This is a genomic window from Taibaiella lutea (genome assembly GCF_008629695.1).
Classification (GTDB): domain Bacteria; phylum Bacteroidota; class Bacteroidia; order Chitinophagales; family Chitinophagaceae; genus Taibaiella; species Taibaiella lutea.
Genome location: NZ_VWSH01000003.1, coordinates 828729 through 869355 on the forward strand (window position 1 = coordinate 828729; position 40627 = coordinate 869355).

Below are 40627 nucleotides of genomic sequence, written 5' to 3' on the forward strand. Positions count from 1 at the left end.
GAAGCATGGGGGGCGTATGTTGGTATTGATAAAATGCTTATAAATGATATTCACCGCCGGTTTGGAGAACGGCCCCTGAAGACACTTCCAATGGTTGATATATTGTCTTACAAGATTTATTATAAATACCTTTTGGGGATGCAGGTAGTAAAGCCATTGGACTATTTTCCCTATATAAAAGCAGATGTTGAACGGGAATTAGAGCAACGGTTTGGATGGCAGCGATTCCAGCACAAACATCATGAATCACGTTTTACCCGTTTTTTGGAAAGCTATTGGCTACCTCAAAAATTTGGGGCAGACAGGCGAAGAGCGCACTTTTCAAGTCTTATTCTTACTGGTCAGATGACAAGAGAAGAAGCATTGGCCAAAGTTGCTAAACCGGAACTCGACGCTGTTTTTCTGGAACAGGAGTTTGAATATGTTGCACATAAACTGGATTTCACTGTCGAAGAATTAAGAACCATTTTTAACGGTGAAAACAAAAAGTGCACTGACTACAAAAACAAAAGGAATATTATCAGATTCGGAACAAAAGCAATGCAATTTTTAGGTATCGAAAAAAGAGTTTTCAGATGATTGCGATTGTTGACTATGGCCTGGGAAACATCAAGGCATTTGCCAATGTTTATCAGCAATTAAATATTCCCTTTCTGATTGCCGGTAAAGCAACCGATTTGAATAATGCCAGCAGGCTGATATTGCCGGGTGTAGGCGCTTTCGATCATGCAATTTTGTCTTTGGAAAAGTCCGGTATGCGCCAAACTTTAGATGAACTTGTTCTCGGAAAAAAAATGCCGGTACTCGGAGTGTGCGTAGGCATGCAATTATTCGCCAAATCAAGTGAAGAAGGCCTGCTCCCCGGATTAGGATGGATAGATGCCGAAGTCAGAAAATTTACAGCAACTTCTGATTCAAATGAAAATTTTCGTTTACCACACATGGGATGGAATGATGTAACACCTACCGCTGAAAATTTACTATGGCCGGGAATAAATGAAAAAACAGGTTTCTATTTCTTGCATTCTTATTATTTTGATTGCGAAAATAAAGAAGACGCTATCGGAGAAACAGTTTTTGATCATCGGACATTTACCTGTGCCGTAAATACGGATAATATTTTCGGTGTGCAATTTCATCCTGAAAAAAGCCACCAAAACGGAATACAATTATTAAAAAACTTTGCAGAACAGTAATGCTCAGACCCAGAATTATACCATGCCTGCTGATTAGGGATAAAGGCCTTATTAAAACGCAACAATTTAAATCATCAAGATATCTGGGTGACCCCATAAATGCTGTCCGCATTTTTAACGAAAAGCAGGTAGATGAATTAATGGTTCTGGATATTGATGCCAGCAAACAAAATAAGGAACCGGATTATAAAATGATCGACAAGATGGCGTCAGAATGCAGGATGCCGCTTTGTTACGGCGGAGGTATTCAGACAGTAGAGCAGGCACAAAGAATTTTCAGTTTAGGCGTTGAAAAAATTTCACTCAGTTCTGTTGCTATACGCAAACCTGAACTTATTCCCGATATAGTGGAAAAAGTGGGTAGCCAAAGTGTAGTAGTAACGCTCGATGTTAAAAAGAAAATTTTCGGTGGCTATGACGTATGGATTCATAACGGAACAATAAACACCAAAATAAGTCCCGAAACATGGGTAAAGAAATTTGAAGAATTAGGTGTAGGCGAAATTGTTATCAACTCCATAGATAAAGATGGGATGATGAAAGGATACGATTACCAACTGACCGATAAAATATTTAAAGCAACGCATGTTCCGGTTACCTTCTTAGGTGGTGCCGGCTCCCTTGCAGACATAGAAGAAGTTGTAAAGCGATATGGCTCCATTGGTGTTGCCGCAGGCAGTATCTTTGTCTTCAAAGGCAACTATAAAGCTGTGTTAATCAATTATCCGACTTCCGAAGAGAAGAACGAAATTAATTATCTTTCGCCTTTAGAGGCCTGAAAATATTAAATCGTTTATGCGTTATTACATCATTGCCGGCGAAGCCAGCGGCGACTTACATGGCAGCAACCTTATCAAGGCATTGCATGAAAAAGATGCAAATGCTGATATACGTTGCTGGGGAGGCGATAAGATGCAAGCCGCAGGAGCTACATTGGTAAAGCATTACAGGGATTTGGCCTTCATGGGTTTCGTAGAAGTTATTAAACACCTTGGAACCATTCTTAACAATATAAAATTCTGCAAACAGGATATTCTCCAATACAAACCTGATGTTTTAATCTTAATTGATTATCCCGGTTTTAACCTGCGTATTGCAGACTGGGCAAAGCTTCAGGGTATTAAAGTAGTTTATTATATTTCTCCTCAGATATGGGCATGGAAAGAAAACCGCATCAAACAAATCAGGCAATCCGTTGATAAGATGTTGGTGATTCTTCCATTTGAAAAGCCTTTTTATCAGAAGCATAATTATCCCGTTACCTACGTCGGACATCCTTTGGTGGAAGTAATTGACGCCGAACTACAAAAAACACATATTCCTCTTTCAGAAAAAGAAATCATCGCGTTACTCCCCGGCAGTCGCAGTCAGGAGTTGAAATTGAAGTTGCCCATCATGTTGAAAATGGTAAAACGTTTTCCGGAATATCAATTTGTCATTGCACAGGCACCGGGGCAAGATGCCGCATTTTATAAATCTTTGATAGGCGATTTGGATGTAAAACTATTGCAAGGCCAGACATATAACATCTTAATGCAAGCCAAAGCTGCATTGGTTACCAGCGGAACGGCAACATTAGAAACCGCATTATTTGGCGTTCCTGAAATTGTATGCTATAAAGGCAACCCCATTTCTTACTGGCTTGCAAAGAAGCTCATTAAAGTAAAATATATTTCCCTGGTAAACCTCATTTTAGATAAACCCGCCGTGAAGGAACTTATTCAAAATGATTTAAACGAAGAACAGTTGTATAAAGAGCTATACGATTTGATTCATAACAAAGAACGCATCGAACAACTACAAAGTGACTATACAAAATTGTGGGAATTGTTAGGCGCTGAAAAAGCTTCTGCAAGAGCAGCAGAAGAAATTGTTTCTATGTTGTAACAGTCATTGCTATTATTTAGCAACATTCAAACTGACTACAAAAGTACTTCCCGACCCATACTCACTATCAACAGAGATATTGCCGCTCTGCGCTTCTACAAACTCTTTACTGATAGCAAGCCCAAGGCCAGTCCCTTCTTTTTTTGTACCCGGAACCTTAAAATAACGGTCAAATATTTTATTGAGGTATTGTGGCGCAATGCCCTGCCCCGAGTCTTTTACAGCAAATTGAATCTTGTCATCTTTACAAACAATACTTAATGTTATTTCCGAATTATCATAAGAATACCGGATAGCATTTGAAATAAGATTAGTAAGCACCCAGGCTGTTTTTTCATTGTCCGCAAATACATCCGGCAGCAAATCAGAAACCTCGGTTTTCAATTGAATCTGTTTTTGCTCCGCCTGGACTTTATTAGCATCAATGGCAAATTGCAATATTTCTTTAGCATTTGCCGGCATCAGCGATAATTGAATATTGCCGCTTTCCACTTGTGTCATATTCAACAATTCTGCCGTTATTTTTAATAAGCGGTTGGAATCATCCTTAATACTGCCTACAAGGTTTTGTTGCTCCGCATTTAACTTGCCTATCTGTTCATTTTCCAAAAGCTGCAAACTCATTTTAATAGAAGCAATAGGCGTTTTAAATTCATGCGAAACAGTTGCGATGAAATTTGTTTTGGCAAAATCCAGCTCCTTATAAGCAGTTATGTTTTTCAGGATAATCACATGACCTATAACCTGAGGCAATTGCTCACCCGTCGGAACAATCGAAATGCGTACCGTTTCACGCTCAAAATACCCTTCCTTATTATCCGAAAATATTTTAATTGGCGGTTGCTTATTTTCTTTCAGATTTGTCTCCGGTGTCGTAAGCGTCTGAACCAACTCCCTTATCAAATCATTATGTATAGCAAGGTTCTGCGCCTGATGGCCAATCATATCTTTTGCAGGAATACCGGATAATTTAAATGCCTCTTCATTTGCAAAAATCACTTTTAATGATTCATCCAGACCAATGACAGGGTCATGCATATTATTAATCAAAGTCTCAATCCGCTTCTTCTCCATCATCAGCTTTGCAAGATTGCTATTGTTATATTCCTCCAGCTTCTGTGCCATCGTATTAAACGAAGCAGCCAGAGCGCCATACTCATTATGATGTTCAAGGTAAATCCGTTTCGAATAGTTTTTGTTTGCAATCTCTTCGATAGCAGAAGTGAGATTTCGTATCGGGTCAGCAATATTGGAAGGCAGATTGAAAAGTAACACAAACGCAATCAGGAAGCAGCAGGTACCCGTTATTGCAATATAAATGCTTGCATTCGTAGCCGTCTTCTTTGCCTGTTGACTTTTGCCCTGAATCGCTTCCATATTCATTCCCATCAGAATGGAAATATTCTGCCTGATATTTTTTCTTACCAGGCTGTCTACCGGATGCTGTTTCAACAATTCAAAATTCGTCCTGATATTTTTTGTTATTTCATCCTCGCCCGGCTCCGTAATATTGGCCTCCTGTTGTTTTAAACTGATATTAAACTTTTCGTTTGCATCCGTTCCATTTTCCTCCAGAGCAATCATCATATTCCTCGAAAACTCAAGAGAATTATAATTGTCAATAAGAATATTATTCGTATCCGATTTTAAAGCATTGATGTAAATAGCAGCCACCCCACTCAGTAATATAATGAGTACAAACAGCAAGCCCACACCCAGCGTAAGTTTGGTTTTAATTTTCATTTAAGAAAGAATTATAAGGTCAATATCATTGGATGATAATTTCTTTAGCAACTCATTGAAAATATTAGTAGCCAAAATTACGCGTAACAAATTCAAATGTGGTTTTCCGATGGCAATTGTTGAGATATTCCTTTCCTCAGCCTGTTCAATAATGGCCTTGGCCACACTCTTACTTTTTATTTTAATAATCTCTGCACCCAGCTCCGTAGCCAGCTTCAGGTTATTGATTAAATGTCGCTGCTTATCCAAAGGTATATGCTCCGCGCTTTCCTTTGGCGTCTGAACATACATTACATACCATTTGCTGTTGTAATAATTGGCTAACCGCGCTGTCTTTCTTATAACGACCTTGGCCGTTTTTTCATTGCTGCTGATGCAAGCCAGAAACCGCTCATGGCGAAGGGCTTTCGGCCGGCTCACTTCATGCTCCACCTTACGTTCCACCTGCGTCGCAACCTCCTTCAATGCAAGTCCCCGCAACTGAAGTATATGTTCACTTTGAAAGAAATTTTTGAGTGCGCTCTCAATCTTATCCGCCTTATATATCTTTCCCGCTTTAAGCCTTGCAATAAGTTCATCAGCCGTTAAATCAATATTTACGACCTCATCTGCCTGCGCCAGCACACTATCCGGAATGCGTTCTTTTACCTCAATCCCTGTAATTTGTTTTACCTCCTCATTCAGGCTTTCAATATGTTGAATATTGACTGCCGATATTACATTAATACCTGCATCCAGAATGTCCATCACATCCTGCCAGCGCTTTTCGTTCTTGCTGCCTTCAATATTAGTATGTGCCAATTCATCAACAATAACAACTTCCGGCCGGAGATTGATAACAGCATTTAAATCCAGCTCTTCCAGCTCTTTCCCTTTATAGAACAACTTTCTCCTGGGTATCACAGGCAATCCTGTCAGCAATGCATGAGTTTCGGCACGCTGATGCGTTTCAATAAAACCAATCTTTACATCAATCCCGTTTTTAAGCAAAGCATGTGCTTCCTGCAACATGCTGTAAGTTTTACCCACACCCGCGCTCATGCCGATATAGATTTTAAACTTCCCTTTTCTCGACTTTTGAATCAAATCAAGAAAATGCTGTACGGTTTTACCCTTTTCATTCATCTTTCATAATACTATTGATGTATCATTTCTGATTATAAATCTTTCCGGTTTCTATTTTATTTTCTCGCAGCGTCACTGCGACGCCGCGAGGAAAAAATCAGTTTTATATTACGAACCGGAAATATTAAATCTTATAAGCTCTGGTTCATATAATTATTTCATTAGGCGATACAAGAAAATTATATTTTGACTCGCGTCCTCCCCTCCTTTAGAGGGGAATGAGGGGAGGTAATTTATAACTTACAACCTGAACAATATAGCAGCAATAATCCTGTCTTCTGACTTTACTAAATCCGGTCTCCAGTTCGGGTCAAGAGCCGATGTAGTATACCCTGTTTGAGAAGTAACGCCACCTGGTCCCGCAAAATACGGAACGCTTGAATGGCGATGTACATATTCCACCCTGAATGTAATACTTTGGTTTGGCATAAAATCGAAATTAGTAGAAAAGTCCCATCCCTTGAAAGGGTCTCCCGGATTGGCGCTGAAAGGGAAAGCACCTTCTGTTTGTGTAGGATTATTAGGATTAGGTAAAGGACTCGCCTGACCTGTTGGATATAACACCAGGTATCTTCCCGGATTAGTCATAACACCTCCGCCCACAGTCCATGCTATTTTATTCTTCGCAAACCAGATGCGGTTATAAAACATAGCACTTGCAAAATACTGTGCAGGACCTTTGCTCGAATCGCCATTACTAAAGCCATTTACACCACCGCCCTTCTCAAATCCGATATCTCCCGTTAAAGAGAAAGCCATGCGGCTGATACCATTCGATTCAGGTTTGTTATAATAACGTACCAGCAAACTGTTATCTGAATGGAAACGTTTGCGTTGCGGAATATTTGCGGCATCTGTTCCGTAATAATCATTGGTCAGTAACTTCACATTGCTTTTCGGTACCCAGGTAATGTTACCGCCAAAACCCGGCATGCTGTTGAATTTACCATAACTCTGCCAGCCATTAATAAGCCATCCTTCAATCTTTAAATATTTTGAAGGAAATATCTGAAGCCGCACACCATTAAAAAACCAGGGCGTATTATCTGAAGTGAAAGATGCCTGGTATTCCCAGTTTTCCGGTTGGTAATAAGAATTCAGGCCAACATACGACATAAACATACCTGCATCAATATTAATGCCGTTCCATTTATTGAAATGATAACCTACATAGGCCTCGCTTAGGTTTCTATACACATTGGCAAGGCTATATTGTCCGCGATAAGGGCTCAAATCATTGCGTGGCACCACTTGCGAACGTGTTCCGAATTGCGTCATGATGCGGGCCCTCGCGCCTTTAAATTCAAAGTCACCGCCAAAATGCAATGCAGATAATTCCACTTCGTTATTTCTTGCCAGAGCTGTAGAACCAACAACTGTATTGTCATTTGGCTTATTAAAAGAATGCGTATAATTCACATCAACCATAAGGCTGGGTGTAAAATAAGGGATGTGGAATACAGAAGAATCCCTTCGGTCGTTCCCGTTTTGCCATGTCTGGTCCATTCCTTCAAATGGTTCTCCTTTTTGCTGTGCAAAAGATGGGATGCTTATGGCTGCACCCATTGTGAGTAGTAAAATTGATTTCGTAACTGTTTTCATTTTTGTCTATTTATGAGAGATTTTATCAAGAGCCAGGTTAAGATTCAATACATTGATTTTGCTTGTACCAAATAATCCCAGCATGGGCTTTTCTGTTTGTTGTTCAATCAGTGTTTTCAATGTTGCTGCGTCTATGCTGCGCACCGCAGCAATACGTTTCATTTGAACCAAAGCCGCATCCACAGATATATTGGGGTCAAGGCCGCTGCCACTTGCAGTTACAATATCTGATGGAATATCCTGTTTGCTTATACCCGGATTACGTGCCAGAAAAGTATCAATACGCTGCTGAACCTGCGCTAAATAATCAGCATTGGAAGGCCCTTTATTGCTGCCACCCGAACCGGCTGCATTATAATCAACTGCAGATGGCCGTGACCAGAAATAGCGGTCGCTTTTAAAGCTTTGCCCTACATTAGTATAATAACTTTTGTCGTTTTGATTAATAGTAAAACCCTTTCCTTTATTGGGAACAAGTTGCGCAATACCCCAGACCGCTGTTGTATAAATGCCGCAAAAAAATACCAAGCAAACAAGCGTTAAGCGTATGGCAGGAAGGAGATTCTTTTTCATTTGATTTTGTTTTTAAATAAAGAAGGAAACTAACAGGTCTATTATTTTAATACCGATAAAAGGCACAATCACACCGCCCAATCCATATATCAGCAAGTTGCGGCGAAGCAACGCACTTGCTCCTATAGGTTTATAAGCCACGCCTTTTAATGCCAGAGGTATAAGCATCGGAATAATGATAGCATTGAAAATAACAGCAGAAAGGATGGCGCTTTCCGGCGTATGTAAATGCATGATATTTAAACGTTGTAATGATGGTATCGTCACAATAAACAAAGCAGGAATGATGGCAAAATATTTGGCAACATCGTTCGCAATACTAAAAGTTGTCAACGTACCCCTCGTCATTAAAAGCTGCTTGCCGATTTCAACTATCTCAATGAGCTTGGTAGGGTCATTGTCAAGGTCAACCATATTGCCCGCCTCTTTTGCAGCCTGCGTTCCGCTGTTCATAGCCACGCCGACATCTGCCTGTGCCAATGCAGGCGCATCATTCGTACCGTCGCCCATCATAGCTACCAACCTTCCCTCACTTTGCTCTTTCCGGATGTAATTCATTTTATCTTCCGGCTTTGCTTCCGCAATAAAATCATCCACGCCCGCTTTTTCAGCAATAAATTTCGCAGTTAAAGGATTGTCACCCGTTACCATTACAGTCTTGATACCCATTTTGCGTAAACGCTCAAAACGTTCCTGGATGCCGGGTTTGATAATATCCTGTAATTCGATGACGCCAATAACCTTTTCATTTTCTGAAACAACCAACGGTGTTCCGCCATTGCCTGATATAGCCTTCACCTGTTCATTTGTCTCTTTTGGATACGCATTTCCTGCTATCTCGGACAAGTGTTTTATAGCATCCGATGCGCCTTTTCTGATGCGCGTGCCATCATATAAATCGATGCCGCTTGAACGTGTTTCCGCAGTAAACTTTATAGTCTGTGTAATCTTTTCCGTCTGCCTTGAAATGATTTTATTAATGCCTCCTGTCGGGTCCCATTTCAGTCCCAACTCCACAATCGACTTGCCCTCCGGCGTTTCATCGCTTAAAGAGCTTAACACAACGCATATCGCAAAATGGTTTTCATCCACGCCATTGGCAGGATAAAAATGAGTGGCCTTTCGATTACCGATTGTGATGGTTCCCGTTTTATCCAATAACAATACATCAATATCACCTGCGGTTTCAACAGCTTTTCCGCTCTTCGTAATAACATTAGCCCTCAGTGCCCTGTCCATTCCTGCAATGCCTATAGCTGAAAGCAAACCACCAATGGTCGTCGGAATCAGGCAAACGAATAAAGAAATAAATGCAGCAATAGTAATAGGAGCGTTAGCATAATCCGCAAAAGGCTTTAAGGTTACCGTTACAATGATGAAAACCAATGTAAAGCCCGCAAGCAATATTGTCAAAGCAATTTCATTCGGTGTCTTCTGACGGCTTGCACCTTCTACCAATGCAATCATCTTATCTAAGAAACTTTCACCCGGCTCTGTCGTAACCTTTACCTTAATCTTGTCAGACAATACCTTTGTACCACCCGTAACCGAACTTTTATCACCGCCCGATTCGCGTATGACAGGCGCGCTTTCACCTGTTATGGCACTTTCATCAATAGTGGCCAGTCCTTCTGTAATTTCGCCGTCAGAAGGAATAACATCACCTTCTATGCAAATAAACACATCGCCTTTTTGAAGTTTCGAAGAAGGTATTTCCATATAAGGCTCTTTAAGGAAAGTACTATCCTGTGTGGCTTCCGATGCGTTGAAAGATTTGCCCGCTATTAATCTTGCCGGCGTTTCCTCACGCGTTTTACGTAAATTGTCAGCCTGTGCTTTACCCCTTGCCTCCGCCAGACCTTCAGCAAAATTTGCAAATAAAAGTGTGAGAAATAATACAATGAATACCGTGAAATTATACACGAAACTACCTTGCGTTTTTTCACCTGCCAATGTCCAGATACTTACCAACAGCATAATGAGCGTTCCAATCTCTACCGTGAACATGACCGGATTACGGAACATTTTTTTGGGATTCAGTTTCAGGAAAGATTGCCTGAAAGCATCCTTCATCATTTCTTTCTGAAACAGCGATGTATTTTGAGTTTTCATTTTGATGAAATCATAGTTTTAATGCATGGTAAAATATTCTGCAATAGGCCCTAAAGTCAATGCAGGAAAGAAAGAGAGTGCAGCTACAATTACAATTACGGCAAACACCATAAGGCCGAATGTAGAAGTATCTGTTTTTAAAGTACCGTTCGTTTCCGGTATGTATTTTTTATTTGCAAGAATCCCTGCAATCGCTACCGGGCCTATGATAGGTAAATACCTTGCCATAATCATAACAACGCCGCAGGCAATATTCCAGAACGGAGTATTATCTCCCAAACCCTCAAAACCACTGCCATTATTAGCGCTTGAGGAAGTAAATTCATAAAGCATTTCGCTAAAGCCATGATGACCCGGATTATTTAACCAGCTTGCATATAATGTTGGATTTTTTGAATACAGAAAACAGGAGATAGCTGTGCCTGCCAATATCAGTAACGGATGAAGCAAGGCTATAATCATAGCTATTTTCATTTCCTTAGCCTCAATCTTTTTTCCAAGAAATTCCGGCGTTCTTCCCACCATCAGCCCGCTGATAAACACACCCAGAATAATGAAAATATAAAAGTTCAGGAAACCTACACCGATACCCCCAAAGAAGCAGTTAGCCATCATTCCCAATAAAGTAGTCATGCCCGAAAGCGGCGTAAGGCTATCGTGCATCGCATTCACAGAACCGTTACTGGTGCAGGTTGTATAGATAGCCCAGTTGGCAGATGCGGCAGAGCCAAACCTGACCTCTTTACCTTCCATGCTCCCCATGCTTTGTGTAATACCCAAATGAGTAAGTGCAACATTGCCCTGCGTCTCATTGTATACAGTCGGAATTAATAAAGCTAAGAACCCGATAGTCATTACCCCGAAGATGATACGCGCCAGTTTCTTTCTTTTCAATACATAACCCATTGCAAATACCATTGCCATAGGTATTAAGATGATGGAAATCGTTTCAACAAGATTGGTAAAGTAGTTCGGGTTTTCCAAAGGATGCGCTGAGTTTACGCCATAAAAGCCACCGCCGTTTGTGCCAAGCTGTTTGATAGCTACAAAAGCCGCAACAGGCCCTCTGCTTATCTTTTGAGATATTCCTTCCAATGTTGTAACCGTTTCTTTTCCTTCAAATGTCATTGGCACACCATTAAATGCCAACAGCGTTGCAACAACCAATGCTAAAGGCAATAAAACCCTCGTGCAGCTTCTTACAAAATAAGAATAGAAATTACCCAGAGCAGGTTGCGTTTTTTCTCTCATAGCTTTAAATACCACTGCACAAATAGCCATGCCCGTTCCGGCGCTTATAAACTGCCAAAGCATCAGCATCATCTGGCCTAAATAAGAAATACCCGTCTCGCCCGAATAATGCTGCAGATTCGTATTGGTAATAAAACTGATTGTCGTATTAAATGCCAGGTCCGCAGACATGGAAGGATTATGGTCGGGGTTCAACGGCAATCTCCCCATATTCGTAAGCACCAGCATCGAAATGATATACCAGACTGCATTGATACTTAAAAGTGCAGCCAGATGCTGCTTCCAGCGCATTTCCCTTGACGGGTCAATGCCGCTTAGTTTGAAGAAAAGATTATCAATCGGATTAAATATTTTGTCAGCCCATGTAGCTTCGTATTTGAATACCTTGCCAATATATCTTCCTAATGGAATAGCAAATATGATAACCAAAGCATAGGTAAGTATAACACCCGGTATTTCTGTGTTCATAATATCTTTAAAATTTTTCCGGTTTAAGCAACACATAGCACATATAGGCAAACACCACAATGGCTACAATAAATAAGATTGTCATGAATTATATGTTTTCAAACCAGTTAACAGATTTAAAGAAGAGCGCGAAAAACAGCAGCCCCAGTAGAGTGAGCAATATCGTTATCATAAACTCGAAGTGTTGATTTGTTTATAATATTCTCCCTGAAGACGCAGCGGAAGAAGGCTTTTGATATCGTAACGATACATTTCCAGGAACGATGTAAGCGAATACAGATATACATTTGAAATAGCATTCTTTAATTCGTTATTTCCTTTTGCAAATAAGCGGTCTACAATCTGAAGACATGTATTTGCACGCTCTACATTTCCCTGCATCAGTAAGTTCTTGGTAGTAGTTGCAAATGATTGCATTTTCAGATAGACATTTCTTTTTCCCTGAGTTTTCATTGTTGGTTACATTTATACACAATGAAACTCAATAATCATGCCATCTTAATACAATACGCTGTAATCAACTGTATGTCAATTACATCTTTACTTTTATTATTCCTGCAGCAACAAAAAACCCTTTCATTTTGAAAGGGTTTATACTATCGTTTCGCTAAGGTTAACCTATATTGTAATCATCAATTTTGCGGTAAAGCGTCGTAAGTGCAATACCTAAAAGCTCCGCAGTCTTTGTTTTATTTCCGTTGGTATAATTCAGCACCTTTTGAATATGCAGTTTTTCAACACTTGCCATATCGAAAGCAGAAAGTTGTTTGTCCCCTTTTATGGGAACCTTATTCTGAAATTCGAAAGGAAGGTTATCTAATGTAATTTCAGTGCCGGTAGCAAGTATTACACTTCGTTCAATAATGTTTTTCAATTCCCTGATATTGCCATTCCAGTTATGTTGCTGAAGCGCTTCAATACTTTCCTCGTTTATTTTTGAAATACGTTTATTGGTTTTAGCCGAAAAAGTCCGGAGAAAGAAATCTGCTAAAAGCTTAATATCAGAAACCCGCTCCCGCAAAGGCGGCAACTGAATCTGGAAAACCGAAATCCTGTAAAACAAATCCTCCCTGAATGTACCTTGCTGCACCTCTTTTTGGAGGTCACGATTCGTGGCCGCAATAATTCTTACATCAATATTCGTAGGCTTTGTTTCTCCCACCTTAATGAAAGACCCCGTTTCAATTACACGCAGTAATTTGGCCTGCAGTTCCAATGCCATTTCGCCTATTTCATCTAAAAAAATAGTACCATGATTGGCTTCTTCAAAAAGCCCTTTCTGGTCTTTGGTAGCCCCTGTAAATGAGCCTGCTTTATGGCCGAACATTTCGGCCTCCAGTAAATCCTTACTGAACGCCGCACAATTGATGGCCACAAAATGTTGTTTATTTCGGTTACTTTCCTGATGAATTGCCTGTGCAAAAACTTCCTTGCCTGTGCCCGTTTCACCCGTTAATAAAACCGTTGTATCTGTTGCTGCTACTTTCTTTGCAAGGTCAATAGATTGCAAAATTGCTTTTGATTTTCCTATGACATTTTCAAACGAATATTTCTTTGACAGCTGGCTTTCCAGTTGCTCTACCCTTTTGGATAAAGCTACTTTCTCGAAAGCGCGATATAATAATGGAATGATTTTATTATTGTCATCCCCTTTCGTAATATAATCAAAAGCCCCGTTCTTAATAGCCTGCACACTATCCGGAATATTGCCGTAAGCAGTCAGCAATATGATTTCGATATAAGGAAACCGGTCTTTTATTTTCTTTACAATATCAATACCATTGCCATCCGGCAATTTTACATCACACAATACAATGTGAATATCATTTTGTTCCAGTTTCTTCAATGCCGTCTTGCAATCACCCGCCTGTACTACCTCAAATCCTTCAAGGCTTATAATACGAGCCAACAAGGTTCTTAGTTTTTCTTCATCATCAATAATTAAAACCTTTTTCAAAATCCGATATTATTTGTTGCAGCAAAATTAGGCATTGTAACAGGATTGTGATGCTGTTGTGTTTTTAAAACAATTTATGCTTCAAATAAAAAGGCGAAGCATTACAGCTCCGCCCTTCAAAATATATTTAAACAACCTTACAGAATAGACAACGGATGTCCGCTCATCAATAAAGCAATGATTATAAGACCTACAATGATTCTGTAAATACCAAAAACTTTAAAACCGTATTTGGTAAGAAATGTAATGAAAGATTTAATGGCAATCAAAGCAACAATAAACGCAACAACATTACCCACAGCCAACAACTTTATCTGCTCTCCGCTGAAAGAAGCCCCGTGGTCTTTATAGAAATCGTACATCTTCTTTGCTGTTGCCGCAAACATAGTAGGTACCGCAAGAAAGAAAGAAAATTCAGCAGCAGCTTTTCTCGTAAGCTTTTGAGACATACCGCCTATAATAGTTGCAGCAGAACGGCTCACACCAGGAATCATAGCCATGCATTGAAACAAACCAATAATAAATGCCGTCGGATATTTGATATTATCGGCATTATCCTCCGTGTTTTTATTGAAAACCTTATCGATAAATAACAACACAATACCACCCGCAACCAACGAAATAGCAACCGTCATCGGACTTTCCAGTAATTCATCAATCTTATCGCTGAACAAAACTCCGAAAACGGCAGCAGGAATAAATGCAACAATCAACTTCAGATAGAAATCTATCGTCTTAAAAAACCTTTTAAAATACAATACAAGCACTGAAAGTATCGCGCCAAATTGGATAGCAACAGTAAAAAGTTTCACAAACTCATCTTGCTGAATACCCATGATAGAGCTGCCGATAATCATATGGCCGGTAGAAGAAACAGGCAGAAATTCAGTGATGCCTTCAATAATGGCAAGGATAATGGCTTGAATAAATGTCATTGGAATGGTTTGCTGTAAATGAATGTGCAATAATAAAAAGAAAAGAGGTATTTCTTACAAAAGAAGCAACGTTATATTATTTAAACAGCAGCCACCCTGTTATCACATAGGTAAAACAAGCAATATGACATGATGCATTTAACATTTTGTAGATGCACGCTGTTATCTCCTGAATGCACGCAGATAATTCCTTGATGCACGCAGATAATTCTTAAGTGCACGGAGATAGTTCGTGAGTGCACGCAGATAGTTCTTAAGTGCACTCAGATAGTTCCTTGATGCACGGAGATAGTTTTTAAGTGCACGGAGATAATTCGTGAGTGCACGCTGTTATCTCCAAGGTGCACGGAGATAGTTCGTAAGTGCACGCTGTTAACTCCAAGGTGCACGGAGATAGTTCGTAAGTGCACGCTGTTATCTTCTGAATGCACGCAGGTAGTTCCTTGATGCACGGAGATAGTTTTTAAGTGCACACAGATAATTTTCAGATTGCACACATACAGGTGTCCCACACTTTTAAAGTGTGGGACACCTGTATTAAGAAATTAGCACTATGGAATATTAATATACTTATGCGTTTGCAACGAAAGCTGCCATTTCGGATGTTGTTGGATATAATCAATAATCAAAGGCGTCATAGCATCGCGTTTATCCCACTCCGGTTGTAAATATAACTTACATTCCGGCTTCACCTGTGCCGCAAATTCTTCGGCCCAGGCAAAATCCGATTTATTAAACACAATAATTTTCAACTCATTAGCCAGATGCATATTCTCAGGCAGCGGCGCTTTGAATTTTTTAGGTGAAAGCGTTACCCAGTCCCAATTCCCGGTTAATGGACTCGAAGCGGAAGTTTCTATATGCGTACGCATGCCTGCAGCATGTAATACATTCGTAATTGGCACCAAATCATGCATAGAAGGTTCGCCACCCGTCACCACAACAATTTTGCCGGGATGAAGCTCGACCAGTTCCTTCATCGTCTCCACACTCATTTTAGGATGCGCATCCGCATCCCAGCTTTCCTTCACATCACACCAGACACAACCCACGTCACAACCGCCTAATCTTATGAAATAGGCAGCCTGACCCGAATAGAACCCCTCACCCTGTAAAGTGTAAAAGTGCTCCATTACCGGATATTGCACATCTGTATATTCTTGTATTACCGACATTATTTATTTTTTCTCAAAGTTCTTTTCATATCACCCATTCTCCATATCCTGATTCCCAATTGCCTATTCACCATTCACTATCCTCTATTCCCAATTGTCTATTCACCATTCCCCTATTCACAACTCTCAATTGCCTACTCCCAATTGTCTATTCACCATTCCTCTATTCACAACTCTCAATTGCCTACTCCCAATTGTCTATTCACCATTCACTAACCACTAACCACTATCCACTAACCACTAAATCACCTATCCTTCACCGCCAGCAAAGTATTCTTCATCAACGCACAAATAGTCATTTTGCCAACACCACCCGGAACAGGAGTGATATAAGAACATTTTTCCGCAACATTTGCAAAGTCAACATCACCCACCAAACGGAAACCGCTTTTCTTGCTTGCATCGTCAATTCTGTTAATGCCGACATCCACTATGATAGCGCCCTCTTTTACCATATCAGCTGTAACATAATTAGGACGGCCGATTGCTGCCACAATAATATCCGCCTGCAGGCAAAGCTCTTTTAAATTCTTTGTTTTGGAATGCGCTAATGTCACTGTGCAATTACCCGGATTCGTATTCCTGCTCAATAAAATACTCATCGGCGTTCCGACAATATTACTGCGGCCAATCACAACACAATTCTTTCCTGCAGTATCAATATTATAATGCGCCAGCATCATCATAATACCATTTGGCGTTGCCGAAATAAAAGTCGGCTGACCCAACACCATCCTGCCAAGGCTGATAGGATGAAAACCATCCACATCCTTTTCAGGATTGATGGTGTTAATCACCTTCTCCTCTGAAATATGCTTAGGCAAAGGCAATTGAACCAATATGCCATCTATGTCATCATTTGTATTGAAGAAACGGATTTGGTTTAACAACTCATCTTCCGAAGTATCTGCCTCCAGACGAACCAAAGTAGATGCAAAACCAATCTGTTCACAGGTTTTTACTTTAGAAGCCACATAAGTCTGACTTGCAGGGTCGCCACCCACTAATATTGCTGCCAGGTGCGGCGTTTTCTTTCCAGCCTTTTTCCTTGCAGAAACTTCCTCAGCTATTTCCGCCAGTATCGATTCAGATACCAATTTACCGTCTAATAATTGCATGGCGCAAAGGTAAATAATAAAAACCTCGCATAACGATTTTGCTATACGAGGTTTTTTATAATAATATATGATTCTTGTTTATTGTCAACTATTTTGACAATCCATCTCTGAAAATTTCATTCACAATGCAGACTTTAAAACTTTACACCCATTGTCAATGCCACAAGATTATTGCCATATTTCAAGTCAGCAAGGTTAACCGGTGTCTGACGGATACCAAGTTGGTCATTGCTTGCTGTAATGTTCGGATAGAGGAATTCAGCATTTTTCTGGATGCTATGTACATAAGTCAAATCAACAAAGAATTTACCGAAACGGCCACCTACCCCAGCTGATAAATCCATTCTGTCACCCGCAAAATAATCAGCGTTTTTGTAAGGACTGGAATAATAGGCAAATCCTGCACGGGCGCTGAAATTGTCCATTTTGCCTTCTATACCTAAACGGAAATTATGGGTTCCTTTATAAGTGTCTTTTATAGCATTGTTCACGATTCTTTCATAATCATAGTTGTTGGTAAAGCTATACCTCATGGAATTATAAGCAGCATATTCATAATCGGCAGTTATAAATCCGTACTTACCCATGAATGCCGTTGCGCTCAAAACACCTCTCCACGGAGTGCGCAATGAGTAATCATATTGATATATTATCGTATTGTTTGATTGATCAATAGGTTGAACATTGGTATGCGGATCCTTGTCTATTGCCCCTAAAGACGCTTTATATCCTTCCGTGTAAGAATCCATATTGTAGCTGCTCACATCTGAGAATGACGACCATGTAGGTGAATGAAAGGCGCCACCAATTCTGAAATAATCATTGACAACATAAATTGCTCCTAACTTAAAATTGATTCCGATACCCGTTGTAGAAAGATCTTCATCGTAATACATCTCCTGAAAATCATTGTTCGTGTTACCCGTAGCATCCCCTTCATAATAGGTTTGCGTTCTGTCATATTTATAAGAAGTGATACCCATGGTTGCACCCAGCATAAGCTTTTCCATGTAATTGCCTCCTACACTGAAAGCCCATTCGTTAATACCACCCTTGCTTTTCCATTGTTTTGACTGGTTCAGCGAACCTCCTTTCTTAATAATGTTTTCATAAGGAATGGAATTGTAGCCGGTATCTATCAGATAACCTTCATAACCGAAATAACCGAAAGGAGGTACAAAATCAACACCCACGCCATTAACCTTTGCATCTGCGGCAAAACCCTCTGTCATTGAACTTACGGAGTTAGTCCCTTCATAATAACCATGACTATTAAAATCGGCTACGCGATTATATCCTACTCCGAAAGAAAACGCTTTCCATGCACTCTTCTGATAATTTTTACCTCTGTTTGCTGTCGTAAAAACAGCGCCGAAATTTCCTAAAGTCATCTTGGTATTATCGTCGGAAGAAGTAGTTCCGAGATAATTACCCGTCATGTTATTGAACCGTAAAATTGGCGTAACCATTATTTCGGAACTTCTGTAAATACCAATGCCGGCAGGATTAATGCTGAGTGAAGAAAAATCACCACCATAAGACCCGCCTGCGCCTCCAAGCCCCAAAGATCTTGCTGTAGCTGCTCCTGTAACCTGGCTATATCTTAATGCATCTATTTCATTCTGTGCCATTGCTGTTGCCGGAAAAAGAACGGCTGAAGCCAGGATTATGTTCAAGTATCTCATATCAATTGTTTATTTAAAAATCTATAGACAAAATTAAAGGGCTTTCCGTTTAATCGAGGTTAAAAATGATTTTTTAACCCAAATTGACAGTCTGCCGCATATTAACATGCTGATTATTTTTGATGGCAGACGCGAATAATGTCAAAAAGAATTTTATCCTGTCTGCAATTATCATCATGAATTACAAAGCAGGTTTAATATTGTTGTTTTTATTTCCAATGCCTGAAACCCTTTTCGTCAATTAAGGTTGGCAGACAGTGCCCCTTAGATTGCAGGCCTGTTATAGTTTTCGGACTTATAGTTTGTTTTTGATAATATCTTCCACAACAGCCGGGTCTAATAATGTAGAAGTGTCGCCAATATTTCCGGTCTCGCCTTCTGCAATTTTGCGCAATATCCTGCGCATTATTTTTCCGCTTCTTGTTTTAGGTAAACCGCTTACCAATTGAATTTTATCAGGTTTGGCAATCGCCCCTATAAGCCTCGAAACTGTTTGCAGAATATCATCTTTATTAAGTTCATGTACATGTGAGTTTTCTGTTACTACAAAAGCATAAATCCCTTGACCTTTAATAGGATGAGGATAGCCAACCACTGCGCTTTCTATCACGCCCGAATGCATATTGATGGCATTTTCCACCTCGGCAGTGCCAATACGGTGGCCGCTTACATTCAGCACATCGTCCACACGGCCCGTTATTCTGTAATTACCATCCGTGTCTCTGAAACTACCATCTCCCGTAAAATATTTGTTTTCATAAGTAGAAAAATAAGCTTGCTTAAAGCGTTCGTGATCGCCATAAGTAGTTCTTAAAATACCGGGCCACGGAAACCTGATACATAGATTGCCGCTTACAATTGTTTCTCCCTTATCATTTGTAACGGGCTGCGCATCGTTGCCGTTTTCATCAACTAATACCGGTTGTATGCCGGGCAACGGAAGCGTTGCGTAGCTTGGTTTAGAAGGCGTAACGCCTGCCAGGTTTGATATCATGATACCGCCTGTTTCTGTTTGCCACCAGGTATCTACAATCGGACATTTTCCTTTGCCGATATTTTCATCAAACCAATGCCATGCCTCTTCATTAATAGGTTCTCCAACAGATCCCAATACTTTCAGGGAATCTAATTTGTATTGCTTAATAAGATCGGTTCCAAAGCTCATTAAGCTACGAATAGCTGTAGGAGCCGTGTACAAAATATTCACCCTGTGTTTATCCACAATATCCCAAAAGCGGCCTGCATCAGGATATGTAGGAATACCTTCAAAAATTAAAGTAGTAGCGCCTGCAGCTAACGGACCATAAACAATATAACTATGGCCTGTAATCCAGCCTATGTCTGCTGTACAGAAATAAACGTCGCCGGGAGTATATTGAAACACATTTACAAAACTGTAAGTAGTGTAAACCATATAGCCGCCGCAGGAATGCACAACACCTTTTGGCTTGCCTGTAGAACCCGACGTATAAAGAATAAACAAAGGATCCTCAGCATCCATTACTTCGGCTTCGAAATAAGGATTGCCCATAGTTTCTACATTTTTAATTTCATCTTCCCACCACACATCCCGGCCTTTAATCATACTTACAGGTGTATGAGTACGGGTAAGTACAATCACTTTTCTTACAAAAGGGCAAGTAGTCAAAGCATCGTCAATAGTACTTTTTAGCGGTATGTCTTTATTTCCTCTGTAAGCGCCGTCGGCAGTTATAATAAATGCTGCATGTGCATCCTGAAGCCTGTCTGCAATGCTTTGTGCACTAAAGCCTCCGAAAATTACAGAATGAATCGCACCTATACGCGCGCAGGCAAGCGTTGCGATAGCAAGTTCAGGAACCATTCCAAGATATATACAAACCCTGTCCCCTTTTTTAACACCATTATTTCTAAGCACATGTGCAAATTGCATAACCTTAAAGTGAAGTTCTTTATAGGTCAATATCCTGTGCCGTGATTCCGGATCATTAGGTTCCCAGATAATTGCCGGCGTGTCGCCACGATCCTCTAAATGCCGGTCAAGGCAATTTTCGGTAATGTTTAGTTTTCCTCCTCTGAACCATTCAATAAAAGTATCCTTGAAGTCCCAGTTCAAAACCTTATCCCACTTTTGTTTCCAGGTAAATTGCTCTGCCACATCAGCCCAGAAACCTTCAGGATCTGAAACACTTTGCTGATAAGCCTTTTCGTAAGCTTCTTTCGTCTTTATTTGAAACGGATATGACATTGTCTTTTTAAGTTGAAAATTGAAAGGGTAAAAATTAGAAAATATGCTAACCGTAAATGAATCCTTCCAGACACAATTTACGCAATACCTTATTCCAATAATAGGATATTTTCTGAAATTAAATGGAAGAATGGATTCATAAAAATGCAAAATCCGGTTCCAACAGAAACCGGATTTTTAATTTTGCGTTTTGGCTTTTTACTCACATTTCATCAGCAGAGGGGCCGTACATACCGGGAACTTGTATGTCCAGCAATCTCAGATAAACACTTAGCTGACCGCGATGGTGATAAATATGATTGAAGCACATGCCTCTTAATACTGCAATTTTCGGCAATTGAAAAATGATATGTTCGCCGTTACGCAATGTCCATGGCTTCATCAGGTCTTCATCAGACATATTGCGGATTGCAGCAACAGCCTGCTCTACGCCTTTTTCGTGAATATCCAGAAGTTCTTCCGTAGTTGTTATAACAGGCGGTTTGTAATCCATCTTTGAAAAATCCAGTTCATCATCATTCACCACAAGCACAGGCCAGTTGGACAATTCGGCGACATGTACAGCCAGACGCCTTAAAGGCATTGATTTGTTATGCGGTTGCCACTCTAATTTATCTGCAGGAACGCGCTCCAGCATTTTGCGTGTGTTTGCTGCCTCCATAGACAACTCATTTATCAATCCTTGTTTGATATCCATTAGTTTGAATTTTGTTGCAATTACGTGAAATTTAACGAAGATTGAATTATGTGAAAATTATTTTTTGTGAACGCGATTTTCCTGAAAATTGCTATTGTATGATTGCTTTTTCCCTATATTTGCAAGCATACATTAGTTTTGTATTGAAATCTCTATACTACTTCAGAAAGAATCCTGTTTAAAATAATAAGTATAAAACAGGCTATTATTTTTACTATTAAATTTTTTGATGAAATATAATACGACGCGTGAAAAGCTGGTGATGCCCGAATATGGAAGGAATATTCAACAAATGGTGGATTATTTGCGCACCATTGAAGATCCGGTAAAGCGCCAGAAAAATGCCAAGGCTATTATTGAATTGATGGGTGTTTTAAATCCGCACCTTAAAAATGTAGAGGACTTCCGTCATAAGCTTTGGGACCATCTATATCTTATTGCTGATTTTGACCTTGATGTTGAGTCGCCTTACCCTACGCCTACAAGAGAAAAAATATTTAAAAGACCGGAGCCGCTTTCTTATCCGAGTAAGCAAAGACGTAAACAACGTCATTTAGGTAAAAACCTTACGGCTGTTATTGATAAAGCATTAGCCGAAAAGGACGAAGAAAAACGTAAAGGATTTACGCAAAGCATTGCGTATTACATGAAACTGGCTTATACCAATTGGCATAAAGAACCGGTTCATGATGATATGATTCGGGAGGAACTGTCGGAAATGACCAATGGCGAATTGACCTTAGGTGATGGCAATATCAAAATTCGTTTTGATAATAATAACAACCGGAACAATAACAACAAAAAGAATGCCGGTGGTCAGAACAGAAATAACAACAACAGAGCACAGGCTTCGGGAAATAATAATAGCCGCAATAGCAACAATCCAAATAACAGGAATCCGAATAATCCCAATAACAGAAATCCTAATAATCCGAATAACAGAAATAACAATAACAATAATAAAAACAGGAAACCAAGGCCGAATATGTAGGGTGTTGTTTTCACTGAAAATGAATAAGGGATTGACTTTCGGTCAATCCCTTATTCATTTATAAATTGTATTTAAATTGCCATTTCTAAGGCAGGCAAACTTCTTGGTTTTAATTCCTTTACAGCTTTTGCTATTGCAGCAATATGATCCGGCGTAGTGCCGCAACAACCGCCTACAATGTTTATCCAGCCGTTCTTTGCAAAGCCTGCAATAATAGCTGCCGTATCATCAGGCGTTTCATCATATTCTCCCATCGCATTTGGCAGTCCCGCATTTGGATAACAGCTTACATAGCAGGAAGCAATCTGTGCCAGTTCTTCCACGTAAGGACGCATCTGAGCCCCGCCCAAAGCACAGTTGAGCCCGATGCTGACAGGATTGGCATGCGATACGGAAATGTAAAAAGCTTCCAGTGTCTGACCGCTTAATGTACGTCCTGAAGCATCAGTAATAGTTCCTGAAATCATAATTGGCAACTCCGTATCGAATGCATCAAAATATCTTTGAATAGCATACAGTGCCGCTTTTGCATTTAATGTATCAAAAATAGTTTCCACCAAAAGAATATCTGCTCCGCCTTCCACCAAACCTTTAATCTGATCGAAATAAGCATCTGCAACTTCATCAAATGTTACCGCCCTGAAACCGGGATTGTTTACATCAGGAGAAAGGGATAATGTCTTGTTCATTGGGCCGATAGCGCCGGCCACAAATTTCGGGCCTGCATCCGGATTGTCGCTCATATATTCTGCCACAGCTTGTTTTGCCACCTTTGCAGATTCGACATTCATCTCATAAGAAATGCTTTGCATGTCGTAATCAGCCATAGATATAACCTGTGCGCTGAAAGTATTGGTTTCAATAATATCGGCACCGGCATCCAGGTATTCACGGTGAATAGCTTTAATGATTTGCGGTTGCGTAATGGAAAGTAAATCGTTATTCCCTTTCAGGTCGCTTGGCCAATCTTTGAAGCGCTCGCCTCTGTAATCTGCTTCCTGCAACTTATAGCGCTGGATCATAGTACCCATTGCACCATCGATAATCACAATCTGCTTTTGTAATAAATCCGATAATATTTCTTTTGTCGTCATTTGCTCTGAAAATATATTGCAAGTTAAGGCTTGTTGCCTTTTTTAATTATGTAATTTTCTTATGGCCGAATATATAGTTGACTACTCTTAAAGCTTGTCAAACCCAATCGCCTGATAAACTACTCAGCAGCCTTCAATTCCGCTACCCATTGCTCCACAGTCAAAGCATCATCAACATTATAGTCGCCGATTTTTGTTCTTCTTAATGCCTGTAAATAACCGCCGCAGCCTAAAGCAGCGCCAAAATCATTTGCAAGTGAGCGGATATAAGTACCTGTGCTGCATACTACCCTGAAATGAACTTCAGGCAATGCAATCTTTGTAATTTCAAATGTTTTTATCTGAACATCCCGAGGTTCCAGTTTTATTTCCTTTCCTGCTCTTGCCAGTTCATAAGCCCTTTTGCCATCTTTCTGAACGGCAGAATGTATAGGCGGTGTTTGTTTGATATCGCCGGTAAATGCTTTGGTAGCTTCTATGATTTCATCATCCGTCAGGTGTTCAAAAGGTTTTTCCTGTTCAGGTTTTGATTCGAGATCATAAGTAGGCGTAACAGCGCCCAGGTGAATAATACCTGTATATTCCTTCTCCTGTTTTTGGTATTCTGTAATACGCTTAGTCATTTTACCGGTGCAGCATATCAACAAACCGGTTGCCAATGGGTCTAAAGTGCCGCAGTGACCAATTTTGGCTTTCATCAAGCGTTTTATTTTATTAATGGCGTCAAATGAAGTCCAGGTCAAAGGTTTGTCAATCAGTATTACAGCGCCTTCTATTAATTCCTCCTGAGTAGGTATTGCTATCATGCTGCAAAGGTGCGGGAAAATTATGATTTACTAATAATGGCAATCGAGCCCTTAAAACATCAGGATATCGGCATTTGATCAACATTTTTAAAAAAATGAGGTTTTAATAATAATAAAAGCCTGGCTGAATCGGTTATGTTCTGACAATTCTCTTGTTAAAATCATGGGAAAAGCTATATTATTCTTATTTTTGCCTATTGCCATAAAAATTTTTTCATGCGTTTAGATGAAATAACTGCAGGTCCTTTACTGAGCCAGATTGAATATCCTTCCGATTTAAAGAAATTGGACAAGATGCAGTTGCAACAGGTTTGTGATGAATTGCGCCGGTTTATAGTGGATACTGTAAGTGTGAACGGAGGCCATTTTGGTGCGAGTTTGGGTGTAGTTGAATTGACAGTTGCGTTGCATTATGTGATGAATACGCCTTATGACCAATTGGTTTGGGACGTGGGCCATCAGGCGTACGGGCATAAAATCCTGACCGGACGCAGAAAAGTATTTCATACTAACAGAAGAAAAGATGGCATCAGCGGATTCCCTAAAAGAGATGAAAGTGAATATGATACTTTCGGAGTAGGGCACTCTTCCACTTCTATTTCTGCAGCTTTAGGCATGGCCATTGCCAGTAAGTTAAAAGGCGAAACTGACCGCCAGCATATTGCTGTTATTGGTGATGGCGCTATGACTGCAGGATTGCCCTTTGAAGCTATGAATCATGCCGGTGTGAGTGGCGCCAATGTATTGATTATCCTGAACGATAACAATATGAGCATTGACCCGAATGTAGGTGCTCTGAAAGAATACTTAACCGATATTACAACTTCACATACTTATAATAAATTACGAGACGATCTTTGGAAATTGATGGGCAAATTACCTTATGCTGATTTGCAAAGGGATATGGCATCGAAGATTAAAGATGGTCTGAAAGGTGCAATTACAAAATCAAGTAATTTGTTTGAAGCGCTTGGCTTGCGTTACTTTGGTCCTATTGACGGGCATAATGTTACAAAGCTGGTAGATACATTAAAGGATCTCAGAGATATACAAGGGCCTAAGATTTTACACATCAAAACGGTAAAAGGCAAAGGTTATAAACTGGCGGAAGAAGACCAGACGCTCTGGCATGCACCGGGTTTGTTCGACAAAGTAACCGGAAAAATTAATAAAGTAACATACGATACGCCACAAGCACCGAAATATCAGGATGTATTTGGCCACAGCATTATTGAATTGGCCAAAGCCAATCCTAAGATTATGGGCATTACGCCTGCAATGCCTTCCGGTTGTTCGTTGAAATATATGATGGCAGAAATGCCGGATCGCGCTTTGGATGTTGGTATTGCCGAGCAACATGCGGTTACCGTAAGCGCAGGTCTTGCTACGCAAGGAATGAGGGTATTCTGCAATATCTACAGTTCGTTCATGCAACGTGCTTATGATATGGTGATTCATGATGTGGCTATTCAAAATCTGCCTGTTGTTTTTTGTCTGGACAGAGCGGGTATGGTAGGCGATGACGGCGGTACGCATCAGGGTGCTTATGATCTTGCGTATATGCGCTGCATTCCTAACATGATTGTAAGTGCACCGATGAATGAGCAGGAATTGCGTAATCTGATGTACACCGCGCAATTGGAAGAAACAAAAAATCCTTTTGTAATCCGTTATCCCCGCGGACAAGGCGTGATGCCTGAATGGAAAACACCTTTTGAAAAAATAATAATTGGCAAAGGAGAAAAAATAAAAGACGGAAATGATATCGCTATATTAACCATAGGTCATCCGGGTAATTTTGCCATTAAGGCTTGCAAAGAATTAGAAGCAGATGGTATTAATGCGGCGCATTACAATATGCGTTTTGTTAAGCCTTTGGATGAGGCAATGCTTCATGAAATCGGCAAGAAATTCTCAAGTGTTATTACAGTTGAAGATGGTTGTATTCAAGGTGGATTCGGAAGCGCAGTTTTAGAATTTTTCAACGAACATAATTACAAACCTCAGGTAAAAATTTTGGGTATTCCCGACTATGTCATTGAACATGCTTCTCAGGCGCAGCAATATGCTGAATGTGGCTATGATGCTGCCTCTATTGTAAAAGCGGCAAAGGAAATGATGGTTAAGAAAGATAATGAGCTCAGTTTGGTATAATGTTAAATTATCTGAACTTTATGAATTAATATTCATTTGCCATGAGAAAAAATTTCTTGACGATTCTATTATTATTCTCTTATGCTATAACATTCGGACAAGCGAAATCTAAACATTATGATGAGATACTTTTTGAGAAAGGGTTGGCATTACAAGAATTAGTAAACAATGAGTTAGATACAGATGAAGGATCAGAAGATAGCATATATGTCGAGTATTCTAAGGAAATAAAAGAATCTATTTTAGAAAAAGCTCAGAATTATTATAAAGAATTAATCAAAGATTATCCAGGTTCCAAATATCTTTTTAGAACTTATAATAACGAAGCATTTATTGCGCTACAATTAAATAACAGAGCAGAAGCTATAGGATTGTTTCAAGAAATTTTGAAAAGCAATGCTGATGATAAAGAGAAGGGGGGCATAGGGTCGGGAATAATGGGAGAACCCTATGCTAACTACAAAAACAGAGCCGCGAAAGAAATAGCAGAACTGTATATTGCCGACAGCAATTATACATTGGCGTTAACTTATCTTGAGCTTACAAAGAAATACCAATATCAACATTTCTGTGGAAATGAATTTGCTGCTGATGCATTATACATAGCAGAACAATATGCGAGATGTTATATTGGACTAAAGGATTTTGGAAAAGCATTGGATTTTTTATTGCCATATATATTGGAAAATGGGCTGGCCAGTAATTCTTCTATTGTTCATCTTGCGTTTAATACGTTAATGTTAAACTATGGTAAGGATGAATTGAAAGTTAAATTTGAAGAGGCATTTAAAAATTATAAAGTTGAAAAAGTTAAAGAATACAGGCAAGAATATACAAAGTATTTTATTTATTATTTAGAAAGGAAAATTGAAATTCCTTTATGGAAAATTGATTTTATGTATAATGGAGAAATAGATAAGGGTATTGAAGCACTATATAAAGAATCTCAATTTTATAAACTTTTAAGCATATAACTCGATAAAAATGGCTACAATGTTGAATTGTAGCCATTTTAGATTAGGTTAATTCATTTATATCCCAAGAAACGCTTTTGCATTTTTGTATAGTAACATATTTCTTAATTCAGTGTCCTTAATATGTTCCTCAATCAACTTGCCGGGATGATGTTCGCCGAGAGGAAAAGGATAATCGCTGCCCATGCAGATTTTATCGCCGCCCATAATATCGATGATGAAATCCAGAGCTTTTGGATCATGCACTAAAGAATCAATCCAGAATTTACCAATGTATTCGCGGGGATTAATGGCATTGTCAATCGCTACCAAATCCGGACGGACCTGAAAACCATGTTCAATTCGTCCGATAGTAGAAGGAAAGCTGCCTCCGCCGTGAGCAAAAGCTACACGTAAGTTTGGAAACTTTTCAAATACCCCGCCAAATATCATGGAACAAATAGCACGCGATGTTTCGGCTGGCATACCTACTAACCAGGGTAGCCAGTATTTCATCATATCATTCTCTCCCATCATCTCCCAGGGGTGCACAAAAATGCAGGCGCCTAATCCTTCTGCAACTTGCCAGAAAGGGAAAAAATAAGGGTCGCTAAGATTCTTGCCATTGATATTGGAACCGATTTCAACACCGGGCATTTTTAATTCCTTCACACAACGTTCCAATTCTTTTACAGCAATATCAATATCCTGCAAAGGAATAGTGCCAAGGCCTACATAGCGGTCAGGATAACGTGTAACGGCTTCTGTAATATGGTCATTAAAGAAACGGGAACTTTCTAAGGCATGTTCAGGTTTTGCCCAATAATTAAATAGCACCGGAATGGTAGAAAGTGCCTGCATGGTCACTTCTGTAGCATCCATTTCTTTAAGACGCACCTCTGCATCCCAACAATTATGTTCAATTTCACGAAACACTTTGTCGCCTTTAATCATCTTGGCGCAGCAAGGTTTATGATGTTCCAGGGTTATAAAATCTCCGTAACCAAACTTCTGAAACCAGTTCGGTATTTTCTCCGGCATAATATGTGTGTGAATGTCTATTTTCATATTGAGGACAAAATTAGAAAATTGTTGGAGGAATAAGATGTCATAAAAAAACCTGTCAGGTTTTAAAAGACTAACAGGTTTTTTTATCAAAAAAATTATTTTCTTCTGCTCCACCAACTGATGAAGAAGCCTATTACCATGACAATAATACCGAACCAAAGTACTCTGATATAAGGAAATACAATAGCTTTCATTACAATCCAGTCGTCTTGCTGTGCTCTTTGTTTAATGCCAAATTCGACAGCGCTTTCCTCAGGAATAATTTTATTGATTTTTACAGTTAAACCAAAATCCCTCAGGGTATCTGCTACCGAGCCGGCCTCATTGCCCCTTATAATATATAAAGGTGAAGCATCGCCCAGTTTGCCACCGGCACCATAAACCGAAAGGTTTGCCTCTACTGCAACATCTCCTTGTTTTGGTTCATATAATTTATTGACAATTTTCTTGCTGATACTGTCAAAAACGATGAATCCATTGGCAAGAAACAAACTATCACCCATTTTTATTTTAGCAGGCCGGAATGTGCTTGTATCCGACTTTTCATTCGGATCGCTGATGGATGAAATGTAAGTAAACACGTCATGCGACATATAATGTTTTGCATCCGGATTGGAGCTTATGCCTTCCTGTCCTTTTACATTTACGTAAGCTTCGGGGTACAATATAAAAGTTTCTTCTTTGTCGCCATTATCAGGATTCAGCCTGTCGAAACGTACTTTGTAAAAGGTCTTCGGCGGATCATCATGTACAATAGAATCACCTAAATAAGTTACCAGATATTTACCCATTGTAATGGTTGTATTCCTGAATAGCAATACATTTTCATGGCTTTCTTTTACGTTCTCTTCAAAAGTTTTCTTACCGAAATCTTTATTCAATAATGCATTTGTGGTATCAATGGAAATAATTTTCTTTTTATACCCTGAAAGTAAAATTCCTAATAGCATCAAGCCAAAGCCTATGTGCGCAATAGTTCCGCCGGCTTTCAATATTTTTACCTTTTGTGTTGTAACCAGATAATAAATATTTCCTATCAATGCAAAAAACACGGCAAATGCAAAAACCATTATTTGCTTATGCTCAATTTTTTGTCCGATAATTAATGCGATAGCCAATGCCAAAGAAATTACGGAAATGATAATGATAGCTTTCCAAAATGCGTTGATTCCTGTTTTCTTATATTTCAGGAACTGAATGGCTCCGGTCAGAATGGCAACCAATACGGCTGCCCAAACCTGTATGTTATTGTAATAAGAAACGGGATCGGCCGGAGGTGCAATATCGCTTCCGGTGATTTTTTTCCATAAAGGCGCCCAAACAGGCAATGAAGTAGCTGCAATAATCTGAAAGCAGGCCAGCAATAAAAGTATAGAGCCAATCAGCATCCAGAATTCCCTTGTATCCAATTCTTCCTCACCTGCTACGCGCGGCATTTTTTTCCATGAACGTATCATGAAATATAAGCTGACAGCTAAATAAATAGCCATTGCAATAATCAGATGCCAGTACAAAGCTTTGCCCTCACCGGTAAAAGAGTGTACGGAAGTATCACCCAGAATACCTGTTCTTGTAAGGAAAGTAGAATACCAGATCAACATAAAAGTCAGGATGAAAAACATCAGTGTAGTTTTCAATGACCTTCCGGTGCTTTTATAAATGACCAATGTGTGCAAGCCTGCAATTAAAGTCAACCATGGAACGAGTGATGCATTTTCAACCGGATCCCAAGCCCAATAGCCACCAAAGTTTAAAGATTCATAAGCCCATGCTCCGCCCATCATAATGCCGGTTCCTAAAATGCCACCGCCAATTAAAGTCCAGCGCAACGCAGGTTTTACCCATGTTTTATATTCGCCCTTCCACATTGCTGCAATAGCATAAGAAAAAGGAATCAGGGTTAACGCGAAACCAAGAAACAAAATGGGCGGATGTATTACCATCCAGTAATTCTGAAGCGTAACATTCAGTCCATTACCATCTTTAATGAATTCAAGATAATTGGGCATGGAAAAAATAGGAGCTTGTGCCATCTCATTTCTCAGCAAACTGAACGGCGTACTTCCGACTTTTACTTCTGCACCAAAATAAATTCCCAATAACATGGTTGCAAGGATGGCTTGTGCCAATGAAACAATCGTTAATACGCGTGTTTCCCATTGTTTGGCTGTCCTTATCAAAATTAATCCCAGTACGGAATGCCATATCAACCATAAAAGAAAACTACCTTCCGAACCTTCCCAGAAACAAGCCAATAAATATTTTACCTGTAATCCCCGGGATGAATGCCTCCAGGCATAATTATATTCAAAAAGATGGTGGGAGATGATATAATAAAGTGTGATGAAAATTCCTGCGATAGATAAAGCCTGAATAATGAAAGCCGCACGTCCGAGCTTTTTCCAGATATTGCCATCCGGAGTGTCTTCCTTGCATGCCGCATTCATAAATGCAAAACAGGAAAAAAGGGAAGCAACAAACGCGATAATTACAAACAGATGACCGAACTGGCCGGGAGCTAAATGTTCGCCTATGAAATTTGGTTTCAAGAGAAAAAAATTAAAATTGCAAATGGTATAAAAACAGCGGCACCGTATCACGGTGCCGCAAATATGTTAAAATCAGGAAGCCGTCGACTTACCAACTACTATCTGGTCGTTCTGATATTTTGAGGGGCACTTCATCTGTATCTTGCTGCAATGAAAATCACCATCTTTCATGAAGCCTGTCATTACTAATTGTTCGGATCTTTCAAAGTCCTGTGGCTTAGTGCCATTGAAAATCACCTTATGTGTGGCGCCTTTTTTATCCTTTGCAAAAAAGGTAAAATTATTGGGGTCTTTAACCGGGTCATATTGCTGACCTTTTGTTGTGTCCAGATATCCTACTACATGAAAAGTACTTTCCGGTTTTTCGGCTGCGGAAGCAAAGGTTTCATAAGTGCTGAACTTTCCATAAGAACCTACTACAATCCCGATTGCTGTAGCAATCAATACCAAAATAAGAATACTTGCTTTCTTCACTTTACTAAAATTTATTGGAATGCAAAGTTAAGGCTTAAATGAATTGGAAGTGGTAAGAAGATGTAAATGACCGGATTCGGGTTAAGTACCATTTCTCAAAATATAGATCAGGTCAGATTTGCTAACGTATATAAAATATTTTATGTCTTTTAGGTAGATTCATCTTATTAACTCCCGATGAAATTAAAAATTATTCATAAATTTTAGATTAGGATGTGTTAAATATGATTTTACGTTGTATTTTTTGTGCAGAAACCATAACCGACCCCATTTTTTAGCCTGCAAAAAGTATTTCTATGAAATTAAAATTTACTTCCGTTTGCTCTTTGTTTATTGCCCTTTTTGCATTTCCCTTTATCGGAAAAGCGCAAGTTTCTGTCACTGCCTCTGCCGGAATAATAGGACCTACGGCATACACTACGCTCAAGGCATCCTTCGATGCCATCAATTCGGGAACACATCAAGGCAATATTACTATTACAATCTCGGCTAATACAACCGAACCTGCTACAGCAAGTCTTAATGCAAGCGGCAATGGTTCGGCCAGTTACACTTCAGTTATTATAAAACCCGGTGCCGGTACAAATCCTACAATTTCCGGCAGCATCAATAACGGCCCACTTGTCAAATTAAATGGTGCCAATAATGTAACGGTTGATGGTTCTAACAATGGTAGCTCCTCAAGAAATTTAGGCATTACAAATACAAGCACTACAGGCAGTAATGCAATGATTATCGGTTCGGTGGGTAATTCAGCTATTCATAACGATATTATCAAGAATTGCAATATCACAAATGGAACTAATGCCTCAACAGCAGTCATTATAGGTGATGCAGGAACTGTTGGAGGCCCTGGTTATTTTAATAATATTACCATGCAAAATAATGCAGTAATGAAAGCATTTATCGGTATTTATGTATATGCGGTTGTTGCTACGAATAATGGTAATAACACTATTATTACCGGGAATGATATGACCTCTTCTGCAGGAAATGCTATTCGTTTGGTTGGAATATATGTACAAGGCGCTGACGGAGTAACTGTAAGTAATAATCAGCTCGGTAATTTTGAAGCCGCAAGTGCCGAATTTGACAGGGCCATTTGGTTTGCAACGGCTACTAAGAATTCCGCTATTACCGGGAATAGTATTTCCAATCTGGCATATACAGGTACAAGCTCCTATGCACCTATCGGCCTCAATATATCATGTGGGATAACAAATGCAAATATTACTGTCTCAGGAAATACTGTTTCAGGATTGACCACGAGCGGAACAGGAAATACGATGGGCATCTTCTCCTATTCTGCTATGGCTGACGTTTTTATTTCCTCCAACAACATATATAATATTAAGAACACAAATACTTCCGGTTACGGAGCTGCAGGTATTGTATTGGTCGCCACCATTAATAATGCAGCTACCAAGGTGTACAATAATTTTATATCTGATGTGGCAGGTTACGGATTTAATGGATATGATATTTCAGATAATGGAAATGGCATAGTGATAGATGGCGGGGGAGGGTACGATATCAACTTTAACACCGTGGCAATGACCCAGAGCAATTTACCTGCATTGACAGGAGGACATAGGTCTTCGGCAATGCTTATTACCGCAAATGTAACTTCAACCGGTTCTGTTAATCTGCGTAACAATATTTTTGCAAATCTTCAAACTACGGGGAATGCCAATTCAAGAATTGTTTTATCAAATCTGGCAGGAAGCGGCGTGTTTAGTGCAATAAATCGGAATGATTATTATGCTACAAGTACCAATCTATCGAGTACCGGTACAAATGCTTCTATTACAAATACCATAGCTCAGCTGCAGACAAGCCTCGGTGGTAATGGAAGCTCCGTAAACATACTTCCTGTATTTGCAGGCGTCAATGATTTGCATATACCGTATCCAAGCAATATACCGCTTAATAATCTTGGTACCCCAATTGCCGGAATTACCACAGATATTGATGGTGAAACCCGGAATGCAACAACACCTGATATTGGCGCAGACGAGATTCAATGCATGCCTGTAAATATTACTTTACAACCTGTTCCCAGTATCAAATGTTCGGGAGATACCGTAATGTTAGTAGTGAATGCCAACAATGGAACGACCTATCAATGGCAGCAAAACACAGGCTCAGGATTTTCTAACATGTCTAACAGTACTATATATAATGGGGTAACTAATGACACGCTTTATATTTATAATGTTCCGGCAACATTGAATGGAAGCAATTACCAATGCATCATTTCTTATGCTCCGGGTTGCTCATCTGTAACCTCTTCTGCTGTTGCCCTCACAATTAATCCGGGTATTATTCCTACGTTCACAATACCAACACCCATCTGTAACGGGTCTTTGGCGCCGGTTTTGCCAACTACCTCTAACAATGGTATAACAGGAACATGGAATCCTGCAACAGTAAATAATACCGCGACAGGGACTTACACGTTTACGCCAACTGCCGGACAATGTGCCACTACTACCACTTTAACTGTCACTGTAAATTCTATAATTACCCCGACTTTCAATGTCGTTTCTGCAATATGTAATGGTGGAGCTGCGCCCGCTTTGCCTGCAACCTCTACTAATGGAATAACCGGCACCTGGAATCCCGCAACTGTTGACAATACAACAACAGCAACTTATACTTTTACACCTACTGCCGGACAATGTGCCGCCACAGCTACTTTAACTGTGAATGTAAACAATAATACGCTTCCTGTATTTACTGCAATAGCGCCGATATGCAATGGAAGTACGGTACCGATTCTTCCTGCTACCTCCACCAATGGCATAACAGGCACCTGGAATCCGGCAACGGTTGACAATACTTCAACAGCAACTTATACTTTTACACCAACGGCAGGGCAATGTGCTGTCTCAACTACTTTAACTGTAACGGTCAATCCTAATATTACGCCGACATTCACAACTATTGCTCCGATATGTAATGGCGCGGTGGCTCCGGCATTACCTGCAACTTCTAATAACGGCATAACAGGAACATGGACACCATCTACAGTAAGTAATACAGCAACAGCTACTTATACTTTTACACCAACAGCAGGATTATGTGCAACACCAACAACTTTGACTGTGACAGTTAATCCTAATATCACACCGACATTTACGGTCATTACCTCAATTTGCAATGGCGCAACGGCCCCTGTATTACCAACCACATCCAATAATGGTATAACAGGTATCTGGAGCCCTGCAACAGTGAGTAATACTGCAACCGGTACTTACACTTTTACGCCGACTCCCGGCTTGTGCGCATCCACTACAACATTAACAATAACGGTCAATCCTATTATTACGCCAACCTTTACTGCTATTGCTCCCATTTGCAGCGGCGCAACCGCACCGGTATTGCCAACCACATCCAATAATGGTATAACAGGTACATGGAACCCTGCAACAATAAGCAATGCTACAACTACCACTTATACTTTTACACCAACTCCCGGTTTGTGCGCAACTACAACTACATTAACAGTAACGGTTAATCCAAACATTGTGCCGGCCTTTACAGCCGTTGCTCCGATTTGTAACGGAACGCCGGCTCCGCTTTTATCGACAACATCAAATAATGGAATACCGGGTACATGGAACCCTGCAATAGTAAGTAACACAGCAACAGCTACTTATACCTTTACACCGGCAGCCGGTTTATGTGCTACAACAGCCAGCATGACAATTACCGTAAAGAACGTACCTGCTATAACCGTCATGCAAACAATATGTGCAACAGAAGTTCCTTATACATGGAATGGAATTCCAAATGCAACAACCGGAACGGTTTATACTACCACGGCGGCTAATGGCTGTGACAGTATCGTTACTTTACAATTGACTGTATTGCCACCTGCTGTTACAGTAGTTTTTGATACCGCAGCCTGTGGTTCTATGATATATAAAAATGTAGCCTACACACACAGTACAACATTGAGGGACACATTTACCAATACATTTGGCTGTGATAGTTTTATTCTGGTTTCAAATCTGGTGATATATCCTAATACACCACAAAGAAAATCACTTGATACTTTAGGATGCAATCTGGTAGTCTTTGAAGGCAATACCTATGCAAGTGGTACCAAACTAATTGATACTTTCAGAAACATCTTAGGTTGCGACAGTGTAATAAGAACGGTTAACATTATCATCGATAATTTTGAATTGAACCTGAGCGTCAATCCTAAAGAACCATATAAAGGAGAAATGATAGACCTTGTTGCATATTCCGACGATAACACCTTTTCTGTCCTCTCGTGGTCACCTGCGGAGTTATTCCCTGTTCAGCAAAAAGTATCTTATTCAATCGCCGCAAATGCAGATGGTATTATTATTGTTGAAGGCATTAATGAACATGGCTGTACCGATACTGCATCCGTCACCTACCATGTGAAACCATTGGATTATGGCGTATTTATACCTAACGCATTTACACCGAATGGAGATGGCAATAATGAGAAATTTGGCCCCCGGTTCTACATGGAGCGGGCTTATGCAATTAAAACACTGAAGATTTTCAATCGTTATGGACAAACTGTTTATAGTGCGTCTAATACCCCAAATGGAGCATGGGATGGAAATTTAATGAATGGCTCGCCTGCAGATGTTGGTAATTATAAATACTACATGATTGTAAAATTTGTAGATGGCACTGAAAAAGAATTCAAAGGCGATTTGACATTATTGAGATAAATAAAAAGAGATGGTACATTCTAAAAGCAGCGCATTTGCGCTGCTTTGTGCTTTTTAACAAATCCGTTTCAGTAATCAGGTATTTATACCTGATTATAACTTTGGGTCTTTTTACGTTTATAAACCTGTCATTTATTTTCTTCTTTTGTTACAGCAAAATTGAACCCTTAATTATATACGTCGAAGCCCTTATTAATTCTTTTTTCAGGCAAAGCATATTGCTTGAAAATAAGAACCTGTTACCATGGAAAATGTTTTTTTAAATTATTCAGTGAAGTAAAAAATGTAAATGTTATTATTCTAAGATGATTCTTCTGACCCATTGAACTATCTTATTATCAAACACCAAAACCAACACCATGAAGGTGTTTCCACACCTTCATTTTACATCTTTATTTTACAGTTATTAATGAATTACTGCAGCCCCTTCTGCCCTTGCATTCACATGAAGCCCGTCACCATGGAATTATTATTGAATTATCAGAGCTATTTATCCGGCCTTCATCACTATGGAAATAAATACTGCTATTCGGAAAGATATATTTAGACTTAATAAACAAATGTATCATCAGTTTCAAAAAGATTGGGGAATAAGACTACCATCTGTAACGCAAGCCGAGATTCATGAACAACTTTTTCTGTTGTTTGATGATATAACGGGCTTTATTGAAGATTGTCGTAAGAAAATTATGGTAAATATAATGCGTCAGGCAGAAGGCATTGATAATATTATGGACACACTCAAGTCCGTAATTGATAAGCTGCTATCAAAAATTTTAAAAGAGCCTGACAAGGAAATTTATAGTGAAAATCACCTGCTTGATTTATCCTCCAAACGCTTTCAGATAGCTATTTACATGCTTATTGACAAGTGTATTTACAGCAATAATAAAGTCAAAGAAAAAACGCAGTTTCTGGGTGTTATGCAAGTGCTTGTCTGGGAAGTTTAAAGAACAAAATGAAAATATTAAATAAATATAATAAACTACTTTGTCATAAATTTTATTACTTTGTTTCTCAAAATCAAAACACAAACACATGAGTTCTCTTTCATTTCCTACAATTCCTTTAAGCGTTGCTGAAGACGGTACTGAAAACTGGCGCGAATTTTATCAATTTTGCACTAAAACAGCTGATAGCCGCCAAATTTTCAGAGGTTTTCACATTCCTGTCGCTGATTTAAAAACTTTACTTGAAGAAGCCGGAGATATTGATGGTGTTCGCGCTTATTTTGCATTGGAAACGCGGTTTGACCCGCTTACTCCTGATATAGAAAAAGATATTCATATCTATCTGGTGCCGGTGAAAGATAATGTCGATATTTGTCAGGATCCTGAAACCGGAACAAGCAATGTATGCGACTTCACAACACCGTGTCCTAAGATTTGTGATACAAGCAGTCCTTTATATACTTTACCAACAAGCAGTCCTGCAGATCCTCCAACAAACGGATAAGTAATGGCCACGTTTTATATGGGAGTTTTGGTTCCTGCAACCATTTTTCTGCCTATTATAGTTGCTTTAATAAATAAAGTTTACTGGAAAACAACGGAAAGATGGGTATTTGTTTACCTGATCTTTTCGTTGTTTTTTAATACGCTGTCTAAAGTACTGTCCGATAGAAGAATTAATAATTTGCCTTTCTTGCATCTTTATACAGTACTTGAATTCTTATTGTTGTCCATTTGTTTCTTGTCGGTTATATCGCATCAATTGTTTCGAAAAGTGGTGGTGGCAGGAATGATATTGTTTCCCTTATTTGCGGGTATCAATATCTGGCATTCCGATTCTTTGTATAGTTACAATATGATGCCGCGTTCAGTTGAAAGTATTCTGATTATAGTCTATGGCATCTTCTTTTTGCTTCGCAAATTTTCTATTGAGAGCAAGACCGATTATGATTTTAATTACTTTTTTGTGTTCGGAATGCTGTTGTATTTTTGTAGTTCCATTACGTTGTTTTCTTTATCAGGCTTTATTTTGCAGGATACAGCGCTCAATTTCTTTTTGTGGAACATGCATGCAACCCTGGTATTGATCCTATATATTGTAATAGCAGTCGGTTATTTTAAATTACGAAAGAGACAATGAATATATATGCCTATGTTTTACTCGGGATGATCAGCTCTTTTCTTTTAGTAATCGCTATGGTATTACTATTCGTGAGGTATAAAAAGAACATGCTACGCCAGCAATACAGGCTTCAGACTGCCGAATTAAATCATCAGAAACAGTTAACCAAAGTTATTATAGAATCGCAGGAAAACGAAAGGAAACAAATAGGTAAAGAATTGCACGACGATGTTGGAAATGCCTTGGCATCATTAAGGTTATTCTTGGATGAACACATGGTGCAGTATTTGCAAACGGATGTGAAGGAAGCATACAAAAAACGAATCAACGCAATCTTTCACAAGGTTAGGACCATCAGTCATCAGCTTTCTATTGTTGAAATAGAATTATTTGGTCTGAGGGAAGCCATATTTATTCTGGCAGAAAACACGACGGTTAAAGGCGCATTAAATGTACAGGTTGAAGAAAGAGATTGTCGAATCCCTGATGATATGGAATATACAACTTCTGTTATTATTTATCGCGTACTTCAGGAATTATTGACCAATACAATGAAACATGCTAAAGCCGATACCGTAAATATCAGTATAGAATGTTTTGGTGAAAAAGATGAACTGATTATTAATTATACCGACAATGGTATTGGACTTAGCTCAAAGAAGATGTTGAAAGGAATGGGGTTTAAAAACATTGAAAGCCGCTTGCAGATTGCTAATGGTAGGTTCGAATTTGTAAACGCAGAGCAACAAGGCTTTCATGTCGCTATTTATATTCCCTTATCGAATGTTCATTTCAAAGGTTAGCTAATAGAATAAAACAGGATAGCTTATTATTAAAGGGTAGATTATGAATACAATTAATATTGCTATAGTAGACGATCAAGTGCTTTTCAGGCAAGGAATTATGGCATTGTTGCAACAAATTCCCGAGGTAAAAGTTATTGCCGATGCCGAAGACGGCATGGCTTTGCTTAGCATGCTGGAAGTTATGCAACCCTTGCCGGACATACTTTTAATGGATATGGAAATGCCGGGTATGAATGGCATAGAATTGAACAGAAAAATGCGGGAACTCTATCCTGGTGTAAAAGTAATTATGCTTACGTTGTTTGACCAGGGCCGTTATGTTTTTAAAATGGTAGAAGAAGGCGTATGTGGTTATCTTTCCAAGAGTTGTAATATGGGTGAGTTACAGGAGGCTATTCTTAAGGTTTACGACTCCGGATTTTTCTTTTCCGATTTAATTAAAAGCGCTTTGCAGAAATCTTCCGAATTCAGAACCAAACAAATACAAAGTTTTAATAGAATTGACATAGAACTTACAAATCGTGAGAAAGAAATTATTCAATTAATTTGCCATGAACTTACGAATGCCGAAATAGCTGAAAGATTATTCATTAGTGCGCGCACCGTTGAAGGGCATCGTAACAATCTGTTATTAAAAACAGGCAGCAAAAACACAGCAGGCCTGGTTGTCTTTGCAATTAAAAATGGCATTTACGAAATCATCATTTCGTAAACTTAGCCAATCCGATTTATTATCTTTGCCGCATGATAAAAGTATTGCCGCAACATCCCGATGTATTGCAGGAGATTGAAAGATTAAAGCTTTTCTTTGAAACAAACCCTATTCTTATAAAAGAGTGGGAGCAAGGATGCATGTCTGTAAAAAATATCCCCGACTTTATTAAGCTGGAATTGAATGCTGCCCGTACCTTCAATCCTGCTCACTTTTTCAATCCACCATTGAACAGGTTAAAGCAATTGGAGCAGGCAATTTTAAATCAGACTACTATTAAGATAGAACAATAGTTTTTCTTGCGTAACCCCAAGCTACGCAAGGGGCCGGGCTATCCGTTTCAATCTTTTTGGGTTCGTTGCCTTCCAAAAAAGGATTTACACTGCTATCCCTTACGCTAACCCCTTCACGTTTTTTACCTTCAAACCACCTTCCTCCCGCGCTTTGGTGCCTCTGCGGGGAAGATAATGCTCCT

35 protein-coding genes (1 of these 35 running past the window's edge) are annotated in these 40627 nt (G+C 39.4%); 14 read left to right on the forward strand and 21 right to left on the reverse strand.

Annotated features, from left to right (window positions below):
* The 4 genes in view from F0919_RS14750 to lpxB are tightly spaced (at most 16 nt apart) and all read left to right on the forward strand, a layout consistent with a single transcriptional unit that may run on beyond the window.
* Positions 1-579 carry the 3' portion of an N-acetyl sugar amidotransferase gene (locus F0919_RS14750; protein WP_150033532.1) on the forward strand. 561 nt of this gene lie to the left of the window's left edge, so only the last 579 of its 1140 coding nucleotides appear in the window; its start codon lies off the left edge, out of view; it ends in the stop codon at positions 577-579.
* Positions 576-1196 (forward strand): imidazole glycerol phosphate synthase subunit HisH, encoded by a 621-nt coding sequence (hisH, locus tag F0919_RS14755; RefSeq protein ID WP_150033533.1) that lies wholly within the window; start codon positions 576-578, stop codon positions 1194-1196. The genes F0919_RS14750 and hisH overlap by 4 nt, the downstream gene beginning before the upstream one ends.
* Positions 1196-1975 (forward strand): AglZ/HisF2 family acetamidino modification protein, encoded by a 780-nt coding sequence (locus F0919_RS14760; RefSeq protein WP_150033534.1) that lies wholly within the window; start codon positions 1196-1198, stop codon positions 1973-1975. Before hisH ends, F0919_RS14760 begins: the two co-directional genes overlap by 1 nt.
* A 16-nt stretch (positions 1976-1991) precedes the next feature.
* Positions 1992-3083, forward strand: coding sequence for a lipid-A-disaccharide synthase (gene lpxB, locus F0919_RS14765; protein ID WP_150033535.1), 1092 nt, complete (start codon positions 1992-1994; stop codon positions 3081-3083).
* Positions 3084-3095: 12 nt separating this feature from the next.
* On the opposite strand, the gene F0919_RS14770 is transcribed toward lpxB, so the two are convergent.
* From F0919_RS14770 to F0919_RS14840, 15 genes are all read right to left on the reverse strand, one after another.
* A complete protein-coding gene (locus F0919_RS14770) occupies positions 3096-4826 on the reverse strand; it encodes an ATP-binding protein (RefSeq protein ID WP_150033536.1) in 1731 nt (576 codons plus the stop codon).
* Entirely contained in the window at positions 4827-5951 is a 1125-nt protein-coding gene (locus F0919_RS14775; RefSeq protein WP_150033537.1) for a universal stress protein, read from the reverse strand. It lies immediately after the preceding gene.
* A gap of 240 nt (positions 5952-6191) precedes the next feature.
* Positions 6192-7553, reverse strand: coding sequence for a porin (locus F0919_RS14780; protein WP_150033538.1), 1362 nt, complete (start codon positions 7551-7553; stop codon positions 6192-6194).
* A 6-nt stretch (positions 7554-7559) separates the two neighbouring features.
* Complete coding sequence (locus tag F0919_RS14785) at positions 7560-8126, reverse strand: K(+)-transporting ATPase subunit C (protein ID WP_150033539.1); 567 nt, start codon at positions 8124-8126, stop codon at positions 7560-7562.
* Between the two features lie 12 nt (positions 8127-8138).
* Positions 8139-10238, reverse strand: a complete 2100-nt coding sequence (gene kdpB / locus F0919_RS14790; RefSeq protein WP_150033540.1) for a potassium-transporting ATPase subunit KdpB — start codon at positions 10236-10238, stop codon at positions 8139-8141.
* A gap of 18 nt (positions 10239-10256) precedes the next feature.
* Positions 10257-11957: a potassium-transporting ATPase subunit KdpA gene (gene kdpA, locus F0919_RS14795; protein WP_150033541.1), complete on the reverse strand. Its 1701-nt coding sequence runs from the start codon at positions 11955-11957 to the stop codon at positions 10257-10259.
* Between the two features lie 7 nt (positions 11958-11964).
* Positions 11965-12042, reverse strand: coding sequence for a potassium-transporting ATPase subunit F (locus tag F0919_RS18855; RefSeq protein ID WP_150033592.1), 78 nt, complete (start codon positions 12040-12042; stop codon positions 11965-11967).
* Between the two features lie 83 nt (positions 12043-12125).
* Positions 12126-12410 carry a DUF7674 family protein gene (locus F0919_RS14805; protein WP_150033542.1) on the reverse strand — a complete coding sequence of 95 codons (285 nt, stop codon included), beginning with the start codon at positions 12408-12410 and terminating at the stop codon, positions 12126-12128.
* Positions 12411-12570: 160 nt separating this feature from the next.
* Positions 12571-13914 carry a sigma-54-dependent transcriptional regulator gene (locus F0919_RS14810; RefSeq protein WP_150033543.1) on the reverse strand — a complete coding sequence of 448 codons (1344 nt, stop codon included), beginning with the start codon at positions 13912-13914 and terminating at the stop codon, positions 12571-12573.
* 137 nt (positions 13915-14051) lie between these two features.
* Positions 14052-14849 (reverse strand): undecaprenyl-diphosphate phosphatase, encoded by a 798-nt coding sequence (locus F0919_RS14815; RefSeq protein ID WP_150033544.1) that lies wholly within the window; start codon positions 14847-14849, stop codon positions 14052-14054.
* Between the two features lie 551 nt (positions 14850-15400).
* The gene (locus F0919_RS14820) at positions 15401-16024 is read right to left on the reverse strand and encodes a 7-carboxy-7-deazaguanine synthase QueE (protein WP_235903515.1); all 624 of its coding nucleotides are present in this window, start codon (positions 16022-16024) and stop codon (positions 15401-15403) included.
* A gap of 245 nt (positions 16025-16269) precedes the next feature.
* On the reverse strand, positions 16270-17142 hold the full coding sequence (gene folD, locus F0919_RS14825) for a bifunctional methylenetetrahydrofolate dehydrogenase/methenyltetrahydrofolate cyclohydrolase FolD (protein ID WP_150033545.1): 873 nt from the start codon (positions 17140-17142) through the stop codon (positions 16270-16272).
* A gap of 134 nt (positions 17143-17276) precedes the next feature.
* A complete protein-coding gene (locus F0919_RS14830; protein ID WP_150033546.1) occupies positions 17277-18827 on the reverse strand; it encodes a hypothetical protein in 1551 nt (516 codons plus the stop codon).
* Positions 18828-19122: 295 nt separating this feature from the next.
* Positions 19123-21054, reverse strand: a complete 1932-nt coding sequence (acs, locus tag F0919_RS14835) for an acetate--CoA ligase (RefSeq protein ID WP_150033547.1) — start codon at positions 21052-21054, stop codon at positions 19123-19125.
* A 202-nt stretch (positions 21055-21256) separates the two neighbouring features.
* Entirely contained in the window at positions 21257-21751 is a 495-nt protein-coding gene (locus tag F0919_RS14840) for a DinB family protein (RefSeq protein ID WP_150033548.1), read from the reverse strand.
* Positions 21752-21980: 229 nt separating this feature from the next.
* Between F0919_RS14840 and F0919_RS14845 the strand changes: the two genes are divergently transcribed.
* Complete coding sequence (locus F0919_RS14845; RefSeq protein WP_150033549.1) at positions 21981-22742, forward strand: DUF4290 domain-containing protein; 762 nt, start codon at positions 21981-21983, stop codon at positions 22740-22742.
* A 71-nt stretch (positions 22743-22813) separates the two neighbouring features.
* On the opposite strand, the gene F0919_RS14850 is transcribed toward F0919_RS14845, so the two are convergent.
* Positions 22814-23836: a homocysteine S-methyltransferase family protein gene (locus tag F0919_RS14850; RefSeq protein ID WP_150033550.1), complete on the reverse strand. Its 1023-nt coding sequence runs from the start codon at positions 23834-23836 to the stop codon at positions 22814-22816.
* A gap of 119 nt (positions 23837-23955) precedes the next feature.
* On the reverse strand, positions 23956-24642 hold the full coding sequence (gene truB / locus F0919_RS14855; protein WP_150033551.1) for a tRNA pseudouridine(55) synthase TruB: 687 nt from the start codon (positions 24640-24642) through the stop codon (positions 23956-23958).
* Positions 24643-24858: 216 nt separating this feature from the next.
* Here truB and dxs point away from each other — a divergent pair, with 216 nt between their 5' ends.
* Together dxs and F0919_RS14865 are read left to right on the forward strand one after the other, a co-directional pair.
* A complete protein-coding gene (gene dxs, locus F0919_RS14860) occupies positions 24859-26796 on the forward strand; it encodes a 1-deoxy-D-xylulose-5-phosphate synthase (protein WP_150033552.1) in 1938 nt (645 codons plus the stop codon).
* A 41-nt stretch (positions 26797-26837) separates the two neighbouring features.
* Positions 26838-27770, forward strand: coding sequence for a tetratricopeptide repeat protein (locus tag F0919_RS14865; protein ID WP_150033553.1), 933 nt, complete (start codon positions 26838-26840; stop codon positions 27768-27770).
* A 57-nt stretch (positions 27771-27827) separates the two neighbouring features.
* Here F0919_RS14865 and F0919_RS14870 read toward each other — a convergent pair whose 3' ends face one another.
* From F0919_RS14870 to F0919_RS14880, 3 genes are all read right to left on the reverse strand, one after another.
* Positions 27828-28817, reverse strand: coding sequence for an amidohydrolase family protein (locus F0919_RS14870; RefSeq protein ID WP_150033554.1), 990 nt, complete (start codon positions 28815-28817; stop codon positions 27828-27830).
* A gap of 95 nt (positions 28818-28912) precedes the next feature.
* The gene (gene ccsA, locus F0919_RS14875) at positions 28913-31366 is read right to left on the reverse strand and encodes a cytochrome c biogenesis protein CcsA (RefSeq protein WP_150033555.1); all 2454 of its coding nucleotides are present in this window, start codon (positions 31364-31366) and stop codon (positions 28913-28915) included.
* 72 nt (positions 31367-31438) lie between these two features.
* Positions 31439-31840: a cytochrome c maturation protein CcmE domain-containing protein gene (locus tag F0919_RS14880; RefSeq protein ID WP_150033556.1), complete on the reverse strand. Its 402-nt coding sequence runs from the start codon at positions 31838-31840 to the stop codon at positions 31439-31441.
* 296 nt (positions 31841-32136) lie between these two features.
* On the opposite strand from F0919_RS14880, the gene F0919_RS14885 reads away from it, so the two are divergent.
* From F0919_RS14885 to F0919_RS14915, 7 genes are all read left to right on the forward strand, one after another.
* Positions 32137-36561: a T9SS type B sorting domain-containing protein gene (locus F0919_RS14885; protein WP_150033557.1), complete on the forward strand. Its 4425-nt coding sequence runs from the start codon at positions 32137-32139 to the stop codon at positions 36559-36561.
* Between the two features lie 509 nt (positions 36562-37070).
* Positions 37071-37511 carry a hypothetical protein gene (locus F0919_RS14890; RefSeq protein WP_150033558.1) on the forward strand — a complete coding sequence of 147 codons (441 nt, stop codon included), beginning with the start codon at positions 37071-37073 and terminating at the stop codon, positions 37509-37511.
* Between the two features lie 88 nt (positions 37512-37599).
* The gene (locus tag F0919_RS14895; protein ID WP_150033559.1) at positions 37600-38016 is read left to right on the forward strand and encodes a hypothetical protein; all 417 of its coding nucleotides are present in this window, start codon (positions 37600-37602) and stop codon (positions 38014-38016) included.
* A gap of 3 nt (positions 38017-38019) precedes the next feature.
* Complete coding sequence (locus F0919_RS14900; protein ID WP_150033560.1) at positions 38020-38652, forward strand: hypothetical protein; 633 nt, start codon at positions 38020-38022, stop codon at positions 38650-38652.
* Positions 38649-39437, forward strand: coding sequence for a sensor histidine kinase (locus tag F0919_RS14905; RefSeq protein ID WP_150033561.1), 789 nt, complete (start codon positions 38649-38651; stop codon positions 39435-39437). Before F0919_RS14900 ends, F0919_RS14905 begins: the two co-directional genes overlap by 4 nt.
* A gap of 43 nt (positions 39438-39480) precedes the next feature.
* On the forward strand, positions 39481-40152 hold the full coding sequence (locus tag F0919_RS14910) for a response regulator transcription factor (RefSeq protein ID WP_150033562.1): 672 nt from the start codon (positions 39481-39483) through the stop codon (positions 40150-40152).
* A gap of 32 nt (positions 40153-40184) precedes the next feature.
* The gene (locus F0919_RS14915) at positions 40185-40445 is read left to right on the forward strand and encodes a DUF6965 family protein (RefSeq protein ID WP_150033563.1); all 261 of its coding nucleotides are present in this window, start codon (positions 40185-40187) and stop codon (positions 40443-40445) included.
* Here F0919_RS14915 and F0919_RS18540 read toward each other — a convergent pair.
* Positions 40429-40627: hypothetical protein (locus F0919_RS18540; RefSeq protein WP_216629430.1), on the reverse strand; the 199-nt coding region annotated here is incomplete at its 5' end. The genes F0919_RS14915 and F0919_RS18540 overlap by 17 nt on opposite strands.

Coding starts and splice junctions, on each gene's coding strand:
- hisH (WP_150033533.1), top strand. CDS start 576: ATGATTGCGATTGTTGACTATGGCCTGGGAAACATCAAGGCATTTGCC.
- F0919_RS14760 (WP_150033534.1), top strand. CDS start 1,196: ATGCTCAGACCCAGAATTATACCATGCCTGCTGATTAGGGATAAAGGC.
- lpxB (WP_150033535.1), top strand. CDS start 1,992: ATGCGTTATTACATCATTGCCGGCGAAGCCAGCGGCGACTTACATGGC.
- F0919_RS14770 (WP_150033536.1), bottom strand. CDS start 4,826: ATGAAAATTAAAACCAAACTTACGCTGGGTGTGGGCTTGCTGTTTGTA.
- F0919_RS14775 (WP_150033537.1), bottom strand. CDS start 5,951: ATGAATGAAAAGGGTAAAACCGTACAGCATTTTCTTGATTTGATTCAA.
- F0919_RS14780 (WP_150033538.1), bottom strand. CDS start 7,553: ATGAAAACAGTTACGAAATCAATTTTACTACTCACAATGGGTGCAGCC.
- F0919_RS14785 (WP_150033539.1), bottom strand. CDS start 8,126: ATGAAAAAGAATCTCCTTCCTGCCATACGCTTAACGCTTGTTTGCTTG.
- kdpB (WP_150033540.1), bottom strand. CDS start 10,238: ATGAAAACTCAAAATACATCGCTGTTTCAGAAAGAAATGATGAAGGAT.
- kdpA (WP_150033541.1), bottom strand. CDS start 11,957: ATGAACACAGAAATACCGGGTGTTATACTTACCTATGCTTTGGTTATC.
- F0919_RS18855 (WP_150033592.1), bottom strand. CDS start 12,042: ATGACAATCTTATTTATTGTAGCCATTGTGGTGTTTGCCTATATGTGC.
- F0919_RS14805 (WP_150033542.1), bottom strand. CDS start 12,410: ATGAAAACTCAGGGAAAAAGAAATGTCTATCTGAAAATGCAATCATTT.
- F0919_RS14815 (WP_150033544.1), bottom strand. CDS start 14,849: ATGACATTTATTCAAGCCATTATCCTTGCCATTATTGAAGGCATCACT.
- F0919_RS14820 (WP_235903515.1), bottom strand. CDS start 16,024: ATGTCGGTAATACAAGAATATACAGATGTGCAATATCCGGTAATGGAG.
- folD (WP_150033545.1), bottom strand. CDS start 17,142: ATGCAATTATTAGACGGTAAATTGGTATCTGAATCGATACTGGCGGAA.
- F0919_RS14830 (WP_150033546.1), bottom strand. CDS start 18,827: ATGAGATACTTGAACATAATCCTGGCTTCAGCCGTTCTTTTTCCGGCA.
- acs (WP_150033547.1), bottom strand. CDS start 21,054: ATGTCATATCCGTTTCAAATAAAGACGAAAGAAGCTTACGAAAAGGCT.
- F0919_RS14840 (WP_150033548.1), bottom strand. CDS start 21,751: ATGGATATCAAACAAGGATTGATAAATGAGTTGTCTATGGAGGCAGCA.
- F0919_RS14845 (WP_150033549.1), top strand. CDS start 21,981: ATGAAATATAATACGACGCGTGAAAAGCTGGTGATGCCCGAATATGGA.
- F0919_RS14850 (WP_150033550.1), bottom strand. CDS start 23,836: ATGACGACAAAAGAAATATTATCGGATTTATTACAAAAGCAGATTGTG.
- truB (WP_150033551.1), bottom strand. CDS start 24,642: ATGATAGCAATACCTACTCAGGAGGAATTAATAGAAGGCGCTGTAATA.
- dxs (WP_150033552.1), top strand. CDS start 24,859: ATGCGTTTAGATGAAATAACTGCAGGTCCTTTACTGAGCCAGATTGAA.
- F0919_RS14865 (WP_150033553.1), top strand. CDS start 26,838: ATGAGAAAAAATTTCTTGACGATTCTATTATTATTCTCTTATGCTATA.
- F0919_RS14870 (WP_150033554.1), bottom strand. CDS start 28,817: ATGAAAATAGACATTCACACACATATTATGCCGGAGAAAATACCGAAC.
- F0919_RS14885 (WP_150033557.1), top strand. CDS start 32,137: ATGAAATTAAAATTTACTTCCGTTTGCTCTTTGTTTATTGCCCTTTTT.
- F0919_RS14890 (WP_150033558.1), top strand. CDS start 37,071: ATGGAAATAAATACTGCTATTCGGAAAGATATATTTAGACTTAATAAA.
- F0919_RS14895 (WP_150033559.1), top strand. CDS start 37,600: ATGAGTTCTCTTTCATTTCCTACAATTCCTTTAAGCGTTGCTGAAGAC.
- F0919_RS14900 (WP_150033560.1), top strand. CDS start 38,020: ATGGCCACGTTTTATATGGGAGTTTTGGTTCCTGCAACCATTTTTCTG.
- F0919_RS14905 (WP_150033561.1), top strand. CDS start 38,649: ATGAATATATATGCCTATGTTTTACTCGGGATGATCAGCTCTTTTCTT.
- F0919_RS14910 (WP_150033562.1), top strand. CDS start 39,481: ATGAATACAATTAATATTGCTATAGTAGACGATCAAGTGCTTTTCAGG.
- F0919_RS14915 (WP_150033563.1), top strand. CDS start 40,185: ATGATAAAAGTATTGCCGCAACATCCCGATGTATTGCAGGAGATTGAA.